This is a genomic window from Streptomyces sp. NPDC053474 (genome assembly GCF_044544845.1).
Lineage (GTDB): Bacteria > Actinomycetota > Actinomycetes > Streptomycetales > Streptomycetaceae > Streptomyces.
In genome coordinates, this window is record NZ_JBITXV010000006.1 from 56,470 (window position 1) to 112,570 (window position 56,101).

Annotated in this window: 52 protein-coding genes and 1 pseudogene (2 of these 53 running past the window's edge); 33 read left to right on the forward strand and 20 right to left on the reverse strand. The window is 73.7% G+C overall.

Annotated elements, in window-relative coordinates; translation table 11 throughout:
* On the reverse strand, nt 1-82 hold the beginning of the coding sequence (locus tag ACIG3E_RS15645; protein ID WP_399615946.1) for an NADP-dependent oxidoreductase. 890 nt of this gene lie to the left of the window's left edge; 82 of the gene's 972 nt are visible here — the first part of the coding sequence; the start codon lies at nt 80-82; its stop codon lies beyond the left edge, outside the window.
* A 171-nt stretch (nt 83-253) separates the two neighbouring features.
* A complete protein-coding gene (locus tag ACIG3E_RS15650) occupies nt 254-1,144 on the reverse strand; it encodes a LysR family transcriptional regulator (protein ID WP_399615948.1) in 891 nt (296 codons plus the stop codon).
* A 69-nt stretch (nt 1,145-1,213) separates the two neighbouring features.
* Here ACIG3E_RS15650 and ACIG3E_RS15655 point away from each other — a divergent pair, with 69 nt between their 5' ends.
* On the forward strand, nt 1,214-2,197 hold the full coding sequence (locus ACIG3E_RS15655) for an EamA family transporter (RefSeq protein ID WP_399615950.1): 984 nt from the start codon (nt 1,214-1,216) through the stop codon (nt 2,195-2,197).
* Nucleotides 2,198-2,294: 97 nt separating this feature from the next.
* A complete protein-coding gene (locus ACIG3E_RS15660) occupies nt 2,295-2,690 on the forward strand; it encodes a VOC family protein (protein ID WP_399615952.1) in 396 nt (131 codons plus the stop codon).
* A 60-nt stretch (nt 2,691-2,750) separates the two neighbouring features.
* On the opposite strand, the gene ACIG3E_RS15665 is transcribed toward ACIG3E_RS15660, so the two are convergent.
* On the reverse strand, nt 2,751-4,631 hold the full coding sequence (locus tag ACIG3E_RS15665; RefSeq protein WP_399615954.1) for a reprolysin-like metallopeptidase: 1,881 nt from the start codon (nt 4,629-4,631) through the stop codon (nt 2,751-2,753).
* A gap of 367 nt (nt 4,632-4,998) precedes the next feature.
* Between ACIG3E_RS15665 and ACIG3E_RS15670 the strand changes: the two genes are divergently transcribed.
* The 6 genes from ACIG3E_RS15670 (at nt 4,999) to ACIG3E_RS15695 (ending at nt 12,313) form a co-directional block, all read left to right on the forward strand.
* Entirely contained in the window at nt 4,999-5,706 is a 708-nt protein-coding gene (locus ACIG3E_RS15670; protein ID WP_399615956.1) for a Crp/Fnr family transcriptional regulator, read from the forward strand.
* Between the two features lie 68 nt (nt 5,707-5,774).
* A complete protein-coding gene (locus ACIG3E_RS15675) occupies nt 5,775-6,566 on the forward strand; it encodes a hypothetical protein (protein WP_399615958.1) in 792 nt (263 codons plus the stop codon).
* Nucleotides 6,563-8,980: a hypothetical protein gene (locus ACIG3E_RS15680; RefSeq protein WP_399615960.1), complete on the forward strand. Its 2,418-nt coding sequence runs from the start codon at nt 6,563-6,565 to the stop codon at nt 8,978-8,980. The genes ACIG3E_RS15675 and ACIG3E_RS15680 overlap by 4 nt, the downstream gene beginning before the upstream one ends.
* A 1-nt stretch (nt 8,981) precedes the next feature.
* Nucleotides 8,982-10,130: a hypothetical protein gene (locus ACIG3E_RS15685; protein ID WP_399615962.1), complete on the forward strand. Its 1,149-nt coding sequence runs from the start codon at nt 8,982-8,984 to the stop codon at nt 10,128-10,130.
* On the forward strand, nt 10,127-10,711 hold the full coding sequence (locus ACIG3E_RS15690) for a Pycsar system effector family protein (RefSeq protein WP_399615964.1): 585 nt from the start codon (nt 10,127-10,129) through the stop codon (nt 10,709-10,711). Before ACIG3E_RS15685 ends, ACIG3E_RS15690 begins: the two co-directional genes overlap by 4 nt.
* A gap of 156 nt (nt 10,712-10,867) precedes the next feature.
* Nucleotides 10,868-12,313: a glyceraldehyde-3-phosphate dehydrogenase gene (locus tag ACIG3E_RS15695; RefSeq protein WP_399615966.1), complete on the forward strand. Its 1,446-nt coding sequence runs from the start codon at nt 10,868-10,870 to the stop codon at nt 12,311-12,313.
* A 162-nt stretch (nt 12,314-12,475) separates the two neighbouring features.
* Here ACIG3E_RS15695 and ACIG3E_RS15700 read toward each other — a convergent pair whose 3' ends face one another.
* Nucleotides 12,476-13,768, reverse strand: a complete 1,293-nt coding sequence (locus tag ACIG3E_RS15700) for a lanthionine synthetase C family protein (protein WP_399615968.1) — start codon at nt 13,766-13,768, stop codon at nt 12,476-12,478.
* A gap of 107 nt (nt 13,769-13,875) precedes the next feature.
* Complete coding sequence (locus ACIG3E_RS15705; RefSeq protein ID WP_399615970.1) at nt 13,876-14,001, reverse strand: hypothetical protein; 126 nt, start codon at nt 13,999-14,001, stop codon at nt 13,876-13,878.
* A 250-nt stretch (nt 14,002-14,251) separates the two neighbouring features.
* Here ACIG3E_RS15705 and ACIG3E_RS15710 point away from each other — a divergent pair, with 250 nt between their 5' ends.
* The 3 genes from ACIG3E_RS15710 to ACIG3E_RS15720 all read left to right on the forward strand — a co-directional run bounded on the left by ACIG3E_RS15710 (nt 14,252) and on the right by ACIG3E_RS15720 (nt 18,995).
* On the forward strand, nt 14,252-14,377 hold the full coding sequence (locus ACIG3E_RS15710) for a hypothetical protein (protein ID WP_399615972.1): 126 nt from the start codon (nt 14,252-14,254) through the stop codon (nt 14,375-14,377).
* 197 nt (nt 14,378-14,574) lie between these two features.
* The gene (locus ACIG3E_RS15715) at nt 14,575-17,745 is read left to right on the forward strand and encodes a lantibiotic dehydratase (RefSeq protein WP_399615974.1); all 3,171 of its coding nucleotides are present in this window, start codon (nt 14,575-14,577) and stop codon (nt 17,743-17,745) included.
* A complete protein-coding gene (locus ACIG3E_RS15720) occupies nt 17,742-18,995 on the forward strand; it encodes a lanthionine synthetase C family protein (protein ID WP_399615976.1) in 1,254 nt (417 codons plus the stop codon). The genes ACIG3E_RS15715 and ACIG3E_RS15720 overlap by 4 nt, the downstream gene beginning before the upstream one ends.
* On the opposite strand, the gene ACIG3E_RS15725 is transcribed toward ACIG3E_RS15720, so the two are convergent.
* Nucleotides 18,959-19,522 carry an NUDIX hydrolase gene (locus ACIG3E_RS15725; RefSeq protein ID WP_399615978.1) on the reverse strand — a complete coding sequence of 188 codons (564 nt, stop codon included), beginning with the start codon at nt 19,520-19,522 and terminating at the stop codon, nt 18,959-18,961. The two genes, ACIG3E_RS15720 and ACIG3E_RS15725, sit on opposite strands and share 37 nt — an antisense overlap.
* A gap of 226 nt (nt 19,523-19,748) precedes the next feature.
* On the opposite strand from ACIG3E_RS15725, the gene ACIG3E_RS15730 reads away from it, so the two are divergent.
* Complete coding sequence (locus tag ACIG3E_RS15730) at nt 19,749-20,291, forward strand: hypothetical protein (protein ID WP_399615980.1); 543 nt, start codon at nt 19,749-19,751, stop codon at nt 20,289-20,291.
* Between the two features lie 73 nt (nt 20,292-20,364).
* Here the strand turns inward: ACIG3E_RS15730 and ACIG3E_RS15735 are convergent, their stop codons facing one another.
* From ACIG3E_RS15735 to ACIG3E_RS15750, 4 genes and pseudogenes are all read right to left on the reverse strand, one after another.
* The gene (locus ACIG3E_RS15735; RefSeq protein ID WP_399615982.1) at nt 20,365-23,127 is read right to left on the reverse strand and encodes a hypothetical protein; all 2,763 of its coding nucleotides are present in this window, start codon (nt 23,125-23,127) and stop codon (nt 20,365-20,367) included.
* Between the two features lie 210 nt (nt 23,128-23,337).
* A pseudogene (locus ACIG3E_RS15740) lies at nt 23,338-23,634 on the reverse strand (hypothetical protein); the annotation flags it as partial.
* A gap of 384 nt (nt 23,635-24,018) precedes the next feature.
* Complete coding sequence (locus ACIG3E_RS15745) at nt 24,019-25,527, reverse strand: glycoside hydrolase family 3 protein (RefSeq protein WP_399615984.1); 1,509 nt, start codon at nt 25,525-25,527, stop codon at nt 24,019-24,021.
* 253 nt (nt 25,528-25,780) lie between these two features.
* Complete coding sequence (locus ACIG3E_RS15750) at nt 25,781-26,797, reverse strand: peptidyl-alpha-hydroxyglycine alpha-amidating lyase family protein (protein WP_399615986.1); 1,017 nt, start codon at nt 26,795-26,797, stop codon at nt 25,781-25,783.
* Nucleotides 26,798-26,920: 123 nt separating this feature from the next.
* On the opposite strand from ACIG3E_RS15750, the gene ACIG3E_RS15755 reads away from it, so the two are divergent.
* The 4 genes from ACIG3E_RS15755 to ACIG3E_RS15770 are packed head-to-tail and all read left to right on the forward strand — an operon-like array spanning nt 26,921 to nt 29,957.
* Nucleotides 26,921-27,598 (forward strand): ABC transporter permease, encoded by a 678-nt coding sequence (locus tag ACIG3E_RS15755; protein ID WP_399615988.1) that lies wholly within the window; start codon nt 26,921-26,923, stop codon nt 27,596-27,598.
* Nucleotides 27,595-28,281, forward strand: coding sequence for an ABC transporter permease (locus tag ACIG3E_RS15760; RefSeq protein WP_399615990.1), 687 nt, complete (start codon nt 27,595-27,597; stop codon nt 28,279-28,281). The genes ACIG3E_RS15755 and ACIG3E_RS15760 overlap by 4 nt, the downstream gene beginning before the upstream one ends.
* Complete coding sequence (locus tag ACIG3E_RS15765) at nt 28,278-29,282, forward strand: ABC transporter substrate-binding protein (protein WP_399615992.1); 1,005 nt, start codon at nt 28,278-28,280, stop codon at nt 29,280-29,282. The genes ACIG3E_RS15760 and ACIG3E_RS15765 overlap by 4 nt, the downstream gene beginning before the upstream one ends.
* Before the next feature lie 33 nt (nt 29,283-29,315).
* On the forward strand, nt 29,316-29,957 hold the full coding sequence (locus tag ACIG3E_RS15770; protein ID WP_399615994.1) for a class I SAM-dependent DNA methyltransferase: 642 nt from the start codon (nt 29,316-29,318) through the stop codon (nt 29,955-29,957).
* 127 nt (nt 29,958-30,084) lie between these two features.
* Here the strand turns inward: ACIG3E_RS15770 and ACIG3E_RS15775 are convergent, their stop codons facing one another.
* The 4 genes from ACIG3E_RS15775 to ACIG3E_RS15790 are packed head-to-tail and all read right to left on the reverse strand — an operon-like array spanning nt 30,085 to nt 34,154.
* Nucleotides 30,085-31,248 carry an ABC transporter ATP-binding protein gene (locus tag ACIG3E_RS15775; protein WP_172381282.1) on the reverse strand — a complete coding sequence of 388 codons (1,164 nt, stop codon included), beginning with the start codon at nt 31,246-31,248 and terminating at the stop codon, nt 30,085-30,087.
* Between the two features lie 22 nt (nt 31,249-31,270).
* On the reverse strand, nt 31,271-31,930 hold the full coding sequence (locus ACIG3E_RS15780; RefSeq protein ID WP_399615996.1) for a lactate utilization protein C: 660 nt from the start codon (nt 31,928-31,930) through the stop codon (nt 31,271-31,273).
* Complete coding sequence (locus tag ACIG3E_RS15785; RefSeq protein ID WP_399615998.1) at nt 31,927-33,402, reverse strand: lactate utilization protein B; 1,476 nt, start codon at nt 33,400-33,402, stop codon at nt 31,927-31,929. Before ACIG3E_RS15785 ends, ACIG3E_RS15780 begins: the two co-directional genes overlap by 4 nt.
* Nucleotides 33,399-34,154 (reverse strand): (Fe-S)-binding protein, encoded by a 756-nt coding sequence (locus ACIG3E_RS15790; protein WP_399616000.1) that lies wholly within the window; start codon nt 34,152-34,154, stop codon nt 33,399-33,401. The genes ACIG3E_RS15785 and ACIG3E_RS15790 overlap by 4 nt, the downstream gene beginning before the upstream one ends.
* A gap of 128 nt (nt 34,155-34,282) precedes the next feature.
* Between ACIG3E_RS15790 and ACIG3E_RS15795 the strand changes: the two genes are divergently transcribed.
* The 13 genes from ACIG3E_RS15795 (at nt 34,283) to ACIG3E_RS15855 (ending at nt 46,696) form a co-directional block, all read left to right on the forward strand.
* Entirely contained in the window at nt 34,283-35,584 is a 1,302-nt protein-coding gene (locus ACIG3E_RS15795; protein ID WP_399616002.1) for an alpha/beta fold hydrolase, read from the forward strand.
* Between the two features lie 166 nt (nt 35,585-35,750).
* Complete coding sequence (locus tag ACIG3E_RS15800; RefSeq protein ID WP_399616004.1) at nt 35,751-36,512, forward strand: PIG-L deacetylase family protein; 762 nt, start codon at nt 35,751-35,753, stop codon at nt 36,510-36,512.
* Nucleotides 36,513-36,670: 158 nt separating this feature from the next.
* Nucleotides 36,671-37,297 carry a helix-turn-helix domain-containing protein gene (locus ACIG3E_RS15805; protein WP_399616006.1) on the forward strand — a complete coding sequence of 209 codons (627 nt, stop codon included), beginning with the start codon at nt 36,671-36,673 and terminating at the stop codon, nt 37,295-37,297.
* A gap of 76 nt (nt 37,298-37,373) precedes the next feature.
* The gene (locus ACIG3E_RS15810) at nt 37,374-38,351 is read left to right on the forward strand and encodes an NADPH:quinone oxidoreductase family protein (protein ID WP_399616008.1); all 978 of its coding nucleotides are present in this window, start codon (nt 37,374-37,376) and stop codon (nt 38,349-38,351) included.
* Nucleotides 38,348-39,583 (forward strand): acyl-CoA dehydrogenase family protein, encoded by a 1,236-nt coding sequence (locus tag ACIG3E_RS15815; RefSeq protein WP_399616010.1) that lies wholly within the window; start codon nt 38,348-38,350, stop codon nt 39,581-39,583. The genes ACIG3E_RS15810 and ACIG3E_RS15815 overlap by 4 nt, the downstream gene beginning before the upstream one ends.
* Nucleotides 39,580-40,677, forward strand: a complete 1,098-nt coding sequence (locus ACIG3E_RS15820; protein ID WP_399616012.1) for an acyl-CoA dehydrogenase family protein — start codon at nt 39,580-39,582, stop codon at nt 40,675-40,677. The genes ACIG3E_RS15815 and ACIG3E_RS15820 overlap by 4 nt, the downstream gene beginning before the upstream one ends.
* 111 nt (nt 40,678-40,788) lie before the next feature.
* A complete protein-coding gene (locus ACIG3E_RS15825) occupies nt 40,789-42,384 on the forward strand; it encodes an ABC transporter substrate-binding protein (RefSeq protein WP_399616014.1) in 1,596 nt (531 codons plus the stop codon).
* Nucleotides 42,385-42,428: 44 nt separating this feature from the next.
* Nucleotides 42,429-43,394: an ABC transporter permease gene (locus tag ACIG3E_RS15830; protein ID WP_399616759.1), complete on the forward strand. Its 966-nt coding sequence runs from the start codon at nt 42,429-42,431 to the stop codon at nt 43,392-43,394.
* Nucleotides 43,387-44,268 (forward strand): ABC transporter permease, encoded by an 882-nt coding sequence (locus ACIG3E_RS15835; protein ID WP_399616017.1) that lies wholly within the window; start codon nt 43,387-43,389, stop codon nt 44,266-44,268. The genes ACIG3E_RS15830 and ACIG3E_RS15835 overlap by 8 nt, the downstream gene beginning before the upstream one ends.
* Nucleotides 44,269-44,348: 80 nt before the next feature.
* A complete protein-coding gene (locus ACIG3E_RS15840) occupies nt 44,349-45,260 on the forward strand; it encodes an oligopeptide/dipeptide ABC transporter ATP-binding protein (RefSeq protein WP_399616762.1) in 912 nt (303 codons plus the stop codon).
* A complete protein-coding gene (locus tag ACIG3E_RS15845; protein WP_399616019.1) occupies nt 45,253-45,921 on the forward strand; it encodes an ABC transporter ATP-binding protein in 669 nt (222 codons plus the stop codon). The genes ACIG3E_RS15840 and ACIG3E_RS15845 overlap by 8 nt, the downstream gene beginning before the upstream one ends.
* Nucleotides 45,922-46,044: 123 nt before the next feature.
* Nucleotides 46,045-46,410: a VOC family protein gene (locus ACIG3E_RS15850; protein WP_399616021.1), complete on the forward strand. Its 366-nt coding sequence runs from the start codon at nt 46,045-46,047 to the stop codon at nt 46,408-46,410.
* Nucleotides 46,411-46,426: 16 nt separating this feature from the next.
* Nucleotides 46,427-46,696 (forward strand): DUF1905 domain-containing protein, encoded by a 270-nt coding sequence (locus ACIG3E_RS15855; RefSeq protein ID WP_399616023.1) that lies wholly within the window; start codon nt 46,427-46,429, stop codon nt 46,694-46,696.
* Nucleotides 46,697-46,766: 70 nt separating this feature from the next.
* Here ACIG3E_RS15855 and ACIG3E_RS15860 read toward each other — a convergent pair whose 3' ends face one another.
* On the reverse strand, nt 46,767-48,707 hold the full coding sequence (locus tag ACIG3E_RS15860; protein WP_399616025.1) for an ABC transporter permease: 1,941 nt from the start codon (nt 48,705-48,707) through the stop codon (nt 46,767-46,769).
* A 27-nt stretch (nt 48,708-48,734) separates the two neighbouring features.
* A complete protein-coding gene (modA, locus tag ACIG3E_RS15865) occupies nt 48,735-49,538 on the reverse strand; it encodes a molybdate ABC transporter substrate-binding protein (protein WP_399616027.1) in 804 nt (267 codons plus the stop codon).
* Between the two features lie 488 nt (nt 49,539-50,026).
* Here modA and ACIG3E_RS15870 point away from each other — a divergent pair, with 488 nt between their 5' ends.
* The 3 genes from ACIG3E_RS15870 to ACIG3E_RS15880 all read left to right on the forward strand — a co-directional run bounded on the left by ACIG3E_RS15870 (nt 50,027) and on the right by ACIG3E_RS15880 (nt 52,932).
* Nucleotides 50,027-50,917 (forward strand): phosphatidylinositol-specific phospholipase C/glycerophosphodiester phosphodiesterase family protein, encoded by an 891-nt coding sequence (locus ACIG3E_RS15870; protein WP_399616029.1) that lies wholly within the window; start codon nt 50,027-50,029, stop codon nt 50,915-50,917.
* A 128-nt stretch (nt 50,918-51,045) separates the two neighbouring features.
* Nucleotides 51,046-51,240, forward strand: coding sequence for a hypothetical protein (locus tag ACIG3E_RS15875; RefSeq protein WP_138963627.1), 195 nt, complete (start codon nt 51,046-51,048; stop codon nt 51,238-51,240).
* Between the two features lie 96 nt (nt 51,241-51,336).
* Nucleotides 51,337-52,932 (forward strand): hypothetical protein, encoded by a 1,596-nt coding sequence (locus tag ACIG3E_RS15880; RefSeq protein WP_399616031.1) that lies wholly within the window; start codon nt 51,337-51,339, stop codon nt 52,930-52,932.
* 9 nt (nt 52,933-52,941) lie between these two features.
* On the opposite strand, the gene ACIG3E_RS15885 is transcribed toward ACIG3E_RS15880, so the two are convergent.
* The 4 genes from ACIG3E_RS15885 to ACIG3E_RS15900 all read right to left on the reverse strand — a co-directional run bounded on the left by ACIG3E_RS15885 (nt 52,942) and on the right by ACIG3E_RS15900 (nt 55,711).
* The gene (locus ACIG3E_RS15885) at nt 52,942-54,201 is read right to left on the reverse strand and encodes a phosphodiester glycosidase family protein (protein ID WP_399616033.1); all 1,260 of its coding nucleotides are present in this window, start codon (nt 54,199-54,201) and stop codon (nt 52,942-52,944) included.
* A 208-nt stretch (nt 54,202-54,409) separates the two neighbouring features.
* On the reverse strand, nt 54,410-54,766 hold the full coding sequence (locus ACIG3E_RS15890; protein WP_138963633.1) for a DUF779 domain-containing protein: 357 nt from the start codon (nt 54,764-54,766) through the stop codon (nt 54,410-54,412).
* A 132-nt stretch (nt 54,767-54,898) separates the two neighbouring features.
* Entirely contained in the window at nt 54,899-55,294 is a 396-nt protein-coding gene (locus ACIG3E_RS15895) for a DUF6479 family protein (protein WP_242727375.1), read from the reverse strand.
* A gap of 42 nt (nt 55,295-55,336) precedes the next feature.
* On the reverse strand, nt 55,337-55,711 hold the full coding sequence (locus ACIG3E_RS15900) for a VOC family protein (RefSeq protein ID WP_399616036.1): 375 nt from the start codon (nt 55,709-55,711) through the stop codon (nt 55,337-55,339).
* Between the two features lie 364 nt (nt 55,712-56,075).
* Between ACIG3E_RS15900 and ACIG3E_RS15905 the strand changes: the two genes are divergently transcribed.
* Nucleotides 56,076-56,101: the 5' end (the start) of a GlsB/YeaQ/YmgE family stress response membrane protein gene (locus tag ACIG3E_RS15905; RefSeq protein WP_138963637.1), read on the forward strand. It continues 238 nt past the right edge of the window; 26 of the gene's 264 nt are visible here — the first part of the coding sequence; its start codon is at nt 56,076-56,078; the stop codon falls past the right edge of the window.

Sequence of the window (56,101 nt, forward strand, 5' to 3'; positions counted from 1 at the left end):
TGACGACCTTGAGGACGTCCGGCGCTCCGGCGGCGTCCTGGGAGACGGCGCGCATGGTGGTGGGGGTGGTGGTGCGGTGCATGGTGGCGTGCCCTCTTCGGCGGTCGTTCCTGCGGATGTTCCGGTGGTGCGCGCCGGGTCCTGCCCGGGCGCGTCCTCAGCGTGCCGGGGCGAAGACGGCTCAAATAGGGGCCTGATGGCCAGGGAGCGACAGGATCGGGTCACGCGGTACGAAGAGGCGCGCGGTCCCGGTTCACGACGTCCCGGCCGTCGCGGGTGCTCCGGTCGCTCCGGGCGCGAGGATCTCGTGGACCAGCGTCACCAGGTCCGCGACGGCCGGGTGGCCGAGGCCCTCGCGCCAGGCGAGCACGAGCGGGACGGGCGGGGCGTCCGCGAGCGGGCGGTAGACCAGCGCGGGATGCGCGTAGTTGCCCGGCGTGGCCGACGTGGTGACGCCCACGGCGCGGCCCGCGGCGATGGCGATGAGCCACTCGTCGGTGTTGGAGACCTCCAGGGTCGCGGCGGGCCGGGCGGCCGACGGCCACAGCTCCGCCGTGGTGGTGCCGGAGACGGTGTTGAGGGCGATCGTGCGGTCCGTCAGATCCGCCAGGGTGATCCGGGGGAGCGCCGCCAGCGCGCTGTCCTTGGGCATGACCACCACCCGCTCCTCCATCCGCAGGAGTTCGGTGCGCAGCCCGGGCGCGGCGACCGCGCCGCGCAGCAGCGCCGCGTCGACCTCGCCCCGGGTGAGTCCCGCGGTGCGGTCGTCGACGCGCAGCAGCTCCAGCGGGACGCCGGGGCGCGTCTCGTCCCAGCGGCGCAGCAGCGCGACGGTGTGGTCGCCGAGCGCCGCCCAGGTGTGGCCGAGGCGCAGCGGCCAGCTCGTGAGCCCCGCCGGGTCGAGGGCGGTCTCGACGGCGGCCAGCGCGGCGGTGGCCTTGTCGCGGAACGTACGGCCCTCGGCGGTCAGCTCCAGATGGTGGGTGGAGCGGTCGGCGAGGCGGGCGCCGAGGTGGTCCTCCAGCTGGCGCAGGGTGCGGGAGAGCGCGGGCTGGCCCACGTGGAGGCGGGTGGCGGCGCGGGTGACGTTGCCTTCCTCGGCGATGACGAGGAAGGCCCGCAGATGCCGCAGCTCAATGGTCATGCTTCCAGAGCATAACCGCAGGGAAATAGGCATTTCACGCGGCGCGTACGGCTCCCTAGCGTGAAGCGCATGACTTCTACGACAGCGTCGACGACTGCGACTGCGGCTACGACTGCGAAGGCGACGACGGTGACGGCCGCTTCCGCCCCAGCCGCGTCCCCCAGGGCCACCGCGTCCCCCAGGGCCACCGCGCCCGCCGTCCTCCGCCGGGCCGCCGGGCGCGGCACCCTCGGCGGTGTCGGCCTGGTGCTCGCCGGGGCGGTGACCGTGCAGTTCGGGTCGGCCGTCGCGGCCCTGCTGTTCCCCCGCGCGGGAGCGCTCGGCACGGTCGCGCTGCGGGTGACGTTCGCCGCGGTGCTGCTGCTGGTCGTCACGCGGCCCCGGCTGCGCGGGCACACGCGTACCGACTGGGCGGTGGCGGGCGGCTACGGCCTCGCGCTCGGCGGCATGAACGTCCTCTTCTACCAGGCGATCGACCGGATCCCGCTGGGCGCGGCGGTCACCCTCGAAGTGCTCGGGCCGCTGCTGCTCTCGGTCGTCGCCTCGCGCCGCGCCGCCAGCCTGCTGTGGGCGGGGCTCGCGCTGGCCGGGGTGTTCCTGCTGGGCCAGGGCGGGTTCGGGCGCCTCGACGCCGTCGGCGTGGCGTGCGCGCTGGGGGCCGGGGCGATGTGGGCGGCGTACATCGTGTGCGGTGCCCGTGCGGGGGCCCGCTTCCCGCGTCTCGACGCGCTGGCGCTCGCGATGACCGTCGCGATGCTGGTCAGCCTGCCGCTCGGCATCGGGGCCGCGGGCGCGACGCTGCTCGAACCGGGCGTGCTCGCGCTGGGCCTGGTGATCGCGGTGATGTCCTCGGGCATCCCGTACGCCCTGGAGCTCCTGGCCCTGCGCCGACTGCCCGCGGCGACCTTCGCGGTCCTGACGAGCCTGGCGCCCGCCCTGGCCGCGCTCGCCGGATACCTGGTCCTCGGCCAGGGCCTCGCGCCGGTCCAGTGCGCGGCGATCGCGCTGGTGGTGGCCGCGAGCGTGGGCGCGGTCCGCACGGGCGGGCGCTGAGTCCGGGCGGCCGCCGTCGACACCCGGGCCGACCCCGCTCGAAGACGGTCAGTTTTCGAGAAGCGCCGCCCGCCGACGGGTGCCTACCGTGGTCGTCATGGACACCAAATTGCAGGTGAACGCCATCATGCTGGGCGTCGATGACGTCGTACGCGCCAAGGAGTTCTACGTCGAAGGGCTCGGCTGCGCGCTCGAGCAGGAGCACCCCGGGTTCGTGCGGTGCGGCCTGGGGGAGGGCTCCTCGTCCCTGGTGCTCTACCCGCGGCAGGAGGCGGCACGGGACGCCGGGGTCCCGGCGGAGGGAATCGGGTTCCGCGGCTGCTCGTTCCACTTCGTCACCGACTCCCGGGCGGCGGTGGACGAGGTCATGCGCGCCGCGGTGGCCGCGGGCGGCACCGCGGTCAAGGAGGCGACCGCGGCCGAGTGGGGCGGGTACGACGGCTACTTCAGCGACCCCGACGGGCACCTGTGGAAGGTCGCCACGCAGGCCTGAGCGCGCCGCGCGCCGCGGCGGGCCGGGGAACCCCCCCCGGCCCTCCGCGGCAGCCCGTGGTCAGTCGGTGTACGTGAAGCCGATGGACGCGGTCAGGGAGGTGCCGCGGGCCGTGGCGAACTGGACGGGGCCCGCCTGCGGATAGGCGGGCGCGGTGAAGGTGACCTTGGTGTCGTCGACGACGCGTACGTCCGTGGCCGCGACCCCGCGGAAGCCGCCCGCCGTCGGCGTGCCCGCGAGGACCTGGGTGGTGCCGGTGAGCCCGGCGCCGGTGAGCGTGACGGTGAAGCCGCCCTTGACGGAGCCCGTGGCGGGGCTGACGGCGGTGAGCGCGGCCGGGACCGGGCTGAGCGGCGCGGTGGCCTTGACGAACTTCACGGTCACGAAGTGGTCGCTGCCCATGGTGACGCTCAGGGAGGCCGCGCGGGTCGGCTGGACCTTCCCGTCGACGGTCCAGCGGTCGATCTTGTAGCCGGAGTCCGGCATCGCGGTGACCGTGACCTGGTCACCGGTGGCGAACAGGCCCGTGGAGGGCGCGCTGACCGTGCCGCCCGTGCCGTCCTGGGGCACCGCGGTGAGGGCATGGCGCTTGGCCTGCGTGCTGTCGGCGGGCGTGCGGTAGTTGGCGAGCACCGGGCCCGTGAGGTTCATGACGCGGGTGGAGTCGGCGGGCTTCTCGGACCCGAGCGCCACCCCGCGCGGCGCGCCGTCGTACTCCTGACGGGGGTTGGAGAACCACATCTTGTTCTCGCACTTGTCCTCGTCGGCGCAGCTCATGGTGTAGCCCATGATGTCGACCCAGGTGCGGTCCTTCGGCAGGAAGCCGTGGTTGTCCGGGTAGTAGGGGTTGTAGTTGCCCGGCCGGTAGTTGTCCTCGGCGGGGTCGACGGGGTCGGTGACGTAGTCGTGGGTGAGGCCGAAGTTGTGGCCGATCTCGTGGGCGAGGTGGTGGGCGCCGAAGGTGTCGGCCTGCTGCGCGCCGAACCCGGTGTCGTCGGTGCTGTACTGGGCGTTCTCGCCCGGCATCAGGCGCGGCAGGGAGGGGGTCATGCCGGTCCCCGCCGTGTAGAGGCCCACGGGGGGCGTGAACTTCGACAGGACGTGCACGAGGTCGGCGCCCTTCTCGTCCCGGGTGGCGCGGACACCGGCGGCCCAGTCGTCGGAGTAGCGCGGGTCCTCCGGATTGGCCAGGGCGTTCGTCATGCCGTCCATGTCGCTCGCGGCGCCGCTCCAGCTCGTCGTCTCGAAGGTGCCGAGCAGATGGAGGCGGGCCGTCACCTCGCTGGCGGCGTAGGCCTGGTTGGCGCCCTCGACAGCGGCCTTGGCCTGGAGCTCGATGGCGTCCGCGCCGCCCTCCGTGCCCGTGGCTGTCTCCGGGGTGTAGCCGATCAGTATGTCGATGACCGGGTCCTTGGGCTCGGCGCGGCGGCTGGGTGGCGCGGCGGGCCGTGCGGGTCTGGCCAGCCGCAGCGCGTCGCGTACGAGCGGGGTTTGGCGGATGGTGTCGAACGAGCGGACGCGCGACTCCCCGGACCGCACGACGTCCAGGGCGTGGCGCACCCGCCCCTCGTGGATCTCCCCGGCGACCTTGGGCCTGCCCTTGCCGCAGGCGCCGTCGACCGCGAGGGTGACCGGCCGGTCCGGGTGCCCGGCCAGGTGTCCGCTCCACAGCAGGGTGCCCTCGCGGTCGCGCGAGACCTTCAGGGCGTGGGCGGTGACGGACCTGCCCCCGGGCAGCGGCAGGACGCGCCGGTCGGGCGCCGCCGTGACAGGCCCGCGTCGGCACAGGGCGCGGAAGGCGCCCCCGGGCCACTCGACCTCGCCCGTGCGCAGCAGGCCGGGGAGGCCGGGGGCGGGCGGCGCGGCGGCGGGACTCGGGGCCGCGGGCAGGGCGGCGGCGAGGGCGGCGGCTCCGACGACGGCGAACCTGACGGGGATCATGGGCCTCCTTCGTGTACGCGGGCGAACGGTTCGGACACGAGAACGATCACTCGGCGCGCGGACGGACGCGGCAGGAGCGGGGCCGAATGGCCGCCTGCGAGGGGTGAGCGCGTCGGGCGGGGCCGGGGCGCGGCGAACGGCGCGTCGGCCACTGTCGGGGGAGAGGGACCGCGCGTCGGCCACTGTCGGGGGAGGAGGACCGGGCGTCGGCCGCGGTCGGGGGAGACGGACCGCGCCGATCTCATTGACGTGCGCTTGTCAGCTGCCTAGCGTGCTGTCGATTCCAGGGCGATCCGGGCCGGGCCCGGTCGATGAGGGGTCGATCGCAGGTCGATTCCGCGTAGGCGCCGGTCCAGGGGCGGTCAGCTTGAGTCTCATCGAACAGGAACAGCCCCTGCTCGACGCGTTGCGGCCGCGGGACCGGGCGGCCCTGCTCGCCCTGGGCACCCCGCGCGGCTACGCGTCCGGCGAGGTGCTCGTGCCCGAGCGCGCCACCACCTCGTACGTCGTCGCGATCCTCGGCGGCTGGGCGGTGGTCTCCGTGGCGACCGAGCGCGGTCAGCGGCTCATCCTCGCGCTGCGCGGCGCCGGGGAACTCGTCGGCGAGCTCGCGGCCGTGGACCGGCGGCCGCGCAGCGCCACGGTGACGGCGCTCGGCCGCGTCGACGCCGTCGTGATCCCCGGGGACCGGTTCCGCGGCTTCCTCGGCTCCAGCCCCGCGGTCAGCGTCCTCGTGCTCCGGCAGCTCAGCTCCCGGCTGCGCAGCTCCGACGGCGAACGCCGCTCGCTGGCCTCGGAGAACGTGCTCCAGCGGCTCGCGGCGCGCCTCCTCGAGCTGGCCCACCGCGCCGGGCGCCACCACCCCGACGGCAGCGTCACCATCGACCTGCCGCTGCCGCAGCACGACCTCGCCGCCTCGGTGGGCTCCACCCGGGAGGCCGTCGCCAAGGCGCTGCGGCTGCTGCGCGAGCAGGGCGTCGTCCGCACCGCCACCCGGCGCCTGGTCGTCACCGACGTCGAACTGCTGAGGCTGCTCGCGGGCGAGGGGCCGTCAGGAGCGGGGCCGGTTGTGTAAACGGCTACATACACAGCGGCCGCCCGCGCCCATCCTGGTGGAGCCGCACCGTCGTCGAGGGGGATGCAGTGAGCAGTCACGAGGCCGTCCACCGGCTGGTGGTGAGCGCGGACGTCAAGGGGTCCGGGCGCCTCGGCCACCAGGCCAAACTCCGGTCGCGCCGGGCGATGTACGAGGTCTTCGAAGCCGCCTTCGCCGCCGTGGGCGTGGCCGGACAGGTCCATGTGGAGGACCGGGGCGACGGCGTGCTCGCCGCCCTCGCCCCGCAGGTGCCGCCCGCGGCCATGGTGGGGCTGTGGCTCGAAGAGGTCCACCAGGGGGTGCGCGAGCACAACCGGGGTGTGAGCGAGCCGCTGCGGCTGCGGATCGCGATGCACGGCGGGCCCGTCAGCCACGACGGCCGGGGCCTGGTGGGCCGGGCGGTCGACCTGACGTGCCGTCTGTGCGACAGCGAACCGGCCAGGGCGATCCTGGCCGCGGACGACGGCGTCGACGTGGTCTTCGTCGTCTCCGACGTCCTCTACCGCTCGGTGGTCGCCGAGGGCGGCCGATTCGTGGAGCCCGAGCACTACCGCCCGCTGCCGGTACGGGCCAAGGAGACCGACGAGGTCGCGTGGTTCCACGTGCCCCGCAGGACCCGGCCGCCCCTGCCCGCGCCCGCGCCGCCGCCCGCCCCGCAGTCCAGTCCGACTCCGGCCGAGACAGCGTCGGTTGACGAGGCGCGGCAGTGGCCGACGAAGTACTGGATCAACGTCAACGGACACAACCAGATCGTGGACGGCGCGGAGGTCCACGGCGACATCGTCGGCGTGCGCGTCACGCCGGACGACGACAGCGCGGAAGGAGCCGGGCCGACATGAGCGACGACGGGGGAGGCGCCGGGGGAGGCGCCGGGCCGCAAGGCGGCGGAGGCAAGGGGGGCGGCGGCGGACCGGCGCCCGGCGGCGGTGGCGGCGACAAGGCGGGGGGCGCCGGGCCGGGACGCGGCACCGGCGCGGGTGCGGGTGCGGGTGCCGCGGGAGCCGACGAGGGCCGCAGGCACAGCGCGGCCCGCTCCGGCCTCCTCGGGGACCTGCCCGCGGCGGGCGCGGGCGAGGCCGTGCGCCAGGCGCGCGCCAACTTCGTCGACGTCAACGGACGCAGCGCGATCCTCGACGGCACCCAGGGCGATGTGCACCTGGGCGACCACCACCACTACCACGACGCCCGGGCCGGTGCGCCCCGCCTGGTGTCCGGCCCCGTGCCCCGCGACGAACTGCGGCGCCTGCGCCGGGTCTTCGAGGAGCCGCCCGGCTACGCGGACCTGGGCGGGCTCCTGCGGCGGCAGCGGCTGATCGCCCTGTGCGGCGACCCGGGCAGCGGGCGCGGCTACACGGCCCTCTCCCTGCTCGACGAGGTCACGCACGGGCGCGTCGCGCGCCTTGACCCGCGTACGGAACTGGACCGGATCGGCGAGGCGGACCTGGAGGAGGGCTGCGGCTACGTCGTGGAGATCACCGGCGAGGAGGCGATCACCACCCCGCGGCGCCGCGGGCGCGACGAGCGGGACGCACCCGAGCGGCGGCGCGGACGGGAGCCCGAACACCCCGCCGAACTGCACCTGGACCGGCTCAGCACCCTCCTCGACCGGCGCGGGGCGTACGCCGTCCTCGTCGTCGGGGCGGGCGGCTTCGCCGACGAACTGCTGCGCGGCCGCTACGGGCGGCTGTTCCGCCCCCCGTCCGCCGACGGCATGCTGCGCAAGCACCTCGTGGCCCTCCTCGGCCACACCGAGAACGACCGCGTCGAGCGGGCCCTCAACCTCGCGCGCGAGCCCCGCGTGGTGCGGGCCGTGGGGCTCGACCCGCTGCGCCCCCACGAGGTGGAGTCCCTTGCCCGGCTCCTGGTCGGGCGGCTCAAGGAGGAGACCAGCGAGGACGAACTCCTCGGCGAGCTGCGGGCCTTCGCCCACCGGCAGGCCGGGGCGTGGTTCGCCGCCACCGGCCGGGCCGCGCCGCGCCACCGGGACACGGTGTCCGCGGCGCTGCGGCAAGCGGCCTTCCGCACGGCGGTGGCCGTCTACAACGGCTCGCCCCACAGCGTGGCCGCCGAGGCGGCGGAGCAACTGGCCTGGGAGTGGGCGCGGTCCACGGACCCCGAGGGGGACCCCGGCAGGCCCCTGTTCGGCGACCACCGCCCGGCCCGGCTCGCGGCCGCGCGGGCCGAACTCTTCACCGGCGACGTCACGTACGACGGCCGGAGCCTTCAGACCCGCAAGGTGCGGCTCCAGGGCAGCGCCCTCGCGCGGGCGGTCCTGGCCCACGTGTGGGAGGACCACCACAACGCGCGCGGGCCGCTGTGCCTGTGGCTGCGCACCCAGTGCGACGACGCCAGACCGGCCGTGTGGGTGCCCGCGGCCATCACCGCCGGGGCGCTGTGCGCGCTGGAGTACTTCTACGCGCTGGAGGAGATCGTCTTCCCGATGGCCTCCAGCGACTCCGTCCAGCAGCGCCTCGCGGCCGCCACCGCGCTCGCCCAGGCGGCGGCCCTCAGCGAGCCGGTGCGCCCGGTCGTACGGGACACCGTGCGCGGGTGGGCGCGCGGTGACGACGAGGCGCGGCTCAGCACGGCCGCCCTGGTGCACGGCTTCGGCACCGTGGAGCGGTCCGTCCCGGCCGCCCTGGACGAACTGGGCCGCCTGGCGAGCCGGGAGGACTGGGACCTGCTCGTGCACGCCTCCTTCAGCGTGGGCCGACTGCTCGCCGGTGGGCAACCGGAGACGGTGCTGCGGCGGCTCGGCGCCTGGATGGGCGACCGGCGCACCAACCGCAGGGACCTGGCGCTGCTCACCGTGGACCGCCTCATCTGGCAGCGCGCCGCGCACCTGTGGGGCCTGGAGGAGACGCCCGCGCTCAAGGAGCACACGAACTGGCCGCTCGCCGCGGCCCTGTTGACCGCCTGCCCCCACTACGCCGGGATGCTGGCGGACCTGGTCTGGTCGGGCCTCGACACCGCCCGCTGGCGGCCCGACGTGCAGTGGTCGCTGTGCGAGTGGATACGGCGCGGCGAGGAGGACCCCCCGCTCCTCGACGTCCTGTGCGACTTCCTGCCCGCCCTCGTGAGCGGCGAGGCCGACGCCGAGCGGCTGCGGAACCTGGTCCGGGGCCTGGAGCGGGACCCCGACGAATCCGTGGCACCCACCACCGTACGCAGGCTGCGCGCCGCCATCGACGGACAGCCGAACGTGGTCGTGCAGGTGCCCGCGCCAAGCCCGCGAGCCGAGGAGACGGAGTGAGATGAACACCCAGAACCCGCCGCACGCCCTTCCGCCCGCGCCCCCGGCGGGGCCCGTCCCGCAGCCGCGCGCCCTTGGCGCCCCGGTGCCGGTGGCGTCGAGACCCCTGCCGGGTTCCCCGGACCCGGGAACGTGGCGCTCGCCCGCCGAACGCCCTGCGGCCACCCAGGAGTTGGCCGGTCCCTTCCTGCGCGAGTACCGCCCGGACTGGCCCTACCGGCACCGCAGCGCACAGGTCGCGGTCGTGCTCTACTATCGCAGGCGGCCTCCCCGGGCGGTGGGGCCCGAGGGCGAGGAGCGGTTCCTGCTGCGCTGGTTCGCCCGCCCCTACACGGCGTTCGAGCTGCAACTGGGCTGGCACACGGTCGCGTTCAAGGTCGAGCTGCCCGCGGCGGAGCACGGCAGGTCCTTCCCCGCCGAGGTGCGCGTGCGCTGGCGGGTGGGCGACCCCTGCCTCGTGGCCAGGAGCCAGGTCACCGACGTCGCAGCCCTGCTCGTCCCGGAGCTGGAGCAGCGGCTGCGCGACGTGTCCCGTGGCTACTCCATCAACCGGGCGGAGGAGGTCCGCGACGCGGTGCACGAGGCGCTGGCCGGACAGCACCTCGGCGGCCAGTTCGGCCTGGAGACGGACGTCTTCGTCACCATCTCCTGGGACAAGCTCATCCAGGACCATGGCAGGAGCCTGGGCCGGGTGCTGCACCAGACCGACCTGGAGCGGCTCAACCAGGAGCTGCGCCAGCTCAGGGACGACAACAAGCGGGAGCTCATCCGGCGGTGGGCCGCCGACTTCCAGCACGCCATCGAGCGCGGCGACCACGCCGTGATGGCGCAGATGATGGCGCGCAACCCCCAGGACCTGGCGGAGATCCGGCAGTTGTTCCGCAAGGAGCAGCGCGAAGAGCGCCAGGACGGCATGGAGCTGATGTCCCGTCTGATCGAGGGCGGCCTCCTGGAGCGCTGGGAACTCGGCGACCAGGCCATGGTGGTCGTGGAGTTCCTGCGGTCGAGCGCGCGCCACGTACTGACCGATCACGCGGCGGACGGCGGCGGGTCCCGGCGCACCCCCTTCTGGAAGCGGCCGGACGACACGCGGGGCGACGACTCCGCGGACGCGCGCGGCGACGGCTCCGACGAGCGGACACCCCGGTGACCGAGGGAGCACGGACGCCGCCGGGCACCGCCGCCCGCTCCGGCACGGGCCCCCCGCCCCGGCGCGGCGCCGCCGTGCGCGGCACCCCGGTGTCGCCGCTGTCCGAGCCGGGCTGTCGGTACGTCGCGGAGCGGCTGCTCACCACCGTGCGCGAGGAGGTCACGCGGGCCGACACCAAGGCCTCGATCCTGCTCTCGGGCGCGGTGGCCCTGCCCGCGCTCGTCGTGTCGGCCGACCGGGGCGGGCTCGGCTCGGGCCCGCTGGGCCGGGCGGGGGCCGTGCTGTGGCTGGCCGGGATCGTGATGCTGACCCTGGTGATCCTGCCCCGGAGCAGGCCGGACGCCCGCTCCGGGACGGCCGCCGCGGGGCGGGGGCCTTCGGTGGTGGCGCTCCACCGGGGGGCCGACCCGGGCGAGGTGGCGGCGGCGGTGCTCACCGCGGGCCGCGACCCCGGCCACTGGCTCCTGGAGCAGTCGTGCGCGCTGGGGGCCATCCTGACGGTCAAGTACCGGTGGCTGCGGTGGGCCGTGGGCTGCCTGGTGGTGGGGGGAACGGCCGTGGCGGCGACCGCGCTCGGCTGAGCGGCCGCCCCGGCGCGAGCCCTCTGGACGCCCTGCCATAAGCCCAGGTCAGAGACGCTTCAGTGAATCCGGGGCGTGGTGTGGGCAACACCTCATGCGGTCTCGAATGAACGTGGGGTTAGCATATGAGCGCCGCCTAGCTCGAAAGATATTCCTGTGACTGTCAATGACGACTCGTTCACCAACTGGAAGCACCGCGAGGAAACCGCGGAGTCGATGATCCCGCTCATCGGGAAGCTGCACCGCGAGCAGGACGTCACGGTCCTGCTGCACAGCCGCTCCCTGGTGAACAAGTCGGTGGTCAGCATCCTCAAGACCCACCGATTCGCCCGCCAGATAGCCGGAGAGGAGCTCTCGGTCACCGAGACGCTGCCGTTCCTGCGGGCCCTCACCACGCTCGACCTCGGCCCCTCCCAGATCGACATCGGCATGCTCGCCGCGACGTACAAGACCGACGAGCGCGGTCTGTCGGTGGAGGAGTTCACCGCCGAGGCCGTCGCCGGTGCCACGGGCGCCAACAAGATCGAGTGCCGCCAGGGGCGCGACGTCGTCCTGTACGGCTTCGGCCGCATCGGCCGCCTCGTGGCCCGGCTCCTCATCGAGAAGGCGGGGTCCGGCAACGGCCTGAGGCTGCGCGCCATCGTCGTCCGCAGGGGCGGTGAGCAGGACATCGTGAAGCGCGCCTCGCTGCTGCGGCGCGACTCCATCCACGGCCAGTTCCAGGGCACGATCACCGTCGACGAGGCGAACAGCACGATCGTCGCCAACGGCAACGAGATCAAGGTGATCTACGCGAGCGACCCGTCGGAGGTCGACTACACGGCGTACGGCATCAAGGACGCCATCCTCATCGACAACACCGGCAAGTGGCGCGACCGCGAGGGCCTGTCGCAGCACCTGCGTCCGGGCATCGACAAGGTCGTCCTGACGGCACCCGGCAAGGGCGACGTGCCGAACATCGTGCACGGCGTCAACCACGACACGATCAAGCCGGACGAGCGGGTCCTGTCCTGCGCCTCCTGCACCACCAACGCGATCGTGCCGCCGCTGAAGGCGATGGCCGACGAGTACGGCGTGCTGCGCGGCCACGTGGAGACCGTCCACTCGTTCACCAACGACCAGAACCTCCTGGACAACTACCACAAGGCCGACCGTCGCGGCCGCTCCGCGCCGCTCAACATGGTCATCACCGAGACCGGCGCCGCCTCGGCCGTCGCCAAGGCGCTGCCCGACCTCAAGGCGCCCATCACCGGCAGCTCGATCCGCGTCCCGGTGCCGGACGTCTCGATCGCGATCCTCAGCCTGCGGCTCGGCCGCGAGACCACCCGCGAGGAGGTCCTCGACCACCTCCGCGAGGTGTCGCTGACCTCGCCGCTGCGCCGCCAGATCGACTTCACGAGCGCCCCCGACGCGGTCTCCAACGACTTCATCGGCTCCCGGCACGCCTCGATCGTCGACGCGGGCGCCACCAAGGTCGACGGCGACAACGCGATCCTCTACCTCTGGTACGACAACGAGTTCGGCTACTCCTGCCAGGTCATCCGCGTCGTCCAGCACGTCTCCGGGGTGGAGTACCCGACCTACCCGGCTCCGGCGGTCTGACCCGGCGGGGGCGCGAGAAGGCCCCGCCGCGACGGGGGAGCGCGGCGGGGCCCACGGATCTGGTACCCGCTTGGGCTGAGGTCATGCCAAGCGGTTCTCCGCTTTCCGTCCCGGAGCCGGTGAAGGCTCTGGCACGGAAGGCGGTCGCGGCTATGACAGCGGCTATGACAGGAGCAGGAAGGAGTCCCAGGGCAAGCGCTGGCTCTCGCCGTGGCCGACGGCGGCGTCCCAGAGCGCAAGGGCGATGCCCGCCGTGCCCTCCAGGAGCCCCGGCGCGCCGACGAGAACGTTCCGGTCCTCCTGCCGGTCCATCGCCTCGTAGCCGTAGACGGTCTCGGTGCGGCAGGCGCGTACGATGTCGTCCGCCAAGGAGTCCGCGAGCGTGACGAGGCGGGGGTCGCGGGCGTCGGCGGCCGTCCTGCGCACGGTGTGCAGGAGTCCGGCGTAGCCGTGGCACAAGCCGTAGTCGTCCAAAGTCCACGCCGAGCGCGGTGCTGTCAGCAGACGGTGCACGGCGGCGGTCGCGGTGTCGCTCCAGTGCCGCACCCCGAAGGCCTGACCGGCGAGTTGCAGGCTGCGCGCGATGCCGGGAGTGCCGTAGCACCAAGAGGCCATCCGCGGGTTCCGCGGCACGGGCAGCGACCGGTCCCGGTCCTGCGTGAGAGTGACCATGCGGGGCCAGTGGTCCACGCCCTCGTCGTTCTTCCTCCAGCTCATCAGCCACTCGGCCATGCGATGCGCTGCTTCGTCCTGCCCGGGCACGCGGGCGCCGTCCCGCCAGGCCAAGGAGAGCAGGGCGAGCGGCCCGGCGATGCCGTGCGCCAGGCCGAGGTCGAGGACGGCTTCCCGCGGGTCCGCGGCCGCGTGCTCGGGGACGGTCCACCAGCCGGGCACCGCGCCGTGCGGAGTCCGTACGGGCCGTGCCAGGTCCACCAGGTACGTGAGCACCAGCGGGAGCGTGGCCGCGGCCACGGCGGAGCGACTGCCGAGGAGATAGCGCCCGACCCCCGCGAGCCCGGCGATGGTGTCGAACCGTGGGGGAGTGGGGGCGGCCTCGCCCGCGGCCATCCTGTCCTTCTCCGCCGCGAGGGTCAGCCGGACCGAGTCGGCGACGCGTTCGTCCAGCGCGGCCGTGAGGCTCCGATACGCACCCGTGGTGCCGGATATGGAGGTGGCGGTGAAGGCGAGAGCCGGTATGGCCCGGTTCACTCCCCAGGGCTCCGTCCGGCGCGGCAGAGCACTCGCGACGGCCGCCAGATAACTGTGCGCCGTGCTCCGGTGAGCGGGGTCGTCCCGTCCCAGACAACCGAAGAGCAGGGCGATGCCCGGCAGGCCGCGGCTCAGCGAGTGCGGTGCCCACATCGGAGGTGCCGAGGGAAGCGGATCAGCCGCGGGAACGGCTTCCGCGATGCGACGCGCCAGGACGTCGACGGTGGCGATGACGCGGTCGTGCATGCCTTGTTGGCTCTCCTCAACGTCGCTGGTTCCGCGGGGCGGGAGCAACGGAGTGCGCCCGCCCCGCGGCCGTCAGGTGCCAGGGCTCGCGCACCGGCACCGAGGGGTCACGGGCAGCCGGTGCTGCAGTTCGAACACACGGTGCGCACCCAGGAAAGGGCCTGCTGGGCCTCCGCCTGGTCGGGCACGGGGCCCGTGACGAAACGCGGTTCGATGTCGAAGTCGTCCTGCACTTCTCCTCCTTCTCATCAAGTGGCATGGGAGCGACGGAAATTGCCCGACGTGAAGGACGGCGTGCGATGCGTCGCGACACCAACCAGCTTGTCCGGTCAGGCAGTTCCATCGCCTCGGAGGCTAGGGAGGCAGGTTCAACGGTTGGTGAATGTGGTTGTTGATCCGGCGTTGAGCAGCTGTCGATGTGGCGGGGTGAATCTTGCGGCGGCGGTGCGACGGACGTGCCGCCGTGATGGAAGGAGAGTTGACATGGACGACCTCTTCGAGCTGGACGTGCAGACGATCACCGTTCCGGAGACGGGTGCCGCGCCCGCGGCCAACCAGAAGATCACGGCCAGCTACAGCCCCTGCTGTGGCACGCACATCGCCGAGTAACGGCGCGGGGCAGTGGCTTCCACTGCCCGTGGTGACCTGAGACCCAGGCACCGATGAGAGGCGGTCCGCCCTCGGCGGGCCGCCTCTTTGCTGTTCCGCACGGCTTTGCTGTTCCGCACGGCTCTGTCGTTCCGCACGGCTTGGCTGTTCCGCACGGCCACGAGCCAGCCCTGTCGCCTTGATTGGAGAGGTTGCCCATGCACACATCTGAACCTCGTGAGACCTCGCTCTTCGCGTGTGCCGGTATCGCCCTTTTCCGCGCCGCGGTACAGCCGTTGGGCGACGCCGCGCCCACCGCGCCACCGTTCGCCCCGGGCGATGACCAGGACTCGCAGCTGGCGTACCTGCGTGCTGCCGCGGAAGACAGCGCGCTGTGCGAGGCGATCGCCGTGTCCAGCCCCTCACTCGCCGGGACGCTGGGGCGCGTCCGGCGCGGGGACCGGATCAAGCCCAAGGACATCAGGTCGGCCGTGTCCGCGCTGCTGCGGTACCGGCTGCGCAGGGAGGGCAGGGCCACCCCCTTCGGCCTCATGGCGGGCGTCGCCGAGGCGGAGTTCGCCCCGTCGGCGAGCGTCACCTGGGGAGCCGACCACCGCAAGGCCGTGCAGCCGGACACGGGCTGGCTGCTGGACGTGGTCAAGCGCTTGGAGCAGCAGCCGGACACCCTGGCCCATGCGCGGGTCGTGCGGAACGACCTGTGCTACCTGCGCGGGGACCGTCTCGTCCTGCCCTTCGTCCCCGCGCGTGGAGGGCGCGAGCCAGGAGGGACGGGGAACGCGAAGGAAGTCTCCATCCGTTACACCGAACCGGTGCGGCTGGTCTGGGAGTCGACCCAGGTTCCGCTGCCGTACGGCGAGGTGTCGGGCAAGATCGCGGCGCAGTACCCGGACGTGCCACGGGAGACGACGGCGAAGCTGCTGTGCGCGCTCGTCGCCCACGAGATGCTGCTCACCGACGTGCGGCCGCCGATGGACTGTGCGGATCCCCTGGGCTACGTGCTGGAACGCCTGTCCCGGCGCGACGGTGCCCCGCGCCAGGAACAGGACCCGGCAGCCCCGCTCTTCGCCGTCCAGCGGGGCCTGGCCGACTTCGCGGCGGCGCCCCTGGGGGAGGGGGCACCTTTGTGGACGGCCGTCACGCGACAGATGCGCTCACTCCACGACGCGGAGCAACTGGTCCAGGTCGACCTCGGCATCGACGTCGACGTGCGGCTGCCCCGCGCGGTGGCCACCGAGGTGGAGCAGGCCGCACACGGCCTGTGGCGGTGTGCGGCTCCTGGCGCGTCACGCGGCCACCTCCGTCAGTTCCACACCGACTTCGTGGAGCGTTACGGCACCGAGCAGATGGTTCCCCTCAAGGAGGTCCTTGACCCGGATCTTGGTCTGGGAGCCCCGGCGGGATACCTCATCCCGGTGAGCGACCGGCTGCCCGCCCCGGCGGACACCGCGCCCGCTCCTCGTGACCGGCTGCTCCAGGGTCTCGCGCAGGAGGCGCTGCGGACCGGCACCCGCGAGGTCGTCCTCGACGAAGCGCTGATCGACGAGCTGGCCGACGGTGAGGGGCAAGGGCCGCCCGCGTCGTTCGAGTTGCTCGCGCACCTGCTCGCGGATTCCGTCACGGCGCTGGACGAAGGGGACTTCCGGTGCGTCGTGGTGGGGGCGTCCCAGCTCGCGGGCTCCTTCTCCGGTCGCTTCGCCTCCCTGCTGCCGCGTGCCAGCCAGCAGTTCACGGACATCCTGCGGGAGGTGCCGCCAGGCGGCGACGCGACGCTCACAGGGCAGCTGAAGTTCCCCACCTTCCGCTCCCGCGGGGGCAATGTCACGCGGGTTCCGCAGTGGCTGGAACGCACCCTCGCCGTCGGGGTCTTCGCGGACCCTTCGGACCGGAACGTCCTGCGGCTCGACGACCTCGCGCTGGCGGCCGACCTGGACCGGCTCTTCGTGGTGTCGCTCAGGGACGGCCGACGCATCACACCGGGCATACCGTGCATGGTGGCCTCCGAATGGAACATGCCGAACGCGGCCCGGCTCCTGCACGAACTGGGCACGTACGACGCGCGCGTGCCCTTCTGGAACTGGGGGCAGGCGAAATCGCTGGCCTACCTCCCACGGATCCGGTACGGCCGCACGGTCCTGGCGTCGGCGCGCTGGCACGTGAAGTACACGGAACTGACGCGGCCGACACCGGACTTCGCCACCTGGCAGACGCGGTTCCTGCGGTGGAAGGACCGGTGGGGGGTTCCCGACCGGGTCCTCGCGGGTGTGGCCGACAACCGGATGCCGCTCGATCTGTCGGAGCCAGCGCACCAGGAGCTGCTCCGCCAGCAGCTGCGGCGACACGAGGACACCGTGGTGGAGGAGACGCCGGCAGGCGGGGAGTTCGGCGTGGGCTGGCTGGCCGACAGGAGCACGAGCGCGCCCACCGCGGGACGCACGCACGAGATCGCCTTCACCCTGACCAGCCGGGAAGCGCCCCCGCGTGGGCCGGAGGCCCCGGTCCGGGGCATGGACTCCACCCACGGGCGAACGGCTTACCTTCCCGGAGAGGAGTGGTTCTACGCCAAGGTCTACTCGTCGACGGACCGGCAGGATGAACTGATCGCCCACCAGCTGCCCCGTCTGGTCGAAGCGCTGCCCGAGTCAGTCGACCGCTGGTTCTTCGTCCGGTATCGCGACCCCGATCCCCATCTGCGCATCCGTCTGCACACGCGGCGGGCCGACGGCGCCGCGCCGCTGCTGGCGGCCGTGTGCGCCTGGGGGCGGGACCTGCGGCGGGCAGGGCTGTCCGGGAGGCTCGTCCTGGACACCTACGAACCCGAGACGCGACGGTACGGCGGCCCTGACGTCATGGCCGCCGCGGAGCACGCCTTCTGCGCGGACAGCCGGGCCGTGATGGAGCAGCTGGCCGCCACCCTCGGCACCAGCGATGCCGACCGCTCCCTCTTGGCGGCCGCGAACTACGCCGACCTCGTCCGGCGCCTCCTCGGCGCGGAGGAGGGCGAAAGCTGGATCATCGCCAACATCGACAGGACGGCGCATCACTCCGCGTTCACCGAGCGCCGTGACCGTGCGATGGCACTCATCGACCCGACGTCGGGCTGGTCCGCCCTGCGCGCGCTCGGCCACGGCGACGCCGTCCTGGCCAGTTGGGACCGCCGCGGCGAAGACCTGCGCGGGTACGGGGACGCGCTGCGGCGGTCGTCGGCGGCCGGTCGGCTCACCACCAGCCTCAACGGCGTCGTCCACTCGCTGCTGCACATGCACCACAATCGGTTGGCCGGTATCGACAGAGAGGCCGAAGGTAAGTCCTACGCCCTGTTGAGAGGGGCGACACGGGCGCACCACCAGCGAGGGCTGGTCACGCGATGAGCAGCACAGCGGACGCCGCCGCCATCGTCGAGGACATCGCCCTGCGCCTCGCCGAACCGCACCGCGTCACCCTGCCGGGGGATGCCCTTTCCCTGGCCGAGGGCGGCCCGGGGATCGCGCTCCTGTACGCGCAACTCGCCGCTGTGGACCCTCAGTTCTACCGGGCCGCCCACAAGTGGCTGAGCGTGGCCACGCGTTCCGGCCAGCACGCGCCGCACGCCGGGTTGTACCACGGCGTACCGGCGCTCGCGTTCGCCGTGGAACTCGCCGCTCGCACTCCCCGGGAGTACTCCGGTGCCCGCGAGCATCTCGCCCGGCAGATGGCGGAGGTGACGGCCCGCGAGGTGCGCCGCGCGCGACGCGTTCTGGAAGCTCCGGGCCAGTGGCTCCGTCTGGACCAGTACGACCTCGTCTTCGGCCTGACCGGCCTGGGCGGCTGTCTGCTGCGCACGGGCGGCCATGAGCCACTGGGGGAGATCCTGCGCTTCCTCGTCGATCTCACGAGGCCGGTCGGTGACGGCCGCCTGCCGGGGTGGTGGGTAGCGCAGAACCGGCTGACCCATGAGCCGGTGCCGGTGCTCCAGGGGCACGCGAACCTCGGGATGGCGCACGGCGTGGCGGGGCCGCTCGCCCTCCTCGCCCTCGCCTGGGAGCAGGGCGTACAGGTGCCGGGCCACGAGGAGGCCGTGCGGCGGTTGGCCGCATGGCTCCTGCGCTGGCTCGGCGAGGACGAGGCGGGGCCATGGTGGCCGGAGGAGGTCACGTGGCAGGACGAGGGCCATGGCGGCCTGCGGCCCGCCGCGGCCGCTCGCCCCACCTGGTGCTCGGGAACACCGGGCATGGCGCGAGCCCTCCAGCTGGCCGGGGTCGCGCTGGGGGAGGCGGGATGGTGTGCGCAGGCGGTCGCCGCCCTCGTGTCGGTCTTCGAACGGCCGCCTTCCCAAGGGGAGTTGGAGGATCCGGCGCTGTGCCACGGCTGGGCGGGCCTGCTCCACACGACCCGGCGCATGGCGCAGGACAGCGGGGACGAGGACCTCGCCGCCCGCGTGCCGTGGCTGGTGGGGCGCGTGGTCGACGGTTTCCGTGCCGACTCGGAGTTCGGCTTCCCCTATGGGGCGGGCCCTTCCGGGCCCGCGTACGACTGGCCCGGCTTCCTCATGGGCGCCGCCGGGGTGGCGCTGGCCCTCGATGGCTACGCCCGGGGCGGTGCGGATCACGTCGGCTGGGACAGGGTGCTCCTGCTGGGCTGACCCGGCGCCACGGCATGCCGGTGCACCGGGGGCAGGCCCGGCAGGAGGCCCGGCCACACCGTGTCCAGGACGTGGGCGCTCGGGGTGAACAGGGCCGCGCCGAGCCCCGGCAGCGCGGTCACCTCGTGCCACTCCCAGCGGTGCATGAGCTGGGGCTCGGTCACGGTGGGCACGCCGGTGGCGCGGGTGACGTGGACGGCCGCCGTCAGGCGCGGCATGCCGTGGGCGGCGTCCATGAGGACCGCGAGCACCCGGGCGTCGGCCGTTCGGGCCCGCAGGCCCGTCTCCTCCAGGAGTTCGCGGACGGCGGCCTCCTCGAACGACTCGCCCGCGTCGGGCTTGCCGCCGGGCAGCTCCCAGGCACCGCGGCGCGAGTGGCCGAGCAGCACCCGGCCCCGCCCGTCGGTGACGACGACGCCCGCGCCGATGAGCGCGTGCGGGGTGGGGTGGCGGTTGTCGGCGAAGGTGAGCGGCGGACGCCCGGGGGCGTGGCCGTCGCCCGGCTCGTGCCGCTGTGTGTGTCCCACCCGTGTTCCTTCCGGTTTCTCTGTTGCCCGGATTCTCAAGCCGGTTTCTTGAGCCGGTTCCCTGAGTCGATCATCCCGGCCGGGGGCGCCGTGACCAAGGGGCCGTGGATGTCCGGTTATGGCTCTAGGAGAAGCTGTGAAGGAAGTGAAGAATCCTCGATCGACCGGCATCTCAAAGGGTCCTGCTCCCAGGAGCCGTGCTCCACATCAGCCATGAGGAGAAGCCTTGCGTTCGATCAAGACGTCCGTACGCGCCCTCTGCCTCGCCGCGGCCGCCGTCGCGGTCGCGGCGGGCACCGTGACCCCGGCGGCCGCCGCGCCGTCCGACACCCGGAACACCAAGGCCATGACATGGACCTTCCTGGCCGACGGGCCTGACGGCACCGTGCGCGTGGGCGGCGGCCCGCTCAGCAACCCGTACCAGGGCGACACCGCCACCAGCACGGCGCTGCCCGTGCTCTGTCTCAAGGTCGACGGCAGCCCCGCGCCCGCGGGCATCACCCCCGACTTCTACGCGGGCTGGGCCAAGGGCACCGTCGCGGCCACCAACCCCATCCGCGGCACCCGGCTGACCAGCCTCGCGGCCGCCGACGGCCTGTGCGCCAACACCTTCGGCGCGGGCTGGCGCATGGCCGAGTTCCACGACGGCAAGTACGGCCCGAACCTCGGCAGTTCGGGCGGCTGGAGCTTCTGGGCGTACGGCGACGTGCCCGTCGGCACCCGCTTCTGGACGTACATCAACGACCAGCCCGCCAACCCCTGGAGCTGAGCGGCCCCGCGCACGACGGAGCGGGCGGCCCCCCGTGGGGAGCCGCCCGCCCTGACCGTCGCGGTGCGCGTGCCTAACCGGCGTCGCGCACCCGGCCGGTGAACACCGGACCCCGCTGCTCGTTCCAGTTCTCGTCGTACGTGTAGAGCCGCAGCCGCACCGACTCCTGGCCCTCGCGGACCCGGTCCTTCACGGTGGGGATGCTCAGGTCGGCGCTGCGCTTGCCCGCCTTGACCATGACCGAGAGATACGGGTCCCGCGCCGCCTTGGACAGCGGGCGGGCCGGGTTCGGCTTGGCGTCGAACTGCCGCTTCAGCCACGCCTTGTCGACGTCCTTGGTGGACAGCTCCTTGCCGCCGCTGACGCGCTCGACGCGGAACGCGACGTACGTCTCGACGTCGGCGGCCGCGGACAGCGAGACGCGCCACTTCAGCGGCTTGCCCTCGGTGACCTTGGCCGCGACCGGCTTCACGCTGACCTTGGGCATCGGGTCGTCCTCACGGACGAAGACCCCGCCGTGGTGGGAGCCCACGACCGCGCCGCTGATCGACTTGGCGAAGACGTCGTGCGTGCTCGAACCGCCGTAGCGCTTGTTGCCCTTGACCTTGAAGGGCACGCCGATGGAGGTGTCGCCGGGGCGCACGGTGACCGTCTTGGTGTCGTACGTGTCCGGGTCCGAGCCCGGGACGAAGAGCCGCACCGTGCCGGTGCCGTCGCCGGTCACGCGGACCGGAGCGCGGTACGTACGGACCCCGGAGTCGCCCTCGTCGACCCGCAGCTGTCCGACGTCGACGCGCGCCAGCGGAGAGGGGCGCGCCTTCGCCGTGCCGGGGCGCCAGCCCCAGGCGTCCATCAGCCACGCCTGCCCGGAGGCGGTGCGCGAGGTCAGCTCCAGGGACGCGATCTGCTTCAGGTCGAGCCCGGCGCGGGCGGCGGCCGCGAGCGGAACCCGCAGCTCCTGGCCCCAGTACGAGGCCATGTACCCGCTGCCCGGCAACCCGTCGGCGCGGACCTGGCCGAGCTTCGCCCGGTGCCCCGAGGCGTCGACGGCCGTCACGTCCAGCTTGGTGCCCTTGGTGTTCGGCGGCACGATCACCCGGAGGGCGAGCGACTCGGAGCCCTCGAGGGAGACCGGGCGCGCGTTCTTGACGGACATCGTGGAGCCCGTGCGGGACCAGCCCATCGCGAGGGCGTACCGACCGGGGTCGGGGGACACCTCGAAGCTCGCGAAGTGCGGGGACTGGCCCTTGGTGCCGCGCTTGAAGCAGGCGCTCGACCCGCTGGAGGCGGTCTGGTCGCACAGCTTGCCGCCGGTCACCGCGAGCGAGCGGCCCGGGACGACGGCGGGCGTGCGCTGTCCGCCGACGGCGTGGGTGAGCACGCGGGCCGGGTTCGCCGAGGGCGCGCCCTTGCCGGAGCCGTCGAGGAGCGGACGCACCTCGTCGTCACCGCCGACGAAGAGCCGGGCGGCGGCCGCGATGTAGGTGGAGCCCGCCTTCTGCTGCTGCTTGGCCTTCAGCCGGGGGCCGTGGCCCGGCGAGCACACCGGGTCGGGGCGCGGCCCTGAGGAGAAGTCGTCGTTGGCGGGCGCCTGCGCCTGCCCCGGCGTCCACTCCGTGTTGAAGAAGTTGTGGTTGGCCCCGACCATGTACACCGAGCTGTGCAGCGCGGAACCGTTGCCCACGCCCCGGGTGTTGTCCAGGTAGAGCTGGCCCTGGAGGTCGGAGACGTCGCCGTCGCAGCCGGGCAGGACCGTCATCGAGGGCACGTCCGGGTCCGGGTTGTGCCCGAAGATCGTGGGGCCGATGAGGACCGTGCCGCGGATCTGCCAGCGCGCCTTGCGCGGGTAGCCGTCCACGTCGGCGGGCGGCTGGTAACGGCTGTCGAGGGCCGCGCGGTTGACGCCCTCGCCGCCGCGCGAGTGCCCCACGAGCAGGACGCGGGACAGGTCGACCGGGGCGGTCCCGCGGACGGCGTCGGGCGCCGTCGACGGGTCGGCGGCCCAGTCGGCGAAGCGGCCCAGGTGCTGGCGCACCAGGGACGAGCGGGCCTGGGCGCCGCCGTCGGGGGCGCGGTCGTCCTGGCCGTTGATGCCGTTGGCGGAGATCGAGACCGTCACATAGCCCTGGGAGGCCAGGAGCTTCTGGTCGTGCAGATAGCCCTGGTAGCTCGGGATCGGCTTCCAGCCCGCCTTGCAGGGCCAGCTGCCGTCGGACTCCTGGCCCTTGTAGCAGGTGCCGTGGCGGCCGTGCAGGAACAGGGCCAGGGGCCGCTTGCCCGGCGCGTCGACGGGGCCCACCACCGTGGCCCGCATCTCCACCTTCTCGGGGAAGTCGGGCAGCTTGACCGACTTCAGGTCGTACTCGCCCTTGACGGTGCGGTACGTGCCCGGCTTGCCGGGGTCGACCTCGCCCGCGGGCGGCTGGGCCGGGGCGGGCGCCGGGGCGCTGTGCGGCGCGGCCGAGGCGGGCCTGTCGAGACGGCGGCCGCCCGCGAGCGCCTGGAGGTCGCCCAGGGCGTCCTTCGCGCCGACGCCGTCGTCGTCGAGCTTCAGGCGGAACGTCCGCTGGTCGTCGGTGGCCGTGGGGCGGCCGAGCAGCCGGTCGCCCGCGTAGAACTCGACGCGGGCGTCCCCCATCGGGACCGGCTTCGGCGCGCGCCACACCAGGTGCCGGTCGGCGCCGTCACCGGTGAGCTCCCAGCCCGGCGGGAGCCGGTCCCCGGCTCCGTCCGGCCGGTCGGGCGATATGAGGTCGTCGGAGCGCTGCGCACGCGGCTGGTCCGGCGACGCGTGCGCGAGCTCCGGCAAGCCCACCGCCAGTGCGAGTGCCGTCACAGCGGCAGTCGCCAAGCGCGGGACACGGATCAAGACAGTCCTCCTCGTCACTTGCTCCCCCGAGAGCCCTCACGTCACAGGGCTCCTCCGGACCTGGAGAGTGCTGCGGAGGCCGTCGGGTTGCTTCGTCAGGGCCGCGATTCGCTCGGCAATTCCGTCAACATGGAGCGGATTGCGGGTAGATATCGGTCAGGGATGGGACAAAGATGGTCAAGTTGTGGAACCAGTCGGCTCGTCCAGCAGCCTCGGCTCGCTCACCAGCCTCGGCTCGCCCACGGGTGCCGACTCGTCCGGGCGTGCCGACGCGGCCGCGGTCCCGCCCGCCGCCGACCCCGCCCAGGTCCAGTCGATCCGCGGCGCGCAGCACGACACGAGCAGGGCCGAGGCCGCGACGGCCGCCATGCCCCAGACGAGGCCGCTGCCGCTGGCGACGAAGCCGATGACCGGGGGACCGGCGAGCAGCCCCGTCGTGCCCATCGCGGCGACCAGGGCGAGGGCCCGCGCGCCGCCGACGCGGCCGGGGAACAGCGGCGTTCCCCTGGCCGGGACGTGGAGGGCCGGGTGCGGCGCGCCCCGGCGGGTCGGTTCGGGCGACGGTGGTGACGTGTGCGGGGACGGTGGCCCGACCGGGGCCGCAAAGGACTAGACCAGCTCTCGGATGCTCCAAAGATGGACTAGGCCATCTTTGGAGTCAAGCCCCGTCCCGACGGGCTGCGTTGGTGTGTCCGGCTGTTCACCTGACGCCCGCATTGACGGCGTCTGTACTGGTCAGCGGCGTGCGGAAGGGATCCCGCACGCCGCCGTCGAGCCGCGTCGGCGCCGCTGCGCGGACGCCGTTGAGTGGGTCGTATCGTCCCGGGTGAGTACGCCGCGAGGGCGGCGGAACTACGCTCACGCGGCGCCCGCGAGCACCTCCGCGACGGCGATGCCGGACACGCGCGTGGCGCCGTACGTGGTCAGGTGGACGGCGCCGACCCGGTCGCCCGCGGGCACGCCCATCTCGACGACGAGGGCGTCGGGGCGGCTGTTCACCAGGCCCGTGAGCGCCTTCGCCATCCAGGGGTGGCGGGCCGCGTCCCGGACCACCACGACCAGCTCGCGGCCGCTGGCGGGGGCGAGGGCGACGCGGTCGAGGAGGTCGGCCTCGCGGGTGAGTTCGGCCTCGCCGACGCGCACGGACGTGGTGCCGGGGCGCAGCGCGCGCAGCGGCTCGGCGACGCCCCAGGGGGTCGCGCCGTCGACGGCGAGGCTCATCGTCGGGGACAGCTCGACGACGTGCGGATCGGCGGTCAGGGGGAGCTTGGCGCCGGACTCGCCGTGCACGCGGACCGCGCGCCGCGCGGCGACCAGGCCGATGTCGGAGGCGTCCGCCGCCGGGGCGGCCTCCCGGCCGAGCCCGGCCGACCAGGCGGCGAACTCCCCGACCCGGCCCGCCGCTTCGGTCAGGCGCTCCTCGGGCAGCGTGCCGTCGAGCACCGCCCGCACCAGGGCGTCGCGCAGTTCGTCCGCCGTGGACTGATCGGCGCTCTCGCCGCCGACGCACACCGCGTCCACGCCCGCGGTGACCGCGCGGACCGTGGCGCCCGCGATGCCGTAGGGCCCGGACACGGCGCTCATCTCGATGCCGTCGGTGACGACGAGGCCGGTGAAGCCCAACTGGCCGCGGAGCACGCCGCCGAGGACCGCGGGGCTGAGCGTCGCGGGCAGCTCGGCGTCGTACGCGGGCACGAGCATGTGCGCGGTCATGACGGCGCGTACGCCCGACTCCATCGCGGCGGTGAACGGCGGCAGCGCCGTGCGGGCGATGTCCTCGGCGTCGGCGGTGAACCGCGGCAGGCCGTGGTGGGAGTCGACGGCCGTGTCGCCGTGGCCGGGGAAGTGCTTGGCGCAGGCGGCGACCCCGGCGGACTGCAGGCCCCGGATCCAGGCGGCGGTGTGCCGCGAGACGACGTCGGTGCGGGCGCCGAAGGAGCGCACGCCGATGACGGGGTTCATCGGGTTGGAGTTGACGTCGGCGCTCGGCGCGAAGTCGAGGGAGACACCGATCTCGCGGAGCTGGCGGCCGATGTCCCGCGCGACGCGCTCGGTGAGATCGGGGTCGTCGATGGCGCCGAGGGCGAGGTTGCCGGGCCAGGAGGCGCCGGTGCGCGCGGCGATGCGGGTGACGTCGCCCGCCTCCTCGTCGATGGCCACGATCAGGTCGGGGTTCTCGGCGCGCAGCTCGGCGGTGAGCGCGGCGACCTGCTCCGGGCTCTCGATGTTGCGCCCGAACAGCACCACGGAGGCGAGCCCGTCGGCGATCCTGCGCCGCACCCAGTCCGGCGCGGTCGTGCCCACGAACCCCGGCTGGAGGACGGAGTTGGCAAGGCGGGTGAGGTGCGGGTGGCTGGTGCTTGCCATGGGAGACCTCCACAGGGGCGCGCGACGGGCAGTGCGGTCGGAATCGGTGGACCGCGGCGAAGCGGGCGACCGTGCCGGATGTTGGCCTATACCAATCCGGGGTGTCAAGGAGTCCCGTTGCGGCGGTACAGCCTCAAATGTCCTGGGTGCGGGGCGAGTTCGTGCCACCTGGCGTGCTTCTCCCCGTCGGGCGGTGATTCGCAAAGGCGTACGCGGGGCACCGGGCCAGGGGCCGACGCGGCCCCGCGCGCCCTCACCCCCGTGCGCGCCGCCACTTGCGCAGGCTCACCAGCTCGCGCGGCGGCGTCAGCCCGCTGCCGACCTCGACATAGGACACCTCCGCCACGTACACGCTGCCCTCGGAGTCCACGGCCACGCTGTGCGGCCAGTTGAACTGGTCCGGGGCCTCCCCAGGCAGGTCGGCGCCGAACGAGGTCACGCGGCGGCCGTCCCGGTCGTACACCCGCACCTTGTGGCCGAGCCCGGGCACGCCGTACTGGACCGGCGGCGGCCCCTGCTCGGCGACGTACACATGGGTGTCCGCGCCTTTGCCCGCGCAGACGGCGACCGCCTTGTGGGCGTGCCAGGAGGCGCGGAAATCGCCGTCCAGGGAGAACACCTGTACGCGGTGGTTCTCGCGGTCGCACACGATCACCGCGTCGTCGCCGAGGAGGGCGATGTTGTGCGGGAGGCTGAACTGCCCGTCGTCGCTGCCGGGCGCGCCCCAGGACAGCAGATGGCGGCCGCGTGCGTCGAAGCGGTGCACCCGCGAGTTGCCGTACCCGTCCGTCACGAAGACGTCGCCCGTCAGGGGGGACACCGCCACGTCGGTCGGGCGGTTGAAGGGCTCGCCGCTCTGGAAGCCGCTGGGGCTCCCGGCACCGAGCACGAGCAGGGTGTTTCCCGCGCGGTCCGTCTTGGTGATCTTGTTGCCGATGTCGTCGACGAGCCAGAGGTGGTCCTCGTGGTCGACGGTGACGGCGTGCGGGTGCAGGAAGCGGCAGCCCTTCCAGCGCGGGGTCAGCGCGCCGTACGGGTTCTCGATCAGCTCCGTGCCGGTGAACGGCGTGTCGTTGCCCCACATGTCGACGACGTTCCCCTCCCGGTCGAGGACCAGAACCGGCATGTTGCCGCGGTTGAAGACGTAGACCCGGTCGTCCGAGTCGACGGCGACGGACGTGGCCTCCTGGAGCCAGATCCCGTGCGGGATCCTGGCCCAATAGGGCACCGGGTCGTAGACGGTCTCGCTGGTCGCGGGTCCGACAGTCAACAGTCCTCCCTGGACGCACCGGCCCGGAAGCATAGGGCCCACGGCCGCCCCGCCGACAGGGGGCGGCCCCCGTACGGTCCAGCAAGACGCGCCGCGGCGCGCCACCGCCGGTGGAATGGACAGGTGACGCCCCCGGACGACTGCCTGGCCCGCAACGAGTGGATCTGCGGCGAGTATCTGAGCACCCGCCGCCGGATCCTCCTCGACGCCGTCCTCCAGCACCTGGAGCTGACCGCCGTCTCCGTCCTCATCGGGCTCGCCGTCGCGCTGCCCCTGGCCGTGCTCGCCCGCCGCTGGAGCCTCGCGGCGGGACCCGTCCTCGCCGTCACCACCGTGCTGTACACGATCCCGTCGCTCGCGATGTTCTCGCTGCTCCTGCCCGTGTACGGCCTGTCCGCGTCGCTCGTCGTGGCCGGGCTCGTCCTATACTCGCTGACGCTGCTTGTCCGCAACATCCTCGCCGGGCTCCGCGCCGTACCCGAGGACACCCGGCAGGCCGCCCGCGGCATGGGCTACGGGCCGATCCGGCTGCTGCTGACCGTGGAGCTGCCGCTCGCGCTGCCCGCCGCCATGGCGGGCCTGCGCATCGCCACCGTCTCCGCCGTCTCGCTCGTCACCGTCGGCGCGATCGTCGGCTTCGGGGGCCTCGGCAACCTGATCTACGCGGGCATGAACACCTACTTCAAGGCGCAGGTCCTCACCGCGTCGGTCCTGTGCGTGGCCATCGCCGTCGCCGCCGACGTGGCGCTGCTCGGCGTGCAGCGCCTGCTCACCCCCTGGACGAGGGCGGGGCGCGCGTGAAGACCCTCGGCGACGCCTGGGACTGGCTCAGCACCTCCGCGCACTGGAACGGCGACGGCGGCATCTGGCACCGCCTCGTCCAGCACCTGGTCCTGACGGTGGTGTGCCTGCTGATCAGCTGTCTCATCGCGCTGCCCGTCGCGCTCGTGCTCGGCCACCTCGGCAGGGGCGGGGCGCTCGCCGTGAACCTCTCCAACGTCGGCCGGGCCGTGCCGACCTTCGCGGTCCTCGTCCTGCTGCTGCTCACCCCGATCGGCAAGTGGGGCGAGGGGCCCACCGTGGTCGCGCTCGTGCTGTTCGCCGTGCCGCCGCTGCTCACCAACGCCTACGTCGGGATGCGCGAGGTCGACCGGGGCGTCGTCCAGGCCGCGCGCGGCATGGGCATGACGGGGTGGCAGATGCTGTGGCGGGTCGAGGCGCCGCTCGCGCTGCCGCTCATCATGAGCGGGGTGCGCATCGCCGCCGTCCAGCTCGTCGCCACGGCCACCATCGCGGCGCTCGCGGGCGGCGGCGGGCTCGGCCGGATCATCACCGCGGGCTTCAACCTCGCCAGCACCCCGCAGGTCGTCGCGGGCGCGGTCCTCGTGGCCGTCTTCGCCCTGGCCGTCGAGGCGTGCTTCGAGGCGGCGGAGCGGCTCACGCCCGGCCGGTCCCGCGCGGCGCGCGGAAGGAGAGCCCCATGACATGGCGCGTCTGCTCCGCCCGAGGCCCCCGGCGCGGGCGGCCCGCCACGACGGCGTGGCGCACCCGTCTGCTGGGCGGCGTGCTCCTCGCGGCCGCCGTCCTCGCCTCCGGCTGCGACTCGGGCCCCGCCCTGGAGGACCGGGGCGAGGCCAGCCTGCCGCCGGGCGACAGCAAGCACCTGGTCGTCGGCTCCGCGGGCTTCACCGAGAGCGATCTGCTCGCGCACATGTACGCGCAGCTCCTGGAGAAGGCCGGATACGGCGCCGAGTTCCTGTCCGTCGCCAACCGCGAGCTGTACGAACCCGCCCTGGAGTCCGGCCAGATCGACGTCGTGCCCGAGTACGCGGCCACCTTCGCGGACTGGCTGAACGCCAAGGTCAACGGCGCGGACGCCAAGCCGGTCGGCTCACCCGACCTCGACACCACCATGAAGGCCCTGCGCGCTCTCGCGGCCCCGCGCGGCCTGACCGTCCTCGACCCCGGCAGGGCCGTCGACCAGAACGCCTTCGCGGTCAAGGCCTCCTACGCCCGCGAGCACCGCCTCAAGACCCTCACCGACCTCGGCGACTCGGGCCTGAAGGTGCGGCTCGCCGCGGGCGACGAGTGCGTGCAACGCCCGTACTGCGAACCCGGCCTGAAGAAGGTCTACGGCATCGACGTCACCGCCGTCGACCCCAAGGGCGTCGGCACCACCCAGGCCAAGAAGGCGGTGCAGAGCGGCCAGGACCAGCTGGTGCTCACCACGTCCACCGACGCCACCCTCGACGAGTTCGGCCTCGTGCTGCTCGCCGACGACAAGCACCTCCAGAACGCCGACTACGTCGTCCCCGTCGTCAACCGCTCCCGCGCGGGCAGCGAGGGCGTCGCCCGCGCCCTCGCCCGCCTCAACACCGTCCTGACCACGGACGACCTCGCCGACATGAACCGCCAGGTGGACAGCTGGCGCAGACTCCCCGAGGACGTCGCCAAGAAGTACCTCAAGGCCAAGGGCCTGCTGTAGGACAGCGACACCGCACCTGCCATGCTGACCCGCATGCCTGACCACGGGGACCACACAGCAGTCCGGCGCAGCTACGACACGGTCGCCGAGGAGTACGCGACCAGGCTGTACGACGAACTCGACGCCAAGCCGCTCGACCGGGCGCTCCTGGCCTGTCTCGTGGAGCGGACGGAGCCCGGAGCCCCGATCGCCGACCTCGGCTGCGGCCCCGGCCACGTGGCGTCCCACCTCGTCGGCCTCGGCGCCCGTGCCGTCGGCATCGACCTGTCCCCGGGCATGGTCGCCGAGGCCCGCCGACGCCGCCCCGGCGTGGAGTTCCGCGAGGGCGACCTGCTGTCACTGCCCGCCGAGAACGGCGAGTTCGGCTCGGCCGCCGCCCTCTACACGGTCATCCACCTGACCCCGGACGAACTCCTCCCCGCCTTCGTGGAGGCCCACCGGGTGCTGCGCCCCTCCGGCCTCCTCCTCGTGTCCTTCCACATCGGCACGGAGGTCCGCCACCTGGACGAGTGGTGGGGCCACGACGTGAACCTGGACTTCCGCTTCCTCGCGACCGACGACGTGACCGCCCTCCTGGAGCAGGCGGGCTTCACCGTGGACATGCGCATGGAACGCGCCCCCGGCCCCGACGAAGCCCAGACCCACAGGGCATACGTACTGGCCCGCCGAATCTGACGCCCCGCCGATCCTGACGCCCCGTCGGGGCGCGCCCCGAAGGGGCGCGGGGAACTGCGCGAGCAACCACGGACGGCGCGCGGCCGAGAGGCCACACAGCGCGGCAACGCCCCGGCACAGCGCAGCGTCACGCGTCGGCGACCGAGTCGAACTCCACCTCGTCCCTGCCCACCCCTTGGGCATCCGCGTCCACCGACCGCCGCAGCGCCTCGTGCAGCTTCGCCGGGGTGAGCACCCCCACGAAGCGCGCCCCGTCCACCACGGCGACCCACCCGGCGTCGTGCTGGAGCATCACGCCGAACGCCTGCTTGAGGGAGGCCCCCACGGGCAGCCAGGCGTTCATGCGGTGGGCCAGGTCGCCGACCGCGGCGCCGTCCCCGGCCAGCGCGACCTCGTCGACGCCGACCCAGCCGTGCAGATCGCCCCCGGCGTTCAGGACCATCGCCCAGCGCGCGCCGTCGGCCCGCAGCCGGGCCGCGGCCTGCGCCGCCGGTTCCTCCAGGCGGGCGACCGGCGGCTGCTCCAGGTCGTCCGCCTCGATCACGGTCACCGAGAGCCGCTTGAGGCCCCGGTCGGCGCCCACGAACTCGGCGACGTACGGCGTGGCGGGCGTGCCGAGCACCGCGCCCGGCGTGTCGAACTGCTCGATGCGGCCCTGCCCGTACACGGCGACCCGGTCGCCGAGCCGTACCGCCTCCTCGATGTCGTGCGTGACCATCAGGACGGTCTTGCGCACGGTGCGCTGGAGGCTCAGGAACTCGTTCTGCAGGCGTTCGCGCACCACCGGGTCCACGGCGCCGAACGGCTCGTCCATCAGGAGCACCGGCGGATCGGCGGCCAGCGCGCGGGCCACACCGACGCGCTGGCGCTGCCCGCCCGAGAGCTGCTCCGGATAGCGCGAACCGTACGTCTTCGGGTCGAGGCCCACCAGGTCGAGGAGTTCGGCGGCGCGGGCCCGCGCCCTGGCCCGCTTCCAGCCGACGAGCGCGGGCACGGTCGCCGTGTTGTCGAGGACCGTGCGGTGCGGGAAGAGGCCGACCTGCTGGATGACGTAGCCGATGCGGCGGCGCAGGCGCACGGGGTCGACGCCCGCGATGTCCGCGCCGTCCACGAAGATGCGCCCCGACGTCGGCTCGATCAGCCGGTTCACCATCATCATCGTGGTGGTCTTGCCGCAGCCGGACGGGCCCACCAGCGTGACCAGCTCGCCCTCGGCGACCTCGAAGGAGAGGTCGTCCACGGCCGTCGTGCCGTCCGGGTAGCGCTTGGTCACCTGCTCGAACCGGATCATCCCCTCACGCTAGCCGCGCCGGTCACACCCCGCTCACCAGCACCACCTCAAGGGTGCGCGGCCCGTGCACGCCCTCGACCCGGTCCAGCTCGATGTCGCTGGTCGCGGAGGGGCCGGAGATCCAGGTGAGCGGGCGGCGCGGATCGAGCCGTTCGAGGGCGAGCGGCACCGAGGCGACGACCTGCTCGGGCACGCGGACGACGCAGACGTGGTGGTCGGGGACCAGCGTGATCCGGCGGCGGCCCTGGTCGGGGGAGCCGTCGAGGACGATCGTGCCGGTCTCGGCGACGGCGATCGCGCAGCCCGTGACGACGCTGTCGACGAGGTCGAGCTCCCGCGGCGTGTCCGCCGCCCGGTCGGGGACGCGGACGGGGTCGGCGGCCGTCAGCCACCACGGCGGCAGGCCGGGCGGGACGAGCACCGTCCGCGCGCCCCGCGCGGCGAGCAGCCGTGCGAGCAGCGCCGCGAGGCCGTCCGCGTCCGCGCGGTGCACCACCGCCCGGTAGTCGGCGAGGTTCTCGGCGAGCAGGTCGACGGTCTCGGCCTCGGTGCGCGTCCCGTGCTCGCGCAGATAGTCACGCGGAACGGCCGCCTCGTGGGCGGCGCAGGGGTCGGGGGCGTCGTCCGGCACCGGGCCGAGCGCGCGCCTGATCCGGCCGAGGATGACGTCCCTGCCGCTCACGCCCCGCTCCCTTCGCCGTGCGTACGCCGCCACCAGTCGCGGAACGGCTCGGCGGGCACCGGCGGCAGGTCCCGCGTGGCGCTCCACGCCCGGCCCGGTCCCGGCAGCGTCCGGGGGTGCGCGGCCCGGGTGCGCGCGGCCAGGCGCTGGCCCGCGCGCAGGGCGCCGGGGTGCCGGAACACCCACCGCGCGGCCCGCATCGCCGCCCGCTCCGCCGCGTGCCCCTTGGCGGGCCGCAGCCGTACCCGCACACCGCGGCGGGTCACCTCGCCGCCCTCGACGACCCGCTCCCGCAGGTGCACCAGGACCTCCGGGATGTCGATGGCCACCGGGCACACCTCGTAGCAGGCACCGCACAGCGACGAGGCGTACGGCAGCGACGCGTCGACCGCGCTCGCCGTGCCCCGCAGCTGCGGGCTGAGGATCGCCCCGATCGGCCCCGGGTACACCGAGCCGTAGGCGTGCCCGCCCGCCCGCTCGTACACCGGGCACACGTTGAGGCACGCCGAGCAGCGGATGCAGCGCAGCGCCTGGCGGCCCACCTCGTCGGCGAGCGCGTCGGTGCGGCCGTTGTCGAGCAGCACCAGGTGGAAGGCCCGGGGGCCGTCGGAGTCCGTGGTGCCCGTCCACGTCGAGGTGTACGGGTTCATGCGCTCGGCCGTCGAGGAGCGCGGCAGGGTCTGCAGGAACACCTCCAGGTCCCGCCACGTCGGCACGACCTTCTCCACGCCGACGACGGAGATCAGGGTCTCCGGGAGCGTCAGGCACATGCGGCCGTTGCCCTCGGACTCGACGACGACCAGCGTGCCGGTCTCGGCGACCATGAAGTTGGCGCCGGAGATCCCGACCTTGGCGCGCAGGAACTTCTCCCGCAGATGCAGCCGCGCCGCCTCGGCGAGCTCGGCGGGCGTGTCGCTGAGCCCGTCCGGGGCGGGGCGGCCCCAACGCCCCATCTCCGCGGCGAAGATGTCGCGGATCTCGCCGCGGTTGCGGTGGATGGCGGGCACCAGGATGTGCGAGGGGCGGTCCCGGCCGAGCTGCACGATCAGCTCGGCGAGGTCGGTCTCGTAGGCGCGGACGCCCGCCGCCGCCAGGGCTTCGTTGAGGCCGATCTCCTGGGTGGCCATCGACTTGACCTTGACGACCTCGGACTCGCCGGTCTCCGCGACGAGCCGGGTCACGACGCGGTTGGCCTCGGCCGCGTCGGCGGCCCAGTGCACGGTGCCGCCCGCCGCCGTCACCGCCTCCTCCAGGCGCAGCAGATAGTGGTCGAGGTGGCGCAGCGTGTGGTCCTTGATGCGCTTGCCCGCCTCGCGCAACCGCGCCCAGTCGTCGAGTTCGGCGACGGCGCGGGCCCGCTTGTCGCGGATGGTGTGGGTGGCGTGCCGCAGATTGGCGCGCAGCGTGGCGTCGCCGACGGCGGCGCGCGCCGCCTCGGGGAACGCGGGCATGCCCACGAAGGTGCCGCTCATGCCAGGGGCTCCTCTTCCGTGCTCGCCAGGATCTCGGCGATGTGGACGGGCCGCAGGCCGGTCCGCAGCCGGGACATCGTGCCGCCGATGTGCATCAGACAGGAGTTGTCCGCCGCGCACAGCACCCCGGCCCCGGTCGACTCCGCGTTGCGCACCTTGTCGGCGCCCATCGCCGCCGACACGTCGGGGTTCTTCACGGCGAAGGTGCCGCCGAAGCCGCAGCACTCCTCGGCGCCCGGCAGCTCCACGAAGTCGAGCCCCTTGACCGCGCCGAGCAGCTTCGTCGGCCGGTCGCCGAGCCCGAGCGAGCGCAGGCCGTGACACGTCGGGTGGTACGTCACCGTGTGCGGGTAGTACGCGCCGACGTCCGTGACGCCCAGGACGTCCACCAGGAACTCGGTGAGCTCGAACGTCCGGGGCACCACCGGCGCCACGGCCGCCGCGAGCCCTCCGCCGCGGCCCTCGGCCCTGGCCCGCTCGCCGAGGCGCGGATACAGCTCGCGCACCATCGCCCCGCACGAGCCGGACGGCGTCACGATCGCCTCGTACCCCGCGAAGACATCGGAGAAGTGGCGGGCGAGCGGCTCCGCCTGACGGCGGTAGCCAGTGTTGTAGTGCGCCTGTCCGCAGCAGGTCTGGGCCTGCGGGAAGTCCACCTCGACACCCAGTCTGGTCAGGAGCTTCACGGTGGCGCGGCCGGTGTGCGGATAGAGCGTGTCGTTGACACACGTCAGGAAGAGTGCGACACGCATGGTGTGTTCCTCCTCGTCGATCATCGGATGGCCCGAGCGTACTGGCGCGGACGGCGGCACACGAGCCCCAGCGGGCGGTGTGCTCCACTAGGACGGTTCCGCTTCCGCGCACTGTTTGAGGAGATGCCTTGAGTCCCACCTACCGTCAGCCCGGAGTCGTGCTCACCGACCGCCGGTTCAGCGTCCCGCTCGACCACGCGGACCCGGCGGGGGAGCGGATAGAGCTGTTCGCGCGGGAGTGCGTGGCGGCGGCGCGGCAGGACGCCGACCTGCCCTGGCTGGTGTACCTCCAAGGCGGACCCGGCTTCGGGGCCGACCGCTTCGTCGGCAAGCAGGCCTGGCTCGGCCGCGCCCTGCGCGACTACCGCGTGCTGCTGCTCGACCAGCGCGGCACCGCCGCGTCGACGCCCGCCAACCGCCAGACCCTGCCGCTGCGTGGCGGACCCCGCGAACAGGCCGACTACCTCGGCCACTTCCGCGCCGACGCGATCGTGCGCGACTGCGAGGCGATCCGGCACGAGGTCACCGGCGGCGCCCCCTGGACGGTCCTCGGCCAGAGCTTCGGCGGCTTCTGCGCCACGCACTACCTGTCCGCCGCCCCCGAGGGCCTGGCGGCCGCGCTGATCACCGGCGGGCTCCCGACGCTCGACGGGCACGCGGACGACGTGTACCGCGCCGCCTACCCGCGCATGGAGCGCAAGTCGCTTGCCCACTACGCGCGTTACCCCCAGGACGTCGAGCGGGCCCGGCGCGTCGCCGAGTACGCCGCCGAGCACGAGCCCGTCCTGAACGGCGGCTACCGCTTCACCGCCGAGGCCTTCCAGGCCCTGGGCATCCTCCTCGGCACCGGCGACGGCAGCCACCGCCTGCACTACCTCCTGGAGGACGCCTTCGTGCGCACCCCCGGCGGGCACGAACTGTCCGACGCCTTCCAGGAGACGGCCCAGGCGCTCCTGTCGTACGCCGGACACCCGCTGTACGCCCTGCTGCACGAGGCGTGCTACGCCCAGGGCGGTCGGCCCACCGCGTGGTCAGCGGAGCGGGTGCGCGGCGAGTTCCCCGCGTTCGACGCGGGCAAGAGCCTCGCGGGCGGCGAGCCGGTCCTGTTCACCGGGGAGGCCGTGCAGCGCTGGATGTTCGACTGCGACCCGGCGCTGCGCCCGCTGCGCGAGACCGCGGAGCTGCTCGCCGAACGCGCCGACTGGGCCCCGCTGTACGACGCCGAGCGCCTGGCCGCGAACGAGGTGCCGGTGGCCGCGGCCGTCTACCACGACGACCTGTACGTCGACACCGCCGACGCCCTGCGCACCGCCCGCACGATCGGCGGCCTGCGCACCTGGGTCACCGACGAGTACGAGCACGACGGCCTGCGCGCGAGCGGCGACCGGGTCCTCGCCCGACTCCTCGACCTGGTGCGGGGCGAGATCTAAGCGCCCCGAAGGGGCGCGGGGCTGTGCCGAAATGCGGCTCCGCCGCGAAGGGGGTCCCCCCTGTTCGAGCGAAGCCGAGAACTTGGGGGAGCGATCAGCCACAACGAACCCGCAGGCGAACGACGGCACGACACGGCGAACCCAGCGGAGCGCTTAGGCTGCGCGCATGACCGAGCCGCAGCACACGAGTACGACCGCGCCCGAGCAACTGGCCCCCCTGCCTGAGGACTGGCAGCGCGCCCTCGCCGTCGTCGCGCACCCGGACGACCTGGAGTACGGCTGCGCGGGCGCCGTCGCCTCCTGGACGGACGCGGGCCGCGAGGTGGCGTACCTCCTCGCGACCCGCGGCGAGGCGGGCATCGACACCCTGGCGCCCGCAGAGGCGGGCCCGGTGCGCGAGCGGGAGCAGCGCGCGAGCGCGGCCGTCGTCGGCGTGGACACCGTCGAGTTCCTCGACCACAAGGACGGCGTGATCGAGTACGGCACGGCGCTGCGCCGCGACATCGCCGCCGCGATCCGCAGGCACCGGCCCGAGCTGGTCGTGACGCTCAACTACCAGGACACGTGGGGCGGCGTCGCCTGGAACACCCCCGACCACGTCGCCGTGGGCCGCGCCACCCTGGACGCGGTCGCCGACGCGGGCAACCGCTGGATCTTCCCCGAGCTGATCGACCAGGGCCTGGAGCCGTGGAACGGGGTGCGCTGGGTCGCCGTGGCCGGGACGGACCGGCCCACGCACGCGGTCGACGCGCGGCCGGGCCTGGAGCGCTCCGTCCGGTCCCTGCTCGAACACCGCGCCTATCTGGAGGCCCTCACCGACGAGGACCCGGAGAAGTACTGCCGTTCGTTCCTCGGCGGCATCGCCGAGGGGCTCGCGCCGCGCTTCGGCGGGGTCCCCGCGGTGGCGTTCCAGGTCTTCGGCCGCTGACGCCTCCGGGCGGGAGCCTCTTCGGTCGGAGACCTCTCCGGCCGGGGCCTCTCCGGCCGGGGCCTCTCCGGCCGGGGCCTCTCCGACCGGAGACCTCTCCGACCGGAGACCGATGATGCGGGTTTGACATCACGCGTTGCCGATTCTGCAATGGGCGCATGGCACGCGAAGAGAGTCACACCCCCGAGGGGGACGACGGCGCGACCGAGCAGGTCCTCACCGCCGTCGGCCCCCGCCTCCGCAGGATCCGCAAGGAGCGCGGCGCCACGCTCGCCGGGCTCTCCGCCGCCACCGGCATCTCCGTCAGCACCCTCTCCCGGCTTGAGTCGGGCGGGCGCAAGCCGAGCCTGGAACTGCTCCTGCCCATCGCCCGCGCCCACCAGGTGCCCCTGGACGAGCTCGTCGGCGCCCCGCCCGTCGGAGACCCCCGGGTGCGCGCCAAGCCGATCGTCCGCCACGGCCGCACGATGGTGCCGCTGACCCGCCAGCCCGGCGGGCTCCAGGCGTACAAGGTCATCGAGCCCCAGCGCACGGCCGAGCCCGAACCGCGGACGCACGAGGGCTACGAGTGGCTGTACGTCCTGTCCGGCAGGCTCCGCCTGGTCCTCGGCGAGCACGACGTGGTGCTGACCGCGGGGGAGGCCGCCGAGTTCGACACCCGGGTGCCGCACTGGTTCGGCTCCACCGGCGAGGGCCCCGCCGAGTTCCTGAGCCTGTTCGGGCCGCAGGGCGAGCGCATGCACGTGCGGGCCCAGCCCAAGAAGCGGTCCGCGGCGGAGGGATGACCCTGTTCCCTTGAGGCAAGCGACCGCTTAGTATGCGCGGGAGCACGGTCCACCGACGCCCCCGTGGAGGCCTCGCATGCACGCATGGCACGTACCCCGCAACGGCGAGCCGGGCGAGGTGATGCGGCTCGAAGAGACGGACAGGCCGGTGCCCGGCGACGGCCAGGTGCTGATCGAGGTCCGCGCCGCGAACGTCAACTTCCCGGACGCGCTGCTCTGCCGGGGCGAGTACCAGATCACCCCGCCGCTGCCGTTCACGCCCGGCGTGGAGGTCTGCGGCACGACGGCGGACGGGCGGCGCGTCATCGCCAACCCCGTGCTGCCGTACGGCGGCTTCGCCGAGTACGCCGTCGCGGACGCCGCGGCGCTGCTGCCCGCCCCGGACGCCCTCGACGACGCCGAGGCCGCGGCCCTGCACATCGGCTACCAGACCGGCTGGTTCGGCCTGCACCGGCGGGCCCGGCTCCAGGCGGGCGAGACGCTCCTGGTGCACGCGGCCGCGGGCGGCGTCGGCAGCGCGGCCGTGCAGCTCGGCAAGGCGGCGGGCGCCCGCGTCATCGGCGTCGTCGGCGGCGCCGAGAAGGCCCGGGTCGCCCGCGAACTGGGCTGCGACGCGGTCGTGGACCGGCACGCGGACGACGTCGTGGCGGCCGTGAAGGACGCCACCGGCGGGCGCGGCGCCGACGTGGTCTACGACCCCGTGGGCGGCGCCGCGTACACCCAGTCCGCCAAGTGCGTGGCCTTCGAGGGCCGCCTGGTGGTCGTCGGCTTCGCGAGCGGCACCATCCCGGCGCCCGCCCTGAACCACGCCCTGGTGAAGAACTACTCGATCGTCGGCCTGCACTGGGGCCTGTACGTCACGAAGGACCCGCGGGCCGTCCTCGACTGCCACGAGCAGCTGACCGCGCTCGCCGCCAAGGGCGCGGTCAAACCCCTGGTGAGCGAGCGGGTGCCGCTGACCGGTGCGGCGGCGGCCGTCCAGCGCGTCGCCGACGGGGCCACCACCGGGCGCGTCGTCGTCCTGCCCGGGCTCACGGACGGGGCGGCCGCATGACCGACACCACGGACAGGACCGACGCCGCCGAAGGGCCCGACACCATCGAAGGGCCCAATGCCGCCGAACTGCGGCGCCGCACGCGGGAGTTCCTCGCCGCCCACCCGCCGGGCACGACGGAGCGCACCGCCTTCCTGAAGGCCCGCTTCGACGCCGGGCTCGCCTGGGTGCACTACCCCGAGGGCCTCGGCGGCCTCGCCGCGCCCCGCCCGCTCCAGGCCGTCGTGGACGCCGATCTTGAGGCCGCGGGCGCCCCCGACAACGACCCGCGCCGCATCGGCATCGGCCTCGGCATGGCGGCGCCGACGATCCTCGGCTTCGGCACCGAGGACCAGAAGCGCCGCTTCCTCAGGCCCTTGTGGGTCGGCGAGGAGGTGTGGTGCCAGCTGTTCAGCGAGCCCGGTGCGGGCTCCGACCTCGCGGCGCTCGGCACCCGCGCGGTGCGCGAGGGCGACACCTGGGTGGTCAACGGACAGAAGGTGTGGACCTCCAGCGCGCACCTCGCCCGCTGGGCCATCCTCATCGCCCGCACCGACCCGGACGTGCCCAAGCACCGCGGCATCACGTACTTCGTGTGCGACATGACCGACCCGGGCGTCGAGGTGCGGCCGCTGCGGCAGATCACCGGCGAGGCCGAGTTCAACGAGGTCTTCCTCACCGACGTCCGCATCCCCGACGCGCACAGGCTCGGCGCGGTCGGCGACGGCTGGCGGGTCGCGCAGACCACGCTCATGAACGAGCGCGTGTCCATCGGCGGCACGCGCCTGCCGCGCGAGGGCGGCATGATCGAGCCCCTCGCCCGGACCTGGCGCGAGCGCCCCGAGCTGCGCACCCACGACCTGCACCAGCGCCTGCTCACCCTCTGGGTGGAGGCCGAGGTCGCCCGGCTCACCGGCGAGCGCCTGCGCCAGCAGCTCGCGGCGGGCCAGCCGGGCCCCGAGGGCTCCGCCGCCAAGCTCGGCTTCGCCCGCCTCAACCAGGCCATCAGCGGCCTGGAGGTCGAACTCCTCGGCCAGGAAGGGCTGTTGTACGACGACTGGACGATGCGGCGGCCCGAAGGGGTCGACTTCTTCGGGCGCGGGGCGGGCTACCGCTATCTGCGCGCCAAGGGCAACAGCATCGAGGGCGGCACGAGCGAGGTCCTGCTCAACATCGTCGCCGAGCGCGTCCTCGGCCTGCCGCCGGAACCGCGCACCGACAAGGACGTCGCCTGGAAGGACCTGACCCGATGACCCCGCCGAGCCATCTGCTCCACACGGAGGAAGAGGAGGCGGTCCGCGCCGCCGTGCGCGCCCTCCTCACCGACCACTGCGACCCGGCCACCGTCCTCGCCCGCACCGAGTCCGACCAGGCCTGCGACCGCGACCTGTGGAAGGCCCTCACCGAAGGCATGGGCCTCGCCGGACTCCTGGTGCCCGAGGACCGGGGCGGCCAGGGCGCCACGCACCGCGAGGCGGCCGTGGTCCTGGAGGAACTCGGCCGCGCGGTGGCCCCCGTGCCGTATCTGACGAGCGCCGTCATCGCCACCGAAGCGCTGCTCGGCTGCGGCGAGGCGGCCGCCGACCTGCTCGCCGCGCTCGCCTCGGGCCGTACGATCGGCGCGCTCGCCGTGCCCCTTGCCACCGCCCCCGGGGACGCGTACCCGCTCGCGCGGTACGCGGACGGCGTCCTGCGCGGCGAGGTGACCGGCGTCGCGGACGCGGGCGCCGCCGACGTGCTGCTCGTGCCGTCCGACGGCGGCCTGTGCGCCGTCGACGCCGACCGGGGCGGCGTCACCATCACCCCGCTGACCTCGCTCGACCGCACCCGCCCGCTCGCCACGGTCACCTTCGACGCGGCCCCGGCGCGCCCGCTCGCCCTCGACGCGGCGGCGCCGGTGGCCCTCGGCCTGCGCGCCGGGGCGGGGCTGCTCGCCTCGGAGCAGCTGGGTCTCGCCGAGTGGTGCCTGGCAAAGACCGTGCGCCACACGAAGGAGCGCCATCAGTTCAACCGCCCCGTCGGCTCCTTCCAGGCCCTCAAGCACCGCCTCGCCCAGGTCTGGCTCGATGTGGTGAACCTGCGCGCCGCCGCCCGCAACGCCGCCGACGCCCTGGCCACCGGCAGCGACGAGCCGGACCTCGCGACGGCCCTCGCGCAGGCCTACGCGTCCCCCGTCGCGGTGCGCGCCGCCGAGGAGGCCCTGCAACTGCACGGCGGCATCGGCATGACCTGGGAACACCCCGTCCACCTCGCCCTCAAGCGCGCCAAGGCCGACTCCCTCGCCCTCGGCACGGCGGGACGGCACAAGGAGGCCCTGGCCGGGCTGGTCGCCCTGCCAGCGCCCTGACCTGCACGTAGTCCAAAAGTCGTAGGGGACCCGTGCCCTACACACCCATTACGTGAGGCATAATTGCGAGCTGTTCGCAAGAAGGATTGATCTTCAGTAGGGGTGTGGAGCATGAGGGCCCGATCCATACGGACCACGGGCGCGGTCGCGGCGACCGCCGCACTGGCGGTCGCCGCCTCGGCCTGTTCGTCGCCGGACGACGGCAAGGGCTCGGGCGGCGCCAAGGACTCCGCCGTCGTCGGCATCGCGTACGAACCCGAGACGCTCAGCCCGCTCCTCGGCTACGGCAAGGACGGCAACTCCAAGATCTTCGACGGTCTGCTCACGCACGACGCCGACATGAAGCTGCGGCCCGCGCTCGCCGCGAAGCTCCCGAAGGTCAGCGACGACGGCAAGACCTACACCTTCGCGCTGCGCGAGGGCGTCAAGTTCAGCGACGGCAAGCCCTTCTCGGCCAAGGACGTCGTCTTCACGTACGAGACGATCCTCGACAAGAAGACGAACAACGCCTCCAAGACCGAGCTCGACGCGCTCAAGAGCGTCGAGGCCAAGGGCGACGACACCGTCGTCTTCCACCTCAAGTACCCCTACGCGCCGTTCGCCGAGCGCACCGTCCTGCCCATCGCGCCCGAGCACATCGCGGGCAAGCAGGACGTCAACAAGGGCGACTTCTCCACCAAGCCCGTGGGCACCGGCCCCTACGAGCTGGTGAAGTGGTCCAAGGGCGAGAAGATCGTCTTCAAGGCCAACCCCGGCTACTGGGGCGGCGCGCCGAAGATCAAGAACTTCACGATGGCGATCATCAAGGACGACGACGTGCGCGCCACCCGGCTGCGCACCGGCGACCTCGACGGCGCCATCCTGCCGCCGAACCTCGCCGAGACCTTCGCGTCCGACGGCGCCAAGAAGACGTACGCCGCCAAGACCTTCGACTACCGCGTCGTGACCCTGCCGACCGGCAACAAGGTCGCGGGCGACACGGCTGTGCGGCGCGCCCTCGACATCGGCGTGGACCGCAAGGCCATGGTCGACTCCATCCTCGACGGCGCGGGCAAGGAGGCCTACGGCCCGGTCCCGACGGACAGCCCCTGGTTCACCAAGGGCACCGAGCGGAAGTTCGACGCCGCCAAGGCCAAGAAGATCCTCGACGCCGCGGGCTGGAAGCCCGGCAAGGGCGGCATCCGCGAGAAGGACGGCGTCCAGGCGTCGTTCCCGCTCTGGTACCTCACCGGCGACAAGCTCCGCCAGGACCACGCGCTCGCCTACGCCTCCGACGCCAAGAAGCTCGGCATCAAGGTCGAGGTGCAGTCCGGCACCTGGGAGGTCATCGAACCGCGTATGGCCAAGGACGCGGTCCTCGCGGGCGGCGGCTCCCCGGCCGACCCGGACTTCGACCAGTACACCCTCCTGAAGTCCTCGCTCGCCGGTGACGGCTTCAACAACATGGCGCACTACGACAACGCCACGGTCGACAAGGCCCTGGAGGACGCCCGCAAGAGCGGCGACCGGGCCAAGCGCAAAGCCGCGTACGACACCGTCCAGCGCGAGCTGGTGAAGAACCCCGGCTACACCTTCCTCACGCACATCGACCACCTCTACGTGGTGAACAAGTCCTTCGGCGACCTCACCACCCAGGTCGAGCCGCACGACCACGGCCTGGCCTCCGGCCCGTGGTGGAACGTCGAGGACTGGCAGCCGAAGAAGTGACCTCCGCGCCCGACAAGCGGCGCCGCCGGGTCCCCTGGGGGCCCATGGCACGGCTCGCCGCCCGGCGAGCCGTGTTCGCCGTCCCGGTCCTGCTCGTCGTGACCTTCGGCGTCTTCGCCGTCGCCGAGGCCTCGCCCTTCGACCCCGTCAAGGCGTACGCGGGCACGGCCGGGCTCACCGCGTCCCAGGAGAACCTCGACCAGCTGCGCGCCAACCTCGGCGTCGACAAGCCGCTGGTGAGCCGCTGGTGGGACTGGCTCACCTCGGCCTTGACCGGCGACCTCGGCGGCTCCAGCACGCTGCGCCAGCCCGTCGCCGACGCCATCGGCGAGCGCATCGGCTGGTCGGTGCTGCTCGCCGCCACCGCCTTCCTCCTCGCGATCCTGCTCGGCTCGGCCCTCGGCGTGCTCGCCGCGCGCCGCCCCGGCGGCTGGCTCGACCGGGGCATCACCTCGCTCGCCTACACCCTGGAAGCCGCCCCGCCGTTCTGGCTCGGCCTCCTCGTGATGTGGCTCTTCGCGCTCAAGCTCGACGTGCTCCCCGCGGGCGGACTCACCGACACCGCCCGTACGACCGTGACGTCCGGCCAGGTCACCAGCCATCTGATCCTGCCCGCAGCCGTCCTCGCGATCTCCCAGCTGCCGTGGTTCGTCCTGTACGTGCGCCAGAGCGTCGGCGACGCGCTCGGCGACGACCCCGTGCGCGGCGCCCGCGCCCGCGGCCTCGCCGAGCGCACCGTGCTGCTTCAGCACGCCTTCCGCTCCGGCATGCTGCCGGTGCTCACCCTCGTCGGCTCCCGCGTGCCCGAACTCATCACCGGCGCGCTGCTGGTGGAGACCGTCTTCAGCTGGCCCGGCATCGCCGCGGCCACCGTGGGCGCCGCCACCTCCGTGGACTTCCCGCTGCTCGCCGCGCTCACCGCGCTCGCGACGGCCGCCGTCCTGCTCGGCAACCTCCTCGCGGACCTGCTGTACGGGCTCGCCGACCCCAGGGTGGGATTCGATGGCTGAGACCACCTGGCGCCCGGCCTCCGCGCGCGCCGCGCGCACCTCGGCCGCGGCCACGCGCGCGTGGCGGGTGTGGAGCTCCGCCGCGATCGTCGCGGCCGTCGTGCTCGCCGTCCTGATCGTGCCGCCGGTCGTCGACCTCGACGAGCAGGCCGTGCACCTCGCGGACAAGCTCCTGCCGCCTTCCCTGGCCCACCCCTTCGGCACCGACGACGTGGGCCGCGACCTGCTGGTGCGCTGTGTGTACGGGCTGCGCGTCTCGCTGCTCGTCGGCGTCGTCGCCGCCGTGGTGGCCACCGTCGTCGGCACCGCCGTGGGCGCGCTCGCGGCCGCCTGCGGCGGCTGGGTGGACCGGATCGTGATGCGCGTCGTCGACGTCTTCGCGTCCGTCCCGCACCTGCTGCTCGGCATCTTCATCGTCGCGATGTTCCGGCCCGGTGTCTGGCCCGTGGTGATCTCCGTGGGGCTCACGCACTGGCTGTCCACCGCCCGCATCGTGCGCGCCGAGGTCCTGTCCCTCCGCTCCCGCCCCTACGTCGACGCGGCCATCTCCGGCGGCGCCTCACGCTGGCGCGTGACCGTGCGCCACCTGCTGCCCGGGGTGCTGCCGCAGGCCGGGCTCGCCGCCGTCCTGATGGTGCCGCACGCCATCTGGCACGAGTCCGCGCTCTCCTTCCTCGGCCTCGGCCTGCCCACGCACCAGGCGAGCCTCGGCACGCTCGTGCAGGGCGCCCGCGGCTCGCTGCTCGCGGGCGACTGGTGGCCCACGCTCTTCCCCGGCCTGTTCATCATCGTGCCCACCCTGGCGATCGCGGGCCTCGCGGGCGCCTGGCGCGAGCGGATCAACCCGCGCCGCCGATCGGAGCTGATGCTGTGACCGCCGCGCCCCCTGATGCTGTGACTGCCGCGTCCAGGCACCCCGTGCTCTCCGTACGAGGGCTCTCCGTGCGCTTCCGCATGCGCGGCGGCGGCCACGTGGCCGCCGTCACCGACGCCCGCTTCGACCTCGCGTCGGGCGAATGCCTCGCCCTGGTCGGCGAGAGCGGCTGCGGCAAGTCCGTGCTCGCCTCCGCCCTGCTCGGCCTCCTGCCCGGCAACGCCGAGACCGCGGGGTCCGCGCTGCTCGGCGACCTCGACCTGCTCACCGCCGACGAGCGCACCCTGGCCCGCACCGTGCGCGGCCGCCGCGTCGGCCTCGTGCCGCAGAGCCCCGCCGCGCATCTGACGCCCGTACGCACCGTGCGCTCCCAGCTGGAGGAGACCCTGCGGGAGCTGACGGGGGTGCGCCGCCCCGCGCTGCGCGCGGCCGCGGAGGCGGCGGCCGAGCGCGCCTCCTTCCCCGTCGGCCACCTCGACCGCTATCCGCACCAGCTGTCCGGCGGCCTCGCCCAGCGCGCCGCCACCGCGCTCGCCCTGATCGGCGACGCGCCGCTGCTCCTGGCCGACGAGCCCACCACGGGCCTGGACCGCGACCTCGTCGACCGCACCGTCGACGAACTGCGCCGCCACGTCGGCGACGACCGCGCGCTGCTCCTGATCACCCACGACCTGGCCGCCGCCCGGCGCGTCGCCGACCGCGTCGCCGTCATGTACGCGAGCCGCGTCGTCGAGATCGCCGACGCCGAGGCGTTCTTCGGCGAGACCGGACCGCGCCACCCGTACGCGCGCGGCCTCCTGGACGCCCTGCCCGAGCGGGAGTTCACCCCGATCCCCGGCATGCCGCCCGAGCTGTCCGCGCTCCCGGAGGGCTGCGCCTTCGCGGCCCGCTGCGCGCGGGCCGACGAGAGCTGCGCGAGCCGCCCCGCGTTCACGGCGGGCGTCGCCTGCCACCACCCGGTCACCGCCGCGCTGGAGGCGCCCCGTGCTTGAACTGCGCTCCCTGACCGCCGGATACGACCGCCGCGACCCCGTCCTACGGGACGTCAGCCTCACCCTCGCGCCCGGCGAGTCCGTGGGCCTGCTCGGCCCCAGCGGCTGCGGCAAGTCGACGCTCGCCCGGGTCGCGGCCCTGCTGCACCGGCCGGACGCGGGCCAGGTCGTCATCGACGGCGAGGCCGCGCGCGGCTGGCGCCACCGGGCCCCGCGCGCCCAGCGCACCGCGTTCGGCGTGGTCTTCCAGCAGCCCCGGCTCTCCGCCGACCCGCGCCTGACCCTCACCCAGCTGATCGCGGAGCCCCTGCGGGCCACCGGCCGCGCCGCCGGGGCCGCCGACCGCGTGGCGGAGCTCGCCCCCGCCGTCGGCCTGGGCGCCGACCTGCTCGGCCGCCGCCCGCACGAGGTCAGCGACGGCCAGCTCCAGCGGGCCTGTCTGGCCCGCGCCCTGGTCCTGCGGCCCCGCTGGCTGATCTGCGACGAGATGACGGCGATGCTCGACGCGTCCACGACGGCCGCCCTGGTCGCGGCCGTGGAGGAGTACCGGGCCGACAGCGGGGCCGGGCTGCTCGCCGTGGGGCACGACAAGGTGCTCCTGGAGCGGTGGTGCGACCGGACGGTGCACTGGGACGAGCTGACCGGCGGTTCGGTGCGCTAGTGCCGCGTCAGGCACCGCTCGCGCGGCCGACGAGCCCTGTTCAGTCGCACCTCGGGGCCTGCGATGAGTTTCCCCGCTTGCCGCCGTCTCACCTTGTGCATACCAAGGAAGCGGAGGCATGGGATGAGCAGAACCACCCACATCACGCAGGTGGCCACGGTCGGGATGCGCGTCACCGACCAGCAGAAGGCGATCGAGTTCTACGTCGGTGAGCTCGGCTTCGAAGTGCGCCGGGACGTCCCCTTCGGCGACGGGCGCTGGATCGAGGTGGCGCCGCCCGGCGCGACGACGACGATCGCGCTCGTTCCCGAAGGGGGCCCGGCCGGGATCCGTCTGACGACCCAAGATGCCGACGCCGACCACGCGGACCTGCGCGCACGCGGCGTCGACGCGGACGCGGAGGTCCTGCGGATGGGGCCCGCGGTGCCGCCCATGTTCGCTGTGCGTGACCCGGACGGCAACGACCTGATCCTCGTCGAAGACTCCTGAACAGGCGGTATCCGTAATGGACAAGCAGTTCACCGCGACCTTGCGGAAGAGCCCGGACAAGGGCGGCTGGACCTACGTCGTGTGGCCCGAGTCGGCCGCGTTCTTCGGCACCCGCGGCCTGGTGAAGGTCCGGGGCACGATCGACGGTCATCCGTTCCGAAGTTCGTTCATGGCCCTGGGGGACGGGACGCACAAGCTGCCGGTGAAGGCGGACGTGCGCAAGGCGATCGGCAAGGAGGAAGGGGACACCGTGACCGTCCGCCTACAGGAGCGACTCGACGCCTGACACCAGGAACGATCACTCCGTACCCGGGCCCGTTCCCGACGAGCCGGACCCTAGGCCTCCATCCCGCGCGTCAGACCGCGACGAGCGTGACCTCGGTCGCCTTCACGCTCGTGTAGACCGGGGTGCCGTCGGCCAGGCCCAGTTCGGCCGCCGCCTGCGGGGTGATCTCGGCGACGAGGTCGGGCGCCTTCTCGGCGGTGACCAGGACCCGCAGCCTGCTGCCGACCGCGGTGATCTCCCGGACCGTGCCGTGCCAGACGTTGCGCGGGCTGCCCTCGGGGTGCTCCAGGTGCAGCGACACCGCCTCGGGCGGGATGACCGCGAGGGCCCGCGTGCCTTCGCCGAGCGGGTCGGCGGCCACCAGGTGTCCGCCGTCGGCGAGCAGCAGCGTGCCGTCCCCGGTGCCCGTCCCGGCGAGGGCGTTGCTCCCCAGCATGCGGGCCACCCAGGGGGAGCGGGGGCGCCGGGTGACCTCGGCGGGCGGGGCGTCCTGCAGGGCCCGTCCGTCGTCGAGGACCAGGACCCGGTCGGCCAGTGAGACGGCCTCGACCGGATCGTGGGTGACGAGCAGACAGACCCCGCCGAAGCCCGCCAGATGGGTGCGCAGGGTGTGCCGGACGTGGGCCCGCGTCGTCTGGTCCAGGGCGGCCAGCGGCTCGTCGAGCAGCAGCAGCCGCGGATGCGGGGCCAGGGCCCTGGCGAGGGCGACGCGCTGGGCCTGGCCGCCGGAGAGCTGGGCGGGCCTGCGGTGCGCGAGGTGCCCGACGCCGAGCCGGTCGAGCCAGAGCCGGGCCCTGCGGCGGGCCTCGGCACGCGGCACCCCTTGGGCGCGCAGGCCGTAGGCGGTGTTGGACAGGGCGCTCAGGTGCGGGAAGAGCGCGCCGTCCTGGGGCACCCAGGCGACGCCGCGCCGGTGCGGCGGCAGCGCGGTGACGTCCGCCGCGCCGAGGCGCAGCCGGGCGTGGGCGCGGGGGGTGAGCCCGAGCAGGGCGCGCAGGAGCGTGGTCTTGCCCGCGCCGTTCGGCCCGACGACGGCGATGGTGGTGCCGGGCTCGGCCGTCAGCGTGAGCTCGGTGAAGCCGGTGACGTCCGCGTGCAGGGGCCAGCGCTCCGGCGCGGCCTCGGCCGGGACGGGCCCGGTCGCTTCCGGTGCGCCCGCGGGCTCGTCGGGCAGGGGCGCACCGCCGCCGGGGGGGCGCGCCGCGCGGTCGGTCGTCCCGCCCGTCCAGCGCCCGCGCAGCGCGATGAGGACGGCCATGGCGATCACGAGGAGCAGCAGCGACACGGAGGTCGCGGCCTCGGGCTGGTCCTGGAGGAGCAGATACACCTGGAGCGGCAGGGTCTGCGTGGTGCCCGGCAGGTTCCCCGCGAAGGTGATGGTCGCGCCGAACTCGCCGAGCGCCCGCGCCCAGGTGAGCGCGGCCCCGGCGGCGAGTCCGGGCGCGACCATCGGCAGCGTGACGGTGAAGAACACCCGTACCGGCGAGGCGCCGAGGGAGGCCGCGGTCTCCTCGTACGACAGGCGCATGCCCGCGAGGGTGCCTTCGAGGCTGATGATCAGGAACGGCATGGCCACGAACGTGGCGGCCACGACGGCCCCCGACGTGTGGAACGGCAGGACGATCCCGAAGGTGTCCTCCAGCCACGGCCCGAGCAGCCCGCGCCGACCGAAGCCGAGCAGCAGGGCGACCCCGCCGACGGTGGGCGGAAGCACCATGGGCAGCAGCACGAGCGAGCGCACGAGCGCCTTGCCGGGGAACGGCACGCGCGCGAGCAGCCAGGCCAGCGGCACCCCGAGGACCAGGGACAGGCCGAGTGCCCAGAAGGACACGTACAGCGAGAGCTTGAGCGCCTCGGTCACTCCGGGGCTCGTCAGATGCGTCCCGAGGTCGCCCCACGCGGTCCGGCTGAGGATGCCGACGAGCGGCAGCAGCAGGAACGCGACGGCGAGGAGCGCGGGCACGGCCAGGGTGAGCGGCGGGCGCGCACCGGCTCCACGGCGTGTTCTCATCGGGGATTCCCAGGTCGGTGCGCGGGGCTACGGCTTCTGGAAGCCCGCGTCCCGCAGGATCTTCTGTGCCTCGGCGGAGGTCAGCCACGTCACGAACGCGGCCGCGGCGGCGGTGTGCTCGGACGTCTTGAGGGTAGCGGCCGGGTACGCGGCGATCGCGTTCTGGCCGTCGGGGATGTCGACGCCCTCGGCCTTGCCGTCGGCGGCCTGGACGTCCGTCTTGTAGACGAGACCGGCGTCGGCCTCGCCGAGCTCGACCTTGGACAGGACGGCGCGGACGTTGGGCTCCTGGGAGACCGGCTTCACGTCGACCTTCTGCCGCTCCAGGATCTGCTCGCTGTAGCGGCCGACCGGTACCTCGGGCGCGGCGAGGACCACCTTCAGATCCTTGTCGGCGAGGTCCTTGAGCTGCTCGACCTTCTTCGGGTTGCCCTTGCCGGTGGCGATGACCAGGCGGTTCTTGGCGATCACGGTCGGCGTGCCGGTGTCGGACCTGAGCCCGTCCATCGTCTTGGTGTCGGCGGTGACCAGCGCGTCGGCCGGGGCGCCCTGGCGGACCTTGGCGGCCAGCTCCTGCGAGCCCTCGAAGGAGAAGGTGATCTTCGTGCCGGGGTGCGCGTCCTCGTAGGCGGCGCCCGCGGTCTTGAACACGTCGGTGAGGGACGCGGCGGCGAGGACGGTGAGGTCGGCCCGCTGCCGCGTGCCGCCGTCCTTCGTGCCGCCCTCGTCCTTCTTGTCGTCGTCGCTGCCGCACGCCGTCAGCGGCAGGAGCAGGGCGGCGGTGACGAGCGCGGCGGCGGCACGCCGCCGCTTGGCGATCACGGTGTTCATGCGGTGGGGCTCCTCTTGCTGCGGACGGCGGGGGGCCGCCCGGGAGAACGGAACGACGCGGTGACCGGGGACGGGCGGTGCCGCTGGGGACGGAGGGATCAGACGCGGTTGACGTGCACGCTGGTGGACTTCACGCGGGCGGTGGCCCACACGAGCCGGTGGGGTCCCGCCTGGATCTCGACCTCTGCCTGACCGATGGTGTGGGACTGCATGTGCGACAAGATAGCCGTCTTCATCTTGCATTTACAGACTATTGGGCGATTTAACATGGCAGATGCCAGGAGCCTGGAGGAAAATCCGAGGCAGCTGCCCGCCCTGGCCTCGTCGACGACCGCCACAGCGCGGGGCCGAGCCGCGCGCGTGGTGAACTGAAGGCGTCGATCACGCCAACTCCCAGGCCAGCAGGGTTCCTCGGAGCGGCCGGAGGCCATACTCACTGAGGCTTCGGCCGATTCCCGCCCCCACTCCGCCCTTTCGGGAGGTACCCCATGGCCCTCGTCACCCGTCGCAGAGCCCTGACCACCCTCGGCGCGGCCGTCGCGACGGCCGTCGCCGCGCCCGGAATCGCCCACGCGGCCGACCCCGCGCCGGGCACCCGTCCGCTCGAACGCGGCCACCACCCCCGCCCGCGCCCCCTCGCACAGGCCCACGCGCACAACGACTACGAGCACGCCCGGCCCCTCCTGGACGCCCTCGACCACCGCTTCACCAGCGTCGAGGCCGACATCTTCCTCGTCGGCGGGCAGCTCCTCGTCGCCCACGACCCGGCGGACCTCGACCCGAGCCGCACCCTGGAGTCGCTGTACCTGGAGCCCCTCGCGGCCCGCGTCCGCGCCCACCACGGCTCCGTGTACCGCCACTGGCACGGCCCGTTCCAGCTCCTGATCGACATCAAGACCGAGGGCGCGTCGACGTACCGCGAGCTGGACCGCCATCTGCGGCCCTACCGGCGCCTGTTCACCACGTACGCGCACGGCAAGGTCCGCCGCTCCGCGATCACCGCCGTGGTCTCCGGCGACCGCGCGGCCCGCCCGGTGATGGAGGCGCAGCCGGTGCGCCGCGCCTTCTACGACGGCCGCCTCGCCGACCTCGGCGGCCCGGCGCCCTCCTCCTTCGCCCCGCTCATCAGCGACAACTGGTCCCTGAACTTCACCTGGAACGGCGTCGGCCCGATCCCGCCCGCCGAGCGCGCCAAGCTGCGGGGCATCGTCGCCACCGCCCACAAGCGCGGGCAGCGCGTCCGCTTCTGGGCCACGCCCGACCTGCCGGGCCCGGCCCGCGACGCGGTCTGGACCGAACTCCTCGACGCCGGTGTCGACCACCTCAACACCGACGACCTCGCGGGCCTCCAGACGTTCCTCGACGCCCGCCGCGGCTGACGGCTCCCACGGCGGCGTCCCCCGCACACCACTCGTCCGGCGGACACGCCGCTCACCCGGACAAACCCTCCGCTACGCCACACTTGCCGCCGAAAGCCACGGTGCCGGCGTGGCGGAGGAGGTCCGTGATGTTCCTTTCGATCTCGGTGGGGCTGCTGCTCCTGATCATCGCGGTGGTGCTGCTGCGCAGCGGGGGCATGAAGGTCTCGCACGCCGTGGTCTGCGGTCTGCTGGGCTTCTACCTCGCGGGCACGAGCGTGGCGCCGACCATCCACGACGGTCTCACGGCCACGGCGGACATCGTCAGCGGCATCCGGCCGTGACCGCGCCGGAGCCCGGGGCCACGTGAGCGTTGCGGCCCCGTGAACAACTCCCGCACGCGCATGGACACTTCACGGGCCCGGTCCTAGCTTCGGCGCATGCCTCGTCTGACCGCTGTGCTCCGACCCCGTACGCTCGTGGGCCGTGCCCTCGCCCTGGCCCTCGGGGCCACGGCCCTGGCCCTGCCCGCCGCGCACGCGGACGAGATCCCCCAGGCGCCGGGGCACCGGCTCGTCGCCCCGTACATCGGAGCGCCCGCCACCGCCGCGCCCGTCCCCGGGAACCCGCCGCCCCAGCACCCCCACCTCGCCCCGAACGGGCGCAGCGGCATGCACGCCGACGCGGCGGGCAGCGGCACGTACCCGTGGAACGGCCCGCTCGGCCGCGCGCCCGAGGTCAACAGCGAGAAGATGGCCGCGCTCGGCGGCGAGTGCGCCACCGTCACCTTCGACCGCGACGGCCGGATCGTCACCGTGTGCGGCACGTTCTCCGGCTTCCTGGTCAAGCTGCTCGACCCGCGCACGCTGCGTACGCTCGCCGAGTACAAGCTGCCGCAGCGCCCCTCCACCGTCGAGGCGATCACGCGCCTCGACTTCTCCCGGATCTTCAAGGACACGTCCGGCGGCGCGTACTCCTACCTCGACGACGAGGACCGCCTCGTGCTCGCCGACTCGCGCCAGCACGTCGTACGGCTCGCGCACGAACGCACCGCCGACGGCGGCTGGCGCTTCGTCGTCGACAAGGACTGGGACCTGACAGCGCACGTCCCGCACGACTGCGTGAGCTGGACGAACCTCCACCCCAGCGGCGAGTGCGACCCGGTCACCTCCGTGCAGCCCGACTGGGACGGCCGCATCTGGTGGGTGACCCGGCAGGGACGCGTCGGCACCGTCGATCCGAAGACCGGCGTCATACGGTCGACGAGACTGCGCGGCGAGGAGATCCAGAACTCGTTCTCGGTCGCCGAGGACGGCGTGTCGATCGTCTCCGACCACGCCCTGTACGGCTTCGAGGCCGCCGCCGACGGCACGCCAGAGGTCACCTGGCGCCAGGCCTACGACCGGGGCACGGGCACCAAGCCCGGCTCCGTGAACCAGGGTTCGGGCACCACCCCCGACCTGTTCGGCACGGCGGAGAAGTACGTCGCCATCACCGACAACGCCGACGACCGCATGCACGTCCTCGTCTACCGGCGCGGCGCCGACGTCCCCGAGGACCGCCGCCTGGTCTGCTCGGTCCCCGTCTTCGCCTCCGGCGCGTCCACCACCGACAACTCGCTGATCAGCTACGGCAACAGCCTCGTCGTCGAGAACAACTACGGCTACGAGAACATCACCTCGCTCACCCTCGGCCGCAGCGTCGTCGGCGGCGTCACCCGCGTCGACGTCCGCGCCGACGGCAGCGGCTGCGACACGGTGTGGCAGAGCCAGGAGCGCTCCCCGTCCACCGTGCCGAAGCTGTCCACCACCAACGGACTGCTCTACCTCTACACCAAGGACCCCCACCCCCTGGGCATCGACGCCTGGTACCTCACGGCCGTCGACTTCCGCACCGGCCAGACCCGCTTCAAGCGGCTCGCCGGGACCGGCGTCGCGTACGACAACAACTGGGCGCCCGTGACGCTCGGGCCCGACGGCACCGCGTACGTGGGTGTCTTCAACGGCCTGGTGGCCGTGCGGGACACGGGGGAGTGAGGGCGGCCCCTACGCGCGGGAGAAGACCCCGATGCCGTTGGGCACCGGGCGCTCCGCGCCGCCGCTCGGATGGTTGCGCACCGAGACGGCGGGCGCGCCCGGCTCCCGGGCGGCCAGCGTGCTGGAGCCGCCGCCGTCGAGACTGAAGCCGTCCTCGGCCCCCAACTCCCGCAGGAACGCGGCCACTTCGGCGATCGTCAGGCCGCCCCGGAACTCGGGCGCGCCGTCGAGCGCGAGCAGGACCAGACGGCGGCCTCCCTCGTCGATCCCGGCGGCCGTGCGCACGGCGGACGTCCGGTCGTCGAGGCCCGGCAGCGGCGCCCCGCCCCGCAGCAGCGGATAGCCGCCGACGACGAAGCGGTACGGGGTGTCCGACGCCGACGGCACCAGCCGGTGGCGCACGTGCACCGGGTCGCCGAGCGCCAGCTTGCGCAGCTGCTGCGCGCCCGCCTCCCGGCCCACGAGCACCGTCGTCCCCGCGGCGATGGCGCCACGGCCGGGCGTGTCGGCCACGGCGGCGACCCGCCCGCCGCGCACCGTCACCTCGTAGGTGTCCGTGCTGCACGGCGCGCCCCGGTCGGTGTCGGTGCCGCAGGTCGCCCGCACGCGCGAGGTGACCCCCCAGTCGCTGGTGAACGCGCCCACCGAACCCACCGGCAGCGCGTACTGGTTGAGCCCGCCGAGCGGCAGCCGCGCCTCGCGGGTGCGCACGCTGCCGTCGAGAGTCAGGCGGTCCAGGCGGGCCCTGCGGTCGACGCCCACGCCGATGACGTCCTCGGTGGTGGTGCCGGGCGGCAGCGCCGGGCCGAAGCGCTGGCCGTCCGGGACGGCCGCCTTGAGGGTGTGCCCGGCGGCGATGGCGGGGCCGACGGGCGCGCCGGTCGCCTCGACGCCGGGGTGCTGGGTCTCGGTGATGTTGAAGAAGTCGCCGTTGACCCCGGCGACCGCGCCCGCCTGGTCGGCCAGCGTGGACACGGGCTGCCGGGCGCCGACCGCGCCCGGGTACAGCAGCCCCACGCGGACGCCCGGGTGGCGCAGGTCGACGTCGAGGACGTGCGCGTGCGCGGTCCCGCGCGGCGTCGGGATGTCGTAGTCCCGGTACTCCACGCCCGGCGCGATCTCGGTGACCGCGGGCGCGGCCCCCGGAACACCACTGGCCGGTGCCGCCCCGAGGAGGGCGGCACCGGCCAGGGTGCCGAGGGCCGTCAGCGCGGCGAGCGCGCCGCGCACCGCTCTGAAGCGTCCGCTGCCTTGCTCGCGTCGTGTCACGGATCCCCCTCGGGTCGGCTGGGCCGTCCAACTGTCCCAGCAGTGAGGGGAGTTCACCAGACGGCGATGGCAGGGCAGGTGTCTAAGCGGTCTTGTGGAAGTGTGGTGCGGTTCGACAGCGCCCCGAAGGGGCGCGGGGAACTGCGCGACCAGCCACGACGGACCCGCAGACGATCGACGGCCCATCGCGGCAATTCCAGCGAAGCGCTTAGGCGCCCACGAGCCGTGAACGGATGAGGAAACGGACGCCTTCGGGGGCCTCCAGCGAGAAGCCGCTGCCGCGCCCCTCGACGACGTCGACGATGAGACGGGTGTGACTCCACACCTCGTACTGGCTCTTGGACATCCAGAACCGTACCGGCTCCGCCACGCCGTCCACGGTCAGCGACGCGAGCAGCACGTCGGAGTCACCCGTGCGGAACTCCCCCTCCGGATAGCACATGGGCGCGCTGCCGTCGCAGCAGCCGCCGGACTGGTGGAACATCAGCGGGCCGTGGGCCGACCGCAGCCGCCGCAGCAGATCGGCGGCCGCGGGGGTCAGCTCCACGCGCGGGGTGTCGGCCATGGCCGGTCGGCCTCCTCCGGGTCGCGGGTCACCGGGCCGCCCCGGCCCGGCCGGGCCAGTCAACACCGCCGGAGGTTGCGAGGAGGTTGCAGCCGGGCGCGGCACGCGGCACCCCCTCCGGGCCCGCCGGTGCTAGGTCCGGCCGGGACCGCCGCTGCCGAAGGCCCCGCTGGAGCCGGGGGTCCAGCGCTTGGGCTCCTGGTCGTCGCTCGGCTTGCTGCCGACCGTGCCCCCGCCCTTGAGCTGGTGGGGCGTCAGGCTGCCGCCGTCCCGCGGGACCTCGTCGGGCTCGCGCCGCTCCCGGACCTCGCGGACCGGGCCGCCGTCCGGCAGCCGGGGCTGCTCCTCGGGACGCGGCCGGTCCGGCTCCCTCCTGCGCACCCGGATGCCGAGCCAGACCGCCCACGTCAGCGCCGCGACGATGAGCAGGCCGAGCCCGAAGGCCAGGAAGGCGCTCGCGGAGGGCGAGGCCGCGAGCGGGGAGCCGCCCGGTGCGGCCAGTGCGATCGGTGCGTTCTGCGTCGTCATGCGCGCCGGGTACCCGGGAACGCGCCGCGTATCCGGAGCGCGTCAGCGGGTGCGCAGCGCGAACGTGTGCCCGGCCGGGTCGGAGTAGAGCCGCACCTCGCGCACCCCGTCGCGCTGGGTGTCCACCGGCCGGGCGCCGCCCGTGATGGCCGCGCGCTCCGCCTCGTCCATGTCACCCTCGGCGACGAGCAGTTCCAGATGGGTCTGGTGGGCGTCGTCGGGCCGCGGCCAGCTGGGCGGCGCGAAGCCGGTGTCGCGCCTGAAGCCCAGGCGCGTACCGGAGGCTCCGGTGGTCTCGAACCGGTCGGCCTGCGGGTTGTACGTCACGTCCTCGCCCAGGAGACCGGCGTAGAACTCGGCCAGTTGCTCCGGTTCGCCGCTGTCGAGCACAAGGATCGCCGTTTCCACTGTGGCCATGGTGCCCCTCGTTTCACGGTGGATGATCGGTGGCCGGTGTCCGGCGGATCCGGGTTTGCCGGTGGCCCGCCGGGGGACTCGCAGCCCCGGCTGGGAAGCCACGGGGAGTGAGGAACCTTGGGCGCGGGGTACGGGCCCCCGCCCAAGGCCCCCGGCGGGCTTCCGCCAGGAGGCCGTCCGCCGTACGGCCCGCACGACCGCCCCACTCCGCGAACAGCCGGACCCGCACGGTCGCGGGTGCCCTGACGACCGGGACGGAAACGTCCACGGCGGCGCCCGGCCCCCGGACGCCGCCACGACTGCCGGGCGCGTTCCAGGGAACCCGGTGACGCGGAACGGACTTCTGCCGAAGGAAAGCGGAGTTATGGAGATCTCAGGGCTCATCAGTGC

Bases quoted from the DNA above. Each gene is read 5' to 3' on its own strand.
- ACIG3E_RS15830 (WP_399616759.1), top strand. From the start codon at position 42,429: ATGGCACGGCTCGCCGCCCGGCGAGCCGTGTTCGCCGTCCCGGTCCTG.
- ACIG3E_RS15840 (WP_399616762.1), top strand. From the start codon at position 44,349: ATGCGCGGCGGCGGCCACGTGGCCGCCGTCACCGACGCCCGCTTCGAC.
- ACIG3E_RS15655 (WP_399615950.1), top strand. From the start codon at position 1,214: ATGACTTCTACGACAGCGTCGACGACTGCGACTGCGGCTACGACTGCG.
- ACIG3E_RS15775 (WP_172381282.1), bottom strand. From the start codon at position 31,248: ATGATCCGGTTCGAGCAGGTGACCAAGCGCTACCCGGACGGCACGACG.
- ACIG3E_RS15815 (WP_399616010.1), top strand. From the start codon at position 38,348: ATGACCGACACCACGGACAGGACCGACGCCGCCGAAGGGCCCGACACC.
- ACIG3E_RS15650 (WP_399615948.1), bottom strand. From the start codon at position 1,144: ATGACCATTGAGCTGCGGCATCTGCGGGCCTTCCTCGTCATCGCCGAG.
- ACIG3E_RS15765 (WP_399615992.1), top strand. From the start codon at position 28,278: ATGACATGGCGCGTCTGCTCCGCCCGAGGCCCCCGGCGCGGGCGGCCC.
- ACIG3E_RS15790 (WP_399616000.1), bottom strand. From the start codon at position 34,154: ATGCGTGTCGCACTCTTCCTGACGTGTGTCAACGACACGCTCTATCCG.
- ACIG3E_RS15720 (WP_399615976.1), top strand. From the start codon at position 17,742: ATGAGCAGCACAGCGGACGCCGCCGCCATCGTCGAGGACATCGCCCTG.
- ACIG3E_RS15745 (WP_399615984.1), bottom strand. From the start codon at position 25,527: ATGGCAAGCACCAGCCACCCGCACCTCACCCGCCTTGCCAACTCCGTC.
- ACIG3E_RS15820 (WP_399616012.1), top strand. From the start codon at position 39,580: ATGACCCCGCCGAGCCATCTGCTCCACACGGAGGAAGAGGAGGCGGTC.
- ACIG3E_RS15770 (WP_399615994.1), top strand. From the start codon at position 29,316: ATGCCTGACCACGGGGACCACACAGCAGTCCGGCGCAGCTACGACACG.
- ACIG3E_RS15880 (WP_399616031.1), top strand. From the start codon at position 51,337: ATGCCTCGTCTGACCGCTGTGCTCCGACCCCGTACGCTCGTGGGCCGT.
- ACIG3E_RS15710 (WP_399615972.1), top strand. From the start codon at position 14,252: ATGGACGACCTCTTCGAGCTGGACGTGCAGACGATCACCGTTCCGGAG.
- ACIG3E_RS15860 (WP_399616025.1), bottom strand. From the start codon at position 48,707: ATGAGAACACGCCGTGGAGCCGGTGCGCGCCCGCCGCTCACCCTGGCC.
- ACIG3E_RS15875 (WP_138963627.1), top strand. From the start codon at position 51,046: ATGTTCCTTTCGATCTCGGTGGGGCTGCTGCTCCTGATCATCGCGGTG.
- ACIG3E_RS15900 (WP_399616036.1), bottom strand. From the start codon at position 55,711: ATGGCCACAGTGGAAACGGCGATCCTTGTGCTCGACAGCGGCGAACCG.
- ACIG3E_RS15855 (WP_399616023.1), top strand. From the start codon at position 46,427: ATGGACAAGCAGTTCACCGCGACCTTGCGGAAGAGCCCGGACAAGGGC.
- ACIG3E_RS15825 (WP_399616014.1), top strand. From the start codon at position 40,789: ATGAGGGCCCGATCCATACGGACCACGGGCGCGGTCGCGGCGACCGCC.
- ACIG3E_RS15700 (WP_399615968.1), bottom strand. From the start codon at position 13,768: ATGCACGACCGCGTCATCGCCACCGTCGACGTCCTGGCGCGTCGCATC.
- ACIG3E_RS15685 (WP_399615962.1), top strand. From the start codon at position 8,982: ATGAACACCCAGAACCCGCCGCACGCCCTTCCGCCCGCGCCCCCGGCG.
- ACIG3E_RS15850 (WP_399616021.1), top strand. From the start codon at position 46,045: ATGAGCAGAACCACCCACATCACGCAGGTGGCCACGGTCGGGATGCGC.
- ACIG3E_RS15660 (WP_399615952.1), top strand. From the start codon at position 2,295: ATGGACACCAAATTGCAGGTGAACGCCATCATGCTGGGCGTCGATGAC.
- ACIG3E_RS15715 (WP_399615974.1), top strand. From the start codon at position 14,575: ATGCACACATCTGAACCTCGTGAGACCTCGCTCTTCGCGTGTGCCGGT.
- ACIG3E_RS15870 (WP_399616029.1), top strand. From the start codon at position 50,027: ATGGCCCTCGTCACCCGTCGCAGAGCCCTGACCACCCTCGGCGCGGCC.
- ACIG3E_RS15835 (WP_399616017.1), top strand. From the start codon at position 43,387: ATGGCTGAGACCACCTGGCGCCCGGCCTCCGCGCGCGCCGCGCGCACC.
- ACIG3E_RS15895 (WP_242727375.1), bottom strand. From the start codon at position 55,294: ATGACGACGCAGAACGCACCGATCGCACTGGCCGCACCGGGCGGCTCC.
- ACIG3E_RS15680 (WP_399615960.1), top strand. From the start codon at position 6,563: ATGAGCGACGACGGGGGAGGCGCCGGGGGAGGCGCCGGGCCGCAAGGC.
- modA (WP_399616027.1), bottom strand. From the start codon at position 49,538: ATGAACACCGTGATCGCCAAGCGGCGGCGTGCCGCCGCCGCGCTCGTC.
- ACIG3E_RS15810 (WP_399616008.1), top strand. From the start codon at position 37,374: ATGCACGCATGGCACGTACCCCGCAACGGCGAGCCGGGCGAGGTGATG.
- ACIG3E_RS15665 (WP_399615954.1), bottom strand. From the start codon at position 4,631: ATGATCCCCGTCAGGTTCGCCGTCGTCGGAGCCGCCGCCCTCGCCGCC.
- ACIG3E_RS15890 (WP_138963633.1), bottom strand. From the start codon at position 54,766: ATGGCCGACACCCCGCGCGTGGAGCTGACCCCCGCGGCCGCCGATCTG.
- ACIG3E_RS15805 (WP_399616006.1), top strand. From the start codon at position 36,671: ATGGCACGCGAAGAGAGTCACACCCCCGAGGGGGACGACGGCGCGACC.
- ACIG3E_RS15785 (WP_399615998.1), bottom strand. From the start codon at position 33,402: ATGAGCGGCACCTTCGTGGGCATGCCCGCGTTCCCCGAGGCGGCGCGC.
- ACIG3E_RS15800 (WP_399616004.1), top strand. From the start codon at position 35,751: ATGACCGAGCCGCAGCACACGAGTACGACCGCGCCCGAGCAACTGGCC.